Here is a 56,751-nt window from a genome sequence, read left to right on the forward strand (position 1 = left end):
GATGTGTATAAGAGACAGGTGCGGCGGGGCTGGGGCTCGGAGGGGTCAGCCGCGCCCGGTGACCGCGCGGCGGATCCGCTCGATCGGCACCTTCGGCTCGCGTTCCGCGGTGAGCAGCCCGTTCGTCTCCTGCAGCGTGTCCGTCAGCTGCGTGTAGCACGAGCCCGCCAGGAACGTGCTCGCTCGGATCGCGTCGTACAGCGCCGTGATCCGGTCGAGGTAGTCGTCGCCGTCGGTCGCGGCCGTGTAGCCCCAGCCGTCCTCGCGCCGTGCGCCCGGCTGGTACTGAACGCCGCCGAACTCGGTGAGCATGACGGGCTGGCCCTGGTCCTCCACGCCGTCGACGAGGATCCGCCGGGTGGCGGGTCCCATGCCGGACAGCACGGCGGTCCGGGCGGCCGCGTCGGCGTAGGTGCGGGCGAGGACGGCACCGTCACCCTCGTAGTCGTGCACGGTCAGGATGTCCGACGCGGTGTGCTCCCAGCCGTCGTTCGAGATGACCGGCCGTGACGGGTCGAGCGCCCGGGTCACGTCGGCGAGGGCGCGCGAGTACGCCTGCTGGGCGCGGTCCTGCGGCACGTGCTGGATGCCCCAGCTCTCGTTGAGCGGCACCCACGTCACGATGCACGGGTGCGACACATCCCGTTCCACGGCGTCCATCCACTCGCGCATGAGCCGCTGCACCGCCGTCGGGGTGAACGCGTACGCACCCGGCGCCTCGCCCCAGACCAGGAGGCCGAGGCGGTCCGCCCAGAACAGGAACCGGGGGTCCTCGATCTTCTGGTGGATCCGGGTCGCGGTGAACCCGAGCTCCTTGATGAGCTCGACCTCGCGCCGCAACGCCTGGGGCGAGGGCGCGGTGAGGTTCGAGTCCGGCCAGTAGCCCTGGTTGAGGACGCTCCGGACGTCGTACGGGCGGTCGTTGAGCAGGAACGCCCCCCGGTCGACCGCGACGGTCCGGAGCCCGAGGTACGAGGACACCGCGTCGAGCACCGCGCCGGCGGGGTCGAGCAGGGTGACCGTCGCGTCGACGAGCCTGGGGTGTTCCGGGCTCCAGCGGATCTCGTCCTCGGCCTGCCCGTTCACCTGCCGGGCGATCGGCAGGACGAGGTCGACCGTGTCGGTGGCAGTGGGCACCGTGACCTCGGTCGTCCCGAGGTCCTCGCCACGGTCCTCCCAGCGGAGTGCCACGCGCACCCGTGCGCCCGCCCGTGCCGCGCCGCGCAGGCGGACGCCGAGCGCGACGGCGGTCGGACCCGCGGGCACCCACCGCAACGCCTCGACCGACACGGGCGGTACGGCCTCGAGCCACACGGTCTGCCAGATCCCGGTGGTGCGCCGGTACCAGATCGCGTGCGGCTCTTCGTGCCAGTCCTGCTTGCCGCGGGGCTGCGTGACGTCGTGGGGGTCGTCCTCGGCGCGGACGACCAGGGTGTGGGTCCGGCCGTCGTCCACGGACGCGGTGACGTCGATCGTGAACGGCGTGTGCCCGCCCTCGTGCGTCCCGACGAGTGCGCCGTCGATCCAGACGCTCGCGCGGTGGTCCACCGCGCCGAAGTGCAGCAGCACCCGCGACGCATCGGCCGAACGCCCGGCACGCTCGAGATCCTCCGCGGAGATGCTCCGCGCGTACCAGACCACCGGGTGGAACCCCGGCTCGTCCACACCCGACGCGACCGACTCCGGCGGGAACGGCACGGTGATCACACCGGCGTCCGGGAGGCCCGCGGTCCAGCCCGCGATCAGGCCTGCGTCGGCGTCGTCGTGGCGGAACGACCAGATGCCGTCGAGGGAGGCCCATCGCCCGCGGATGAGCTGCGGTCGCGGATGGGTGCCGTCCTGCCGGCTCGCGACCGGGAGGGTCGGCGCGGCGACCGGCGGAGCGGCCGGGGACGAGGAAGCGGGCGTCGTCGGAACAGCGTCATCGATGTGCACGAGTCGAATTTATACCGCTTCAAACGCGCGTGGCGATACCCTTCCCCCATGGATCGCGTCACCCTGCAGGACGTGGCGGACCGGGCCGGCATCTCGATCGGGACGGTCTCGAACGTCGTGCGCGGGTACCAGCACGTCAGTCCGCGGATGCGCGCGCGGGTGCAGGCGGCCATCGACGAACTCGGCTACCGACCGAACGGACTCGCTCGGAGCCTGGCCACGGGACGATCCCGGATGCTCGGTCTCGCGTTCCCCGATCTCCGCCGCCCGTACTTCGCCGAACTGGCCCACGTGTTCGCCCGCGTCGCCGAGTCGCGCGGCTACCGGCTGCTGCTCATCGAGACCGGTGACACCGCGGAGGGCGAACGCGCGGTCCTCGCCGACCGTGAGGCCGGCACGATCGACGCCCTCGTCATGCATCCCCAGATGCTCAGCGCCGGCGAACTCGACGCGATGCGGCGCGGCATGCCGGTCGTGTTCCTCGGCGAGGACCCGCAGCCCGCCACCTCGGACCAGGTCGCCATCGACAACGTCGCCGCCGCCGAGGACGCCGTCGCGCACCTGCTCGGTCTCGGCCGACGGCGCATCGCGTTCCTCGGGCACGAGGTGGGCGAGGCCTCGCGGACCTCGACCCTCCGACTCGAGGGGTACCGGCGCGCACTGGCCGGGGCGGGCCTCCCGGACGACCCGACGCTCCTGGTCCCCCGCGACGTCGGCGACGCGCGGGGCGCCGAGGAGGCCCTCGACGCCGCGCTCGACGCCGGCCTGCGGATGGACGCCCTGCTCTGCCGCGACGACCTCGCCGCGATCGGTGCCCTCCGGTCGCTCCGCCGACACGGGATCACCGTCCCCGACGACGTCGCCGTCATCGGGTGGGACGCCATCGAGCTCGGCGCGAGCACGGACCCGAGCCTGACATCGGTCGCCCCCGACACGAACGGGCTCGCGGAACGGGCGCTCGGCCTCGTGCTCCGGGAACTCGACGGCGAGCACCAGGGCGGGGCACACCACACGGTGGGGCACCGCATCCTCGTGCGCGAGAGCGCGCCGGCGCCGGACGCCTGACGCCGTACGCGGCCATCACGAGGAATGGTGCTGTTCAGAGGGGCGTAACGTCTGCCCGAGCGGCGTCGACGAACGCGGCGATGCGCGCTGAGGCGCGGCTGGCCTCCCAGGCGATGTGCACTGCGGTGGGAGCCAGGCCGGTGACGGCAACGAACCGCACGTCGGGTCGGCGGTAGAACCGGGCCGTGGACAACGGCAGGATCGCTACTCCAGCGCCGCCGGCGACGAGCTCCAGCTTCTCCTCGACCGTCCGCGACCGGCGCTTCGCGGAGCCGTCCCCGGCCCGCCGGGATGGAGCCGACCCGGACCATTCGGGAACAGCCGCCGGGTCCTGCAGCAACTCCTCGGAGCCGAGGTCACCCATCGTCACCTGATCCGTGCCCGCCAGCGGATGGTCGGACGGGAGCATGACGACCCGCGGTTCGTCGTGGAGGAACACGGTGCGGACCTCCGCGCGGTCGAAGGGTTCCCGGAGGTAGCTGACATCGGCACGCCCGTCGTGGAGCACCGCGACCTCGTCCTCCCACCCGGTCCGCATCACACGGACATCCACCTCGGGCGCCCCGCGTCGAAACGTTCGTACCGCGCCGGTGACGGTCAGACCGGGCATGAACCCCACGGTGAAGACGTCCTCGCCGCGTGCCGCGATCGCGACGCGGCGGCGTACCGCGGCAGCGGATGCGAGGAGCGGCTGAACCTCAGCGCGAAGCAGACGTCCGTTGTCGGTGAGTTCGGTTCCGCGGGTGTCCCGGACGAAGAGCTGCGTGCCGAGCTCCTGCTCGAGCGCACGGATCTGCCGCGACAGCACCGGCTGCGCGATGCGGAGTTGCTCCGCGGCGCGGCCGAAGCTCAACGTGTCCGCAACGGCAACGAAGTACCGCAGCTTGCGGAGGTCGAGATCAGCATTCACGCGCTCATCATGGCTGATACCCGTTGGGTCTCAACAGCGGCGGAAGAGGTCTTGGACACCGGGCACCCGGAGCGCACACACTCCATTCGTCCGATCGAAAGGAACACCGTGTCCCTCACCAACCAGCGCGTCGTCATCATCGGGGGTACCTCCGGAATCGGCCTCGCAACGGCGCACGCAGCCATCGACGCCGGCGCAGAGGTCATCGTCGCCTCACGCCGCCAGGCCAGCATCGACGCCGCCCTCGGCGAGCTCACCGCGTCCACCACGGGCAGGGCGCTCGACGTCCTCGACACCGAGCACGTCGCCTCGTTCTTCCAAGAGATCGGCGACTTCGACCACCTCGTTTACACCGCCGGTGAACCCCTGTCGCTGATGCCCGTCGACGGCCTCGACCTCGACCGCGCGCGCGGGTTCTTCCAGGTGCGCTACTTCGGTGCGATCAACACGGTCAGCCAAGCCGCGAGACGCATCCGTCCCGGCGGTTCGATCACCCTCACCTCTGGGTCGGCTCGCACCCGGCCGGGTGCCGGCTGGGCGGTCGCATCGAGCCTGTGCGGAGCGACGACCAGCCTCGCGGGTGCTCTCGCCGTCGAACTGGCACCGACCCGGGTGAACGTCGTCGAACCAGGCATCATCCGCAGCCCCCTGTGGGCGGGGATGACCGCTGAGGACCAGCAAGCCATGTTCGACCAGCAGGCCGAGAGGCTCCCCGTCGGCCGCGTCGGAGAGGTCAGCGATGCCGCCCAGGCATTCCTCTACGCGATGACGCAGCCCTTCATCACGGGGACCTCAATCCCGGTCGACGGAGGCGCGCTCCTCGTCTGAGCGCAGCCCACGCCCGCTCGGCTGCCTCGGGCCGGGTCCTCCGTGGCACGACGCCGTCCACGAGCCGACGTCCCACACAGCGCCGTGACCCCCACTCCGGCACGGCGCGGAATCGTCCGCCGGTGGATCGAGAGGCCTTCTCTCGGTTCCGCACGCTGGCTGATCACGCCGGAAGGAAATGTCATGATCGCACCCACCCCGACCATCACCATCGGCGGAGACCTCACCGTCGGCAGGATCGGCTTCGGCGCGATGCAGCTCACCGGCAGGCAGGTCTGGGGCGAATACCCCGACCGCGACGGAGGCGTCGCTCTCCTCCGCGCGGTGGTCGACGCCGGTGTCACGTTCATCGACACCGCCGACGTGTACGGCCCGCACTCGAACGAGATCCTCATCAGAGAGGCCCTGCACCCCTACCCCGAGAACCTCGTCATCGCGACCAAGGGCGGGATCGTGCGGGGTGGCTTCGACTACTCAACCCTCGGCGCGGTCGGGAACCCGAACTACCTCCGCCAGTCAGCGCACATGAGCGCACGGCGGCTGGGACTCGACACGATGGACCTGTACTACCTGCACAGCGGCCAGGCGACGGACGTGCCGTTCGAGGAGCAGGTTGCGACGCTCGCGGCGATGAAGGACGAGGGTCTGATCCGCCACATCGGGCTGTCGAACGTCACCCTCGAACAGCTCCAGGCCGCGCAACAGATCACCTCGATCGCCGCCGCGACGGCCCTGTACAACACCTCCAACCGCACCGGCGTCAGCCTCCTCCACGCCACTCGGGAAGACGGTGCGGTGTTCTCACCCTGGCACCCGATGGGGTTCGTCGAGGGGGGCGACCCCGAGCGGATCATGGCTGCGATCGAGCCGATCGCTCAGCACCACGGCGCAAGCCGACAGCAGATCGCCCTCGCCTGGCACCTGCATCGTGCACCGAACACGCTGCCCATCCCTGGAACCACCAGCCTCGAGCACCTCCGCGCGAATCTCGCCGCGGCAGCGATCTCGCTCACTCCCGACGAGGTGGCCACGATCACCGACCTCGTGCCCGAGAGCTGAGGGCCGAACGCTGGCCTGCGCAGCGGTCGACGAACCACGAGGAACAGCCGACTTCACACAGCCACCCGAGCGCTCTGCGACAGCGCCCCGGGCATCTCGACAGCCGATCGGCTACTGGGACGGCTTCCAGACGAGCCACTTCCGGGCGACCTCGTCGGACAAGTCGACGTCGAAGCGGCGCGCGATCAGGAGCACCTGCGCGAACACGTCCGCCAGCTCTGATCGAAAGTCGCCTTCGAGCTCGACAGCGGAGCGTCCCTTGTCGCGTGCCTGCCCAGCACGGGCGAGGTACGCCTGCGTGAGCTCCCCGACTTCTTCGTTGAGCTTCAACACGAACCAGTCATCGGATCGATCGATGCCGTGTCGCTCCGCGTAGAAGGCGGAGACCTGCTCGACCTCGTCGCTCAACTCGTCGATCTGCACGACAGCAGTGTCCCATCGATGACGAGGAGCCGCAGTGGATGGTTGGGACTGCTGCAGGTTCAGTTGAGTCAACCGAACCTGCAGCAGTCCCCGTCCGGTAGCCGATCCGCTCCCGGGCGGACTTCAGTCCTCATGCGGGGAATATTGAGCGACCTTTACGGGCGGTCGTGAGTAGCGATGACTGCGCCTGAGCAGGTTCGGTCGAACTCGTCTCGGGCAGGTTCAGTGAGCTCGTCGTGCCAGTAGGGCGCCGAGACGCCGGCGTAGAAGAGGACCTGCGCGAGTGAACCGGTGTCTGCCTGAACGCGGCCGGCCGTGCGGAGTCCGAGGGCGCGCGCCGCCGCGTTCCCGAACGGTGTGTCGACGCGTCCTGTGAGGGCCCGCCAACGGATGAGTGCCTTCGCGGTTCCCTCGCGCGCGCCAGCGGCGCGCGCTGTCCTGGCATCCCGTCGTCCCTCATGCCAGAACTCGACGTCCGAAATAGCGCGTCCAGCGGTCAGAACGACTTCCGTCCCCTCTTCAGTGACCATGTCGACGCCTGCGCCGGCCCCACACCAGACGTGTGCGTCGTTGCCGAGTTCGAGTTGCACCCGGCTCGCCAACACGAACGCATCGACGCGGTGGGCGTCGCGAACCGCCGGTGACGGCCAATCGACGTACGCGTTGGCCAGGGAGTCGACGACGTCGTTCCACGCTCTGAGGTCGTTGCGCAGAGGTGCACTCAGCCCGAGCTCCCCGGCGTCAGCTAGCCCGATCAGCTCACGCGACCCTCGATACCAGAGCGGAGAGTCCTCGACCGTGTACTCGGCCAATCCCGAGAACGATCACTCCCACCACTCCGCCAGGGCATGACGAGGCCAACCCGGCAGACGATCGATTGCCGGGCTCGCGGCACGCGGCCTCGGCAGGCGCATCACCCCGCGATCTGGTCCAGTTCTCGCACGTCGTCCACCGACAGCGCAACCGCTGCACCGGCGATGTTCTCGCGCAGATGCGCGACGGAGGACGTGCCGGGGATGAGGAGCACGTTCGGGGAGCGCTGCAGCAGCCAGGCGAGTGCGACGGACATCGGCGTCGCTCCGAGCCTCGCGGCGACCCGCGCGAGTGCCTCCGACTGCAGCGGCGCGAAGCCCCCGAGCGGGAAGAACGGGATGTACGCGATGCCCTCCCCCGCCAGCCGGTCGATGAGGGCGTCGTCCTGCCGGTTCGCCAGGTTGTAGCCGTTCTGCACGGACACGATCGGCGCGATTGCCTGCGCCTCGGCAACCTGGTCGGCGGTCGCGTTGCTCATCCCGAGGTGCCGGATCACCCCCTGCTGCTGCAGGTCGACGAGGGTCTCGAAGGCCTCGGTGATCCGCTCAGGCACAGGCCCCTGCGCGTCGCCCGCGCGAAGGTGCACGAGGTCAAGCACATCCACCCCGAGGGTCTCGAGGTTGTCGTCGATCTGCGCCCGGATCTCGTCCGGTTTCCGTGCCGCGGGCCAGCCGCCCTGCGCGTCCCGTCGTCCGCCGGCCTTCGTCGCGATGAACACGTCCGACGGGTAGGGGTGCAAAGCCTCACGGATCAGGTCGTTCACAACGCGCGGGCCGTACGTCTCCGAGGTGTCGATGTGTGTGATGCCACTGGCGACTGCCTCGCGGAGGACCGCGATCGCGCCGTCGTGGTCCTTCGGCGGGCCGACGACCCAAGGACCGGCGAGTTGCATCGCGCCGTAGCCGAAGCGGCTGACGACGTGGCCGCCGAGCGTCCAGGTGCCGCCGGGGAGTCCTGTGGTGGTGCTGTTCGTCATGAGGTGCCTTTCACGGTCTTGTGGATCTGTGGTGCGTGATCCACTCTGGGCAAGGCGCTTCCCGTGGGGAAGTAGTAACCGAGAAGTGCGTAGGTACCCGGAGGGCAGCATGGCGACGATGACCGCAGCGGAGAAGAAGGCGACGGCGAAGGCGGAGTACAACGCGTTCCTCGCGGCCTGCCCCAGCCAACAGCTCCTCGGCAGAGTTTCCGGCAAGTGGGTGACCCTGGTGCTGTCCGCCCTCGGGAGCGGACCCGACTGCGACGGTGACCCCCGCCCGATGCGCTACTCCGAGCTCGGACGGGTGCTCGCCGGGGTGAGCCCGAAGATGCTGTCGCAGACGCTCCGCGCCCTCGAACGGGACGGCCTCGTCACCCGCACCGCTATCGCGACCGTCCCCGTGTCGGTGACCTACGAGCTCACCGCACTCGGGCTATCGCTGCACGAGACCGTCCGCCAACTCAAGCGCTGGTCAGAGTCACACCGCGACGACGTCGCGGCACACCAGGCACGCTTCGACGCGATCGGGTAAGGAGCGGGCCACGCACCGCGGAGTCGGAGTCGTTCGAGTGGCCCGACAGACGGTCGTCCAGCGAACTTTCCGCTTCGCCGCCCGTCGGCCCGGACTCCCCGCGCCGACCGGGGCGCAGGCGGTCTCACGTAGGGACTCCGCGACCTCTCGCAGTGATGTCAGCGGTACCCGCGAGCCAGCCGGCCTCCGGAGCGACGCAGCTCGCTCAGGACACATCGCCCGGAGGCACCTCCCCGACCACCGCCCCGAGCAACTCGGTGAGCGCCGCCCGGACCGCCTGCGGCAGCGCCACGGCGTCGAGCTCCGCGAGCCGGTCCACGACGGGTCCGTCAGCGGCGACGATCTCCCACGCCTCGAGCTTCTCGGGGTTGCCCATCTGCGCGTCGGCGAGCACGGTGCGGGCCGCGTCGCGTCGGTCGGGGCCGACCCGGACCTCCCCCGCGATGCGGACGACGGCGCCGACGTCGGACTGGACGGTCGCGGTCACGCTCCAGCGCCCGTCCACCCCGTCGACGGCGACCTCGGCGCCGTCGACGGTCACCGGTCCGTCCGGCAGGGCGGCGAGGACGGTGAGCGTCCACGTCCGGACGGGCGGGACCAGGTCGCCCCGGCCCTCCGCGGGCCCGATGCGGAACGTGCGGGTCGGGAGGTCCCAGGTGAGCTCGGTCCGGACGGCCGGACCGGCGGCGGCAGCGCCCGCGTCGTCCTCCTCGGCGTCCTCCGCCAGCACGAACGTCCCGGAGGCCGCCGGCGCGACGAGCACCTCGAGCTCGCTCGGGTTCCGGGTCGCGTCGAGGTCGGGACCCGCGTCGAGCGGCAGGATCCCGCCGGCCCGCAGGAGCACGGGGATCGACGCGGTCGGCCGGTGGAACGCGAGGCTCCGGTCGCCGCGGTAGACCGTCCCGGTGAACACGTCGGTCCACGTCCCGGCGGGCAGCCAGGCTCGGACGCTCCCGAGCAGGGAGGCGGGATCGCGCGGCTCGGTGATCGGCGCGACGAGCAGCTCGGACCCGAACGCGTACTCGTTCGGGACGCGGTAGGCCTCGCTCCGGCGCGGCTCGAGGTGGTACATCGGCCGGACGAGCGGGGTGCCGGCCGCGGCCGCGTGGTTCATGGTGTGCAGGTAGGGCACCATCCGGTGGCGGAACCGGAGGGCGTCGTCCATGGCGGCGCGATGCTCCGGCGGGAACCACCACGGCTCCTTGCGGATGAACGGGTTGTTCGCGGAGTGCAGCCGCATGATCGGCGAGAACACCCCGAACTGCACCCAGCGCGTCGCCAGCTCGTCGTCGCGCACGCCCCGGGTGTGCCCGCCGATGTCGTGGCTCCACCACGCGTAGCCGATGTTGGCGGCGGTCGCCGTGAACTCGGGCTGGAACGCCAGCGACGCCCACGACACGACCGCGTCGCCCGAGAACCCGACGGCGTACCGGTGGCTGCCGGGCCCCGCGTACCGCGAGAACGTCATCCCGGGGCCGCCGTTCCGGGCGGCGTCGAGGTGGTGGAAGTGGTTGAGCACCCAGAGCGGGTCGACCCCCGGCAGGTCGGAGGTGCGCCCCTGCTGCCAGTCGATCCACCAGAAGTCGACGCCCTGGTCCTCGAGCGGGTCGTGGAGGTCGCGGAAGTACGACTCGAGGAACGCGCGGTCCGTCGGCGCGAAGGGCAGCGGGCGCTCCGTCTCCGGGTCGACACCGAGCGCCCGCGCCATCGTCGGGTAGGCGTCCTCGAACGCCCGCACGCCGTCGGCGGGGTGCAGGTTGAGGGTCGTCCGCATGCCGCGCTCGTGCAGGGCGGTGAGGAACGCCTCGGGGTCGGGGAACAGCGAGCGCTCCCACGAGTAGCCGGTCCACCCGTTCCCGAACCGCGACGGCACGGAGTCGACGCGGTGCCAGTCCATGTCGATCACGGCGACGGAGAACGGGACGCCCTCGTCGTCGAACCGGTCCATGAGCGCCAGGTAGCTGTCGGCCGTGTACGGGTGGTACCGGCTCCACCAGTTGCCGAGTGCCCATCTCGGGAGGCGCGTGGGCGGTCCCGAGACCGCGTACAGCGCCGAGACGGCGGCCGGGTAGTCGCGGCCGTACGCGAACACGTAGAGGTCCTCGCGGTCCGCGCCACGCACGCCGACCCAGCCGTCGTCCTCGAACAGGAACGAGGCGGCGTCGTCGACCACAGCGATGCCGTCGGGCGCGACGACACCGCTCTCGAGGTCCGTCCGTCCGTCGACGTCGTCGAGCGTCCGCGCCGTCCCGCCGAGGTCCCGCGTCGGCTCGCCGTACCGCCACCGGCCGGTGTCCGCGCCGATCATCTCGACGAGCAGCCCGCTCGCCGAGAACGGGCCGCCGTCGTACCGCAGCCGCGCCCGAGCCGTCGTCACGACGACGCCCCGGCCGGACCGCTCGACGTCGAACGGCACGGCCGGCAGGTCGCGGCGGATCGCGAACGTGGAGGCCCGGTCCTCGAACCCGCCGTCGGCCGACCGTTCGACGCGGAACAGCCCCTCGGTGAGCACCGTGATGCGCCAGCCGTCGCCGTGGACCTGCTGGTCGTCGCGCGCCCGCGGCGCGGCGCCGGGCAGCGGCCGGATGACGGGCAGCGCGGTCGGAATGGCGTCGGGCGCGGGCTGCGTGACGGAGTCGGACATGGTCCTCCAGGTCGGTGGGGTGGTCGGGCGTGACGGTACCCGTGTGCGGTGGGGTGGGCCTCCCGGGCGGAACCCGCCGGTCGGTGCTCGACGGCGCGCGTCGGTCAGTGCTTGACGGCGCCCTGCGTCACGCCGCTGATCACCCAGCGCTGGGCGAACAGGTACACGACGATCGTCGGCGCCATGGCCATGAGGTACGACGCGAACGCGACGTTGTAGTTCGTGCCGAACTGGCTCTGGAAGATGTTCTGCACGACCGGAAGGGTCTGCAGGCTCGGGTCCGCGGTGATGAGCGACGGCATCATGAAGTCGTTCCACGACGCCAGGAACGCGAAGATGCCGACCGTGGCGTTCATCGGACCGAGCAGCGGCAGCACGATGCGCCAGAAGATCTGCCACGTCGTCGCGCCGTCGATGCGGGCGCTCTCCTCGAGCTCGATCGGCAGCGAGCGGAGGTACGCCGAGTAGAGCAGCACGCTGAACGACAGTTGGAACATCGCGTGCAGGATGCCGACGCCGACGGGGTTGTCGAGACCGGTCAGTGCCGTGAGCTGGATCTGCGGCAGGGCGACCACTGGGAACGGCAGGAACAGCGCGGCGAGCAGGTAGTACAGCGACCAGCGGTAGATCCGCTTGTCCCAGTTGCGGGCGATCGCGAACGCGGCGAGCGAGCTGAGGAACAGCGTCAGCACGACCGTGATCGCGGCGACCCCGAGCGACAGGCCGAACGACACCGGGAAGTGCGTCAGCTGCCACGCCTGCACGAAGCTCGCGGGGTTGAACGGTGCCGGGAACGAGAACGCGTTCCCGTCGACCGACTGCGCACTCGTCTTGAACGCCATCGACAGCGTGACCCACAGCGGGGCGAGCACCGTCAGCGACGCCAGGATGAGCAGGACGGTCAGCGGCCAGTTCGTGCGGCCGAGCCGACGACGCCGACGCGTGGTGGTGGGGCGGCCGGCGCTGGAGCCGGCCATCTGGTCGTGGTGGAGGTCGACAGAGGTCACAGTCGGATGGTCCTTCCGCGGGTGACGAGGAGCTGGGCGACGGAGATCACGACGGTGACGATGAAGAACACCGTGGCGTTGGCCATCTGGTACGCGTAGTCGCCGCCCGTGAACCCGCCGAAGATCGTCATGGCGACGCTGCTGGTCGCGGTGCCGGGGCCACCGTTCGTCAGACCGACGATGACGTCGTAGGCGCCGAGGTAGCCCTTCACGCCGAGCACCGTGTTGATGACGATGAACCCGGCGATGAGCGGCAGCGTGATGGAGCGGAACTGCTTCCAGGAGCTGGCGCCGTCGAGCGCGCTCGCCTCGTACAGGTCGTCCGAGATCGCCGTGAGGCCGGCGGTGTACACGAGCAGGGCTCCGGGGATCGTCTGCCAGGCGGACACGATCACGATGGCGAGCCACGCGAGGTCCGGGTTGCCGAGGATGCTCTGCTCGAGCGGGTGGAACCCGACCGCGGTGGCGAGGGCCGGCAGCGAGTTCGAGAACAGGTAGTTGAACACGTACGCGACGACGATCCCGGAGATCACCATCGGGATGACGAACACGCTCCGCAGCGGCGCCGCGAACCGGATCCGCCGCGACAGCGCCACGGCGAGCGCCAGGGCGATCACCTGCGCGACGACGACCGTGACCGCCGCGAACCCGAGCGTGAAGCCGTACGAGGCGATGATGTTCGGATCCGTGAACAGCGTCGTGTAGTTCCGCAGCCCCAGGAAGGACCACCGGCCGTACCCGACGTAGTTCGTGAAGCTGTAGAAGATGCCGATCACGGCGGGCACCACGACGAACGCGGTGAACAGCGCGAGCGCCGGGAACAGGAACAGGGCGTAGATCGGGTCGACGCGCCGCCGCCGAGCGGGCCGGGTCGACGGTCTCGGCGGCAGTTCATCGGCGGTTCGTTCCGACAGGGGTGCTTGCAGGGTCACGATCGCTCCTCGTCGAGGTCGGACATCGTCATGGGGGTCATACGAGTGCGTCCCGTCCGGCGAGGCGCCGCCAGTCCGCGTCGAGCTGGCGGAGCATGCCGTCGAAGTTCCCGCTCCGCGTGGCGGACTGCAGGTAGTTGCCGAGCGGGATCGAGTTCGGCATGAACGTCCCCGCGCCCTGGTAGAACGCGGCCCGGTCGACGAACGGCTGGAGGCCCGCCACCCGCTCGTCCTGCTGCGCGGGCGCGCCCTTCCGCGTCGAGTACGCCAGGTTGTCCTGGTTGTAGGCGTCGATGACCGACGGACGCATGAGGAACTCGACGAGTTCGCGAGCTTCCTCGCGGTGTGCCGTCGCGGTCGGGATGTAGAGGCCGAGGTCGATGTTCACCCGGGCCTTGCGGTCCGCCGGGTCCTCCGAGACGGGCAGCGGGAACGTCCCGACCGACAGGTGCTTGTCGACGAGCGCGATCTGCCCGAGGGCCCACGGCCCCTGCAGGTACATCCCCACCTGGCCCTTGCCGAACGCCAGGTTGCCGTCGGCGTACGAGCGGACGGCGTGGTCGGGGTTGAAGTACGTCGAGATCGTCTTGGCGCGTTCCATCGGGACCGCCAGGGTCTTCTCGAACGAGACCTCGGAGTCGGGTCCGACGTCCGTGCCGAGTTCCTTCATCCGCCGGAAGAACCGTCCCGTGTCGACGAGGCTGCCGACCGCGTAGTCGAACAGGCCCTGCCACAGGGTCCACGTGTCCTTGTCCGTCGCGTAGATCGGGGTGATCCCGGCTTTCTTGAGCTCCTTGCAGACGTCGACGAACTGTGACCACGTCTCGGGCACCGGCAGGTGGTGGTCGGCGAAGATCTTCTTGTTGTAGATGACGCCGGCCGCGGCGAGGGAGTACGGGAGCACGCTGGTCCGCCCCGGGTACGTCGCGTACTGGTCCGTCAGGGAGCGGATGTCCGTGCGGACGGTCCGGGCCGAGGGCAGGTCGGACATGTCGCTGAGCACGCCGCGCTTGATGTACCGGGCGAGCTCGAGGTTGTCGTTGAAACAGCCGACGTCCGCCGGGGCACCGCGCACGAACTGCGGGGCGATCACGTTGGTGGAGTCGTGCACCACCGAGATGCCCGGCCGCTCCCGCTCGAACTGGCGGAGCAGCGTGTCGAAGTAGGCGATGACCTCTTGCTTCTGCTCGTAGAACCGGAGGTGCGTGGTGCCGCCGCCGGCACCGGGCGCGGCACAGCCGGCGAGACCGAGCGCAGCGAGTGCGGTGGAGCCGACGAGGAAGGACCGGCGGCTCACTGAGACAGGACGGGACACGCGACATCTCCCTTGATTGCGGCGTGCGCGCCAATTTATAGCGCTCAAAATCCGGTGTCAAGCGGGCCGCTCAGCGGTGGCCGCCGGGGTCCGTCCCGTCCGACCAGGGAGGCCGCCTACCCTCCGGAGCATGACCGACGATCGACGCCGCGAACTCGGCTCCACCGACGCGCCCGTCGAGGACGAACTCCTCGAGTCCTTCGAGGCGACGATCGAGGAGGGCGCGGAACGGCTGCAGCGGACCGTGCGGGCGGTGCTCATCACCGGGTTCTTCGGTGGTCTCGAGGTCGGCCTCGGCGTGATGGCCTACCTCGCGGTCCTCACCGAGACCGGGAGCCACCTGCTCGCGGGACTCGCGTTCGGCATCGGGTTCATCGCCCTGCACCTCGCGCACAGCGAGCTGTTCACCGAGAACTTCCTCATGCCCGTCGCGGCCGTCGTCGCGCGCGAGGGGAGCCTGCTGCAACTCCTCAAGCTGTGGGGCGGCACCCTCGTCGCGAACCTCGTCGGCGGGTGGGTGTTCATGTGGCTCGTCGTCCAGGCGTTCCCCCAGTGGCACCCCACGCTCAGCGAGGCCGCGCACCACTACATCGACGCCCCGTTCGACCTGCAGAGCGTCGTGCTGGCCGTGCTCGGCGGCAGCACCATCACCCTGATGACCCGGATGCAGCAGGGCACGGACTCCGATCCGGCCAAGCTCGTCGCCGCCGTGGCCGGCGGGTTCCTGCTCGCGGGCCTCCAGCTGTTCCACTCGATCCTCGACTCGCTGCTGGTGTTCGGCGCGATCCAGAGCGGTGTCGACATCACCTACGGACAGTGGCTGGGGTGGTTCGGGTACACGCTGCTGTTCAACCTGCTCGGCGGCCTGGTGTTGGTCACGGCACTCCGGCTGCTCCGGACGAAGGAGCTGATGCAGGGTCGGCGACAGACCTCGCACGACCACCCGGATCGCGCTTCCCACCAGCAGGCGGACTGACGCACCCGGTGGTCGGGTGGGGGGGGTCAGACCCCGAAGCCCTCGCCGCCGGTCACGGGCACGACCGCTCCGTTGAGGAACGTGCTCTGCGCCACCCACCGGATGACGTCCGCGATCTCGTCGGGACGCCCCACCCGCCCGAGCGGGATCCGCTCGAGGAGGGCTCGACGGTGCTCGTCCGTCATCGGGGCGAGCATGTCGGTCTCGGTCGGGCCCGGTGCGACGGCGTTGATCCGGATGCCGCGCGGGCCGTACTCCCACATGACCGACCGCATGAAACCCTCGAGCGCGGCCTTCGACGCCGTGTAGTGGCTGCTGCCCGGGATGCCGACGCGCGCGCTCTCGGACGACACGAGCACGATCGAGCCCGACCGCTGCCGGTTCATCGCCTTCGCCACGTGTTTCGTCGCGAGCATCGCCCCGACCAGGTTCACCTCGAGCACCTCGCGGATCGACGCCGCGGTCATCCGCACCAGGAGCTCCTGCGGTGCGACGGCGGCGTTGACCACCGCGACGTCGAGCCGTCCGTGCTCCACCGCCGTGCGCACCGCGTCCGCCACGGATCCCTCGTCGCGCATGTCGGCCTCGACCCCGACGACACCGGACGGGACGCCCGAACCACGGTGCGTGCCGACGACGCGATGGCCGGCCTCGAGGAACGCCGTGGCCGTCGCGGCGCCGATGCCCCGCGATGCCCCGAACACGATCACGGACAGCGGTTCGACGTCGGTCTGCACGGGTCGATTATCTGCTACCGTCCTGTTCGTGCGGGGCGGATGCCTCGTGAGCATGGCCGCTGGACAGCGGCTCAGGCTGGACGTTCTGGGGCGCGGACGCGCTCGGTCCGGCCCTGCCGTGCCCGCCCCGGGATCCCGAGCGCGGAGGCACAGGATGGCGAACACCGAGGTCGATCCCGTCGGCCGGTGGGTCGTCGTCGATCACTTCGGTGCCGTCACGACCCTGCTCGCGGTCGGTGACCAGGAGCACGCCGGGGTCAGCCCTCGGCGGAACCTGGACCGCCGCGCGCGCGAGGTGCTGCTCCCCGCACTGTCCGAGGTGATCGGGTCGGGCGCGGCCCTGCGACGCATCGTGCACCTGGGGGGCGATGCGTACCAGGTCGACGCCCGGCCCGTGATCACGCCGGACCGGTCGCACGTGACGGGTGCGTACGGCGTGTTCGTCCCGGCCGCCGACCCCGTGCCGGAGCCGCCGCTCATCGGTGCCTGGCAGTGGACGGTGGACACGTCCGGCAACAACGTCGGGTCGACCTCGTCGCAGTGGGACGCCGACCTCTACCGGTTGCACGAGTTCACCCCGGACGAGGTCCAGTCGAGCCGAGGGCCGGTCGGCGACTGGTTGACGCGACTCCTGCCGTACGAGGAGCGTGCTCGCGTGAAGACGACGGTGGACGCCGGGCTCGCGGCCGCGAACGGGGTGCACCAGCTCCTCACCTTCGGTGCCGTCACCCGCCCGGACACGCCGAACCCCGGCCGCAAGCAGTTGGCTCTCGTCGGCACGTCGACCGTCCTGCCCGACCGGCCGGGCGTGTTCTATGCCTACGGGTTCACGCGGGAGGTCCCGAAGCCGAGCACGTACCGCACGACCGGTCTCGACATCGTCGACGCGGCGGAGTTCGCCCGCGCCTACTTCGCGCTCGCGGGTGACGTCGCGTACGCCGCCGTCGACTGCCTCCAGTCGTCGACGTTCATGACGTCGCCGAGCTGGGGGCGGCTCGGGCTCCACGAGCCGTTCGAGGGCGACATCGCCTCGCTCGCGCTCGCGGAGGACCGTCCCGCCTTCGAGGAGTTCGTCGCCGCCGCGCGTCGGAGCGTCGACCACGACGCGGCCACGCACGACGTGCGACTCGTCCGCGACGACGGCTCCCCCGCCCGGTTCCGCGTCCGCGTGGCGCGGGTGGACCGCACCGCGGCGGCGAGCCGGTACCTGCTGCTGTCGTTCGAGGCACGCTCGTGAGCCTCCTCGCCGGCAAGACCGTGCTCGTCTCGGGCGTGTTCACCGAGTCCTCGATCGCGTTCCGCAGCGCCGCGATCGCGCAGGAGCAGGGCGCCACCGTGATCCTGAGCGGGTTCGGGCGGCGCCGTCGCATCACCGAGGCCGTCGCACGACGGCTGCCGACGACCGCGCCCGTCGTGGAGTTCGACGCCGAGGAACCGGCCGACGTGGGCCTCCTGGCCGGCCGGCTCCGCGAGCACACCGACCGACTCGACGGCGTCGTGCACTGCATCTCGGCGAGCCTGCCGTCCGTGGTCGGCGACGGGTTCAGCGATGCCGAGTGGGACGACGTCGCCCACTCGTTCCGGGTCTCCGCGTACTCGCTGCAATCGCTCGTCCGCGGCGCGGACCCGCTGCTCGGCGCGGGCGCGAGCGTCGTCGGGTGCACGCTCGACGCCTCCCGTGCCTGGCCCGTCTACGGCTGGGCCGGCGTCGCCAAGGCGGCGTACGAGTCCGTGAACCGGTACCTCGCGCTGCACCTCGGTCCGCGCGGCATCCGCACCAACCTCGTCGCCGCCGGCCCCGTCGACTCGTTCACCATGCGGGCGATCGAGGGCATCGACCAGGTGAACGGGCTCTGGGAGGACCGTGCGCCGCTCGCCTGGGACCGCACCGACGCGACCTCCGTGGCCAGGACGGTCGTCGCGCTGCTCTCCGACTGGCTGCCGGCCACGACCGGGTCGATCGTCCACGCCGACGGCGGGTTCCACGCGGTCGAGTACTGACCGGCGCCGGAGGTCGACCCGGCCGGGACGTGGAAATGCCCCGGCGGACTCGGGGGAAGCCCGCCGGGGCGGATCCGCGGAGTTGGGGGGAACGCCGCGGACAGGTCGATGCTACCCCTCGCACGCCGCATCGCGTGGTCTGGAGCGTCGTCTCACCATCCCGTGTCGAGCGTGTGCTGCACGAGGAGGGCGGTCAGGACCTGGACGACCAGGCCAGCCCATCGCCAGCGGGGTGAGAGCATCGCCGTCCCGACGAGCACCCACGGCGCGAAGGGCAGCCAGATGCGCTCCACCTCGGCCTTGCTCATCCCCGACACGTCGGCGAGGAACACCATGGCGGCGCCGGCGAGCGCCAGGACCACCGGGACGACGGCCGCCCGAGGGAGCCGCCGGTACACACCGATCCAGCCGTGACCGCGCAGCACCGCGCGCGCGCGCACGAGCGTCTGTGCGACGGCAGGCCCGATCACCGGTCCGGCGCTGAAGGCGAACGCGGCGAGGTCACCCCAGACCCAGTACCCGAACGGACGCTTGTGTGCCACGCCGTTGTAGTACCGCTCGCGGAGGACCGGGTACGCCTCCCACCAGGCGAACCCCCACAGCGCGAACGCCCCGACGACCGCGACGGCACCGAGCAGCCCCCACACGAGTGGTCGCCACGAACGTGCCGCGACGAGCACCCCCACCGCCAGGACGCCGAGCAAGGGCAGCCCGTAGGAGAGCATGACGCTGTACCCGAACAGCAGTCCCGCTGCGACACCCCACGCGGCGGCGGCTCCGCCGCGTCGGCTCGTCGCCGACCGCGCCAGCAGACACGCCGCCCAGGCGCCGCACGCAGCGAACACCGCGTCGGCGGAGACGGCCGACCAGACCGCTGCGGGACCGAGGACGAGGAACGGGGCGGCACGGCGGGCGGCGGAATCGGCACCGAGGGTACGCAGGGTGAGCAGCACCGCGACCGGCGTCGTCGCCGCGACGAGCAAGGTCATCCAGCCCGCCGCCAGGCCGGTCGTGAACCCGAGCCGGACGAGGACCACGTAGAAGAGCAACGCCCCGGGCGGGTGCCCGGCGATGTGGACCGGCCACTTGCCCGGGCCGCCCACGATGCGTGGGATGAACCCGTGGAGGGTCTGGGCGAACGGATGCCCAGCCACGGCCCGCGCCGTGTCCATGTACTCGTACGGGGTGTCGAGGACGTGACCGATGCCGTGGGAGCCGTCGACCAGTGCGAGCGCCGCGAACCACGCCACCGTGACCGCGTACGCGCCGGGCACGAGCACCGCCCAGCGCGCCCGAGCGGCCACCCGGTGTGCGAACACCACCCCGAGCACCGCCAGCGCCACCGCCGGCAGTGTCCCCGGCCCGACCCGCGGGTCCCAGTGCGCGTGCAGGGGAGGGAACGCGATGACGTGCACGCGCCAGCCGGTCAGTCTCGGGATCAACACTGCCGCGGCCATGAGGAGGACGGCGACGGCCAGGCCGACCACCGCCGGGGTCCACGGTCGTCGGACGTGGTGTTCAGGGAGGGACATGGGTCTCCGGTTCCGGCCGTCGAGGAAGCGTCTCATGCAACCAGATCGCAGGCCCGACTGGCCCGCCGACCGCACGATCACGCGCCGCGAGCGCACGCGACGTCAGCCGAGCGACTGCTGCTTGGCCTGGATGACGCGCCGGGCGGCCGCGTCGACCTGCTGCCGGAAGGACGCGTCGGTCCGGGCCTTCGCGACGACCGCGTCGACCATCGGGTCGACCACGCTCGGGTCGGCGGAGGCGAGCACGATGTCCGATCCCGCCTGGATCGCCAGGACCGCGCGTTGCGCCGGGGTCCACTGCTGCACCTGCGCGGCGGTCGAGAGGTCATCGGTGACCACGACGCCGTCGAACCCGAGCTGGCCGCGCAGCAGGCCCTGGACCACCGTCGGCGAGAACGCGGCCGGCATCGAGGGATCAATGCGTGAGTAGTACGCGGTCGAGGTCATGACGAACCGGGCACCGTCGTGCACCTCGTCGCGGAACACCTGCACGGATGGGCTGTCGGCGGTCGTCACGCTGTCGGTGACACCACTCGTGTAGTCCGTGTTGCCCGTCACGTTCCCGAGGCCCGGGAAGTGCTTGACGACGCTCTGCACCCCTGCGGCTTGGAGACCCCCGCGGAACGCGTCGGCCGCGCCCGTGATCGTGCCCGGGTCGAAGCCGAGTTCGCGGCGGTACCGCCCGATCGGCGGGTTCGCCGCCGCGGTCGCCGCCGAGGGCAGGAGGTCCACCACCGGCCCGAGGTCGAGGTCCACCCCCGCAGCCGCGAGCTGCCGCCCCCACGTCACCGCGTCGTCGTGCAGCGCGGCCGGCGGCATCGTGCCCTGGGCGAGACCGTCCGGGATGTCCGAGAACCCCGGCCCACGGAGCACCTGTACCTGCCCGCCCTCCTGGTCCGTGGCGACCAACATCGGCAGTCCCGCGGTGGTGTCGTCAGACACCAGACCGGTGACCTGCCGGACGACCGCGGCGGTCGCGGCCGTGCCGGACGTCGAGCGGCCGGAGAGGAACACGTTGCCGACGTGGTGCGTCCGCACCGCCTCGAGCGCCTGGGCACCCGCCGCGGTCGCCGGGGTGCCCACCATGAACAGCTGCCCGACGCGTTGCTCGAGCGTCAGGCCGGCGAGCGGGTCGGGGGTCGGCGTCGGAGTCGGGGTCGGGGTCGGGGTCCCTGTGGGGCGCGACGGGGAGGCGGAGGCGGGCGGGGAGGATCGCGGCGACGGGCCTCCCGGCGTGGACGGACCGACGCACGCGCTGAGGACCGCCGCGACCACGAGCGTGGTCGCGGCGGCGAGGAACGGGCGTGCCCGGCGGCGGACGACGGGACGGGCGGGTGCGGGCATGACCCCGACGATCGTAAGCGGCACGGGGCGGGAGCGGCTGAGCGGGGCGTGCCGCTCAGCCGCTCCCGCGTCGCCCCGGCGGTGCACGGAGGACCGCGCCGGGGCGACGGCGCTCAGCTGCCGTGCGCCTCCTCGGCGACCGGCTGCCATGCGCGCCACGTCTCAAGTCGGCTCGCGTAGTCCTTCTCGGCGATCCCGAGCGGCGCCGACCCGAAGAAGACGCGCAGCGGCGGCTCCTCGGCGTCGACGATGCGGAGGATCGGCCCACGGGTGGCCGCCGGATCACCAGCGCTCGCCGCGGCACGGCTCCTGTTGCGGGCCTCCCGGACGTCGGCGTAGGCGTCGATCTCGGCGCTCGTCGAGGACGACGGGCCGGACCAGTCCGTGGAGAACCCGCCCGGCTCGATCAGGGTGACCGTGATGCCGAAGCCGGCGACCTCCTGGGACAGCGACTGGCTGAACCCCTCGAGCGCCCACTTCGACGCGTGATAGATGCCGGTGATCGGGAACGCGCTGATCCCGCCGATGCTCGACACCTGGATGATGCGGCCCGACCGCTGCTCGCGCATGATCGGGAGCGCCGCCTGGGTGACCCAGAGGGCCCCGAACAGGTTCGTCTCGAGCTGGGCGCGCGCCTCCTGCTCGCTGATCTCCTCGATCATCCCGAACTGTCCGTAGCCGGCGTTGTTGACGACCACGTCGAGGCGCCCGAAGCGCTCGGCCGCCTGCTGCACCGCCGCGAAGTCGGCGTCACGGTCGGTGACGTCGAGACGGATCGGGAGGAACGTGTCCGGGTACTGCTCGGCGAGTGCGACGATGTCGTCCGGGTTGCGGGCGGTCCCGGCGACGCTGTCGCCGCGTTCCAGGGCGGCCTCCGCCCACTCGCGTCCGAAGCCCCGGGACGCGCCGGTGATGAACCAGACCTTGCTCATACGTGTTCTCCTTCGTGGTCAGGGCCTCCATCGTTCTCCGGCTCCGGGGACGGCACTCAGGCGGGCTGCTGCGTCTGCCGCTGCCCACTCCGGCGCTGGTCCTCGGAGCCGACCGGTGTCCATACCGACCAGGGCGTTGATACAGTGCTCACACTCTTCACCCAGGCGGCCGATGGCGCCCGCCCCGAGGACACTGCTGTCCGCGGGCGGACGGCGATGCCGCCGCTGCAACGGAAGCTGGTCAACGATGCCCTCCTCACCGACACACACGCTCCGGACGAGGCGGTCACGCCGTCGCCTGTTCGGTGCCGCCATCGCCGTCGGCGCCGCCACACTCGGCGTCCTCGCGACCACCCAGACCGCGGTCGCTGCACCGAACCCGCCCTCCTCCGCGTTCGGGTCCAACGTCGTCGTGTTCTCCCCCGACATGCCGCAGGCCGACATCCAGGCGAAGGTCGACGCGATCTCCGCGCAACAGTCCGCCAACGAGATGGGCACGCAGCGGTACGCGCTGCTGTTCGAGCCCGGAACGTACGGATCGAGCACGAACCCGCTCGACATCCCGGTGGGCTACTACACCGAGGTCGACGGTCTCGGGCAGGACCCGTCCGGGGTCACCATCAACGGGGGCGTGACCGCGACCGGTACCGACGGCAGCGGCGCGCTCGACACGTTCTGGCGATCGGTCTCCAACCTGACGATCCACGTCGTCCCGACCGCGGACGCGTGCCACACGGGCAGCGAGATGTGGGCGGTGTCCCAGGCGGCGCCGATGCGCCGTGTCCACGTCGAGGACTACACGACGTTCATGCCGTACTGCGAGAACCCGAACTACGCGAGCGGTGGATTCGTCGCCGACTCCGAACTGCAGGGCGGGGCGCTCAACGGATCGCAGCAGCAGTTCTACGTCCGCAACTCGGACCTCGGCGCCGGCTGGTCGAACGGCGTGTGGAACCAGGTGTTCTCCGGCGACGTCAACGCGCCGGCGCAGTCGTTCCCCCAGCAGCCCTACACGACGCTGGCGACGACACCGGCATCGCGTGAGAAGCCGTACCTCTACGTCGACGCGAACGGCGCCTACCGGGTGTTCGTGCCCAGCGCGCGAACGAACTCGGCGGGGACGACGTGGGCCAACGGGCACACGCCCGGGCAGTCGCTGCCGCTGAGCAGCTTCTTCGTCGCCCACCCGTCGGACTCCATCGCGAAGATCAACTCCGCACTCGCCCAGGGCAAGGACCTGCTCGTCACCCCCGGCGTCTACGACGTCGCACAGAGCATCGCCGTCAAGCGAGCGGACACGGTCGTCCTCGGGCTCGGCATGGCCACGCTGACCGCCCAGAACGGCGCCGTCCCGATGACCGTCGCCGACGTGCAGGGCGTCGACATCGCCGGCCTGACGTTCGATGCCGGTGCCGTGAACTCCCCGACGCTGCTCCGCGTCGGCACGGGCCACGACAAGGGCGGCAAGCACGTGGCGAGCGCCACGGACCCCACTGCCCTGCAGGACGTGTTCTTCCGCGTCGGCGGCCCCCACGTCGGCAAGGCCACGACGAGCCTCGAGGTGAACAGCGACGACACGATCCTCGACGACATCTGGGCCTGGCGCGCCGACCACGGCGTGGCGGGCTCCGTCGGCTGGACCGTGAACACGGCCGACACCGGCGTCGTCGTGAACGGGGATGACGTCACCGCGACCGGCCTGTTCGTCGAGCACTACCAGAAGGACAACGTCATCTGGAACGGTGAGCGCGGTCGGACGGTGTTCTTCCAGAACGAGCTCCCGTACGACGCCCCGAACCAGGCCGCGTGGCAGCACGACGGGGTGAACGGGTACGCCGCCTACAAGGTCGCGGACGACGTCCGGACGCACGAAGCGTGGGGCCTCGGCAGCTACATCTACACCAACGTCGACCCGACCCTCCACGCGACGCAGTCGTTCGAGGTGCCGAACACGCCCGGGGTCGTCATGCACGACCTCACGACCGTCGCGCTCAACAGCAACGCCGGGACGATCGACCACGTGATCGACGGCCAGGGGCCCGCCGCCACGAGCGCGAACACGGGGCAGCCGCAGACCGTCACCACCTACACCAACGGGACCGCTCAGTAAGGTCCAGGGCACCATCGAACGCCGATGGCCGGGAGCACACGCTCCCGGCCATCGGTGGCTCGGCGGTCGTGGTGGCGGATTCGACGAGCGCGCGACCGGCTCGAGGGCGCTCTCCGCGCCTCCCCCGAGGGACCGTCAGGACGACGTCACGCTGGTTGCGCCGGATGGGCTGCCAGCACATCGCCGAGGAGGCGGACGAGAGCGTCGCGATCGGCGGGGGACAGTGCTGCGAGGAGCTCGTCCTGCACGGCGTCGGCCTGCGTTCGGAGATCGGCGAGTCGTTCCCCGCCGTTCGCCGTGATCGTGACGATGTTCCGCCGTCGATCCGCCGGGTCAGGGGTCCGGAGCACGGACTCGTCGGCGTCGAGCCGGACGACGATGCCGTTGACGTTGTTGCGGTCCAGACCCAGCACCCTGCCGATGTCCGCCTGGCTCAGCGGGCCGTACTCCTGCAGCGCGGACAGCACCGCGAAGTCCGAACGCGCCTCGAGCGGCATGCGCGCAGCGGTCAGGCGGGTACCGATCGTCGCCACCCGTGCGGCTTGCCAGCTGACGAGGGTGCGGAGCGCGTGAGGAGGTCGAGGATCAACCGACATGCACCGAGACTATCAGTTGGTGCAGCCAACGAATTGGTGCTAGCGTTGGTGCCACCAACATTGGTCGGACCAAGGAGTTCTCATGCCATTCATCCCATCCCCCGCTGCACTCGCCGGTCGGCGCGTCCTGGTCCCCGGCGGAACCGGCGGCGTCGGCGAAGGTGTCGTCCGCGCGTTCCTCGCTGCCGGCGCCGATGTCGTCGTTCCCACTCGCTCGGACGAGCGGGGCACGGAGCTGCGCGCTGCACTCGGCGATCTCGGGGTCTCGCCGTTGCTGCACCTGCCGACGCACGACTACACCTCCTTCATCGGAGCGGACGAGCTCGGCCGTCAGATGACCGAGCGGCTCGGCGGGATCGACGACGTCGTCGTGCCGGTCGGCGGATGGTGGCAGGGCGGCCCCCTGACCGGCATCCGCGAGGACGACTGGGGGGCCGCGTTCACCGGCCTCGCCACCGCGCACATGGCGCTGGCACGGGCGATCGTGCCCCGGCTGAGCGGACTCGGCGCGTACACCGTGGTCGTCGGCCAGTCCGCCACGTCCCCCGTTCCGGGCAGCGGGCTGGTGAGCATGGAGCAGGCCGCGCTGCTGATGATGCAACGCGTCCTGGCCGCCGAGACGCCGGACCGCAGGATCCACGCCCTGGTCCTCGGCCCCGTCCGCACCCGATTCGTCGATGGCGAGCCGGAGCAGGTGTCCGCCGGCGAGGTCGGCGACGTGTCCATCGCGCTCTCCCGGGCCGCCGATGTCCCCAGCCGTGCCGTGCCCCTGGGATCCAGCGGCGAGGCCCGCGCGCTCGTGACCGAACTGACGCAGACAGCCTGAGCGCGTTGCTCCGCGTCCCTCTCCGGGCCACGAGCCGGGAGAGGGACGTGCTCGTCGAACGGGCTCGAGCGAAGCACCTGCCGCTCCCCGCTCCTGCCGATCCCTCCTGGCGATGTCGCCGCACAGGAGGGGCTTCAGCGGCTGCCAGGACGGGAACGAGGTCCGGACCTGGCCACGGCCACCGCGTCAGAGGCGACGATGAGCACGATCCCGCCCCACTGCCACGGAGCGAGTTGCTGCCCCAACACGATCAGCCCCACGGCAGCAGCGGCGACCGGGTTGAGGCTCATGACGATCCCGAACAACGACTGAGGGATCCGCCGGAGCACCACCACGTCGGTGGCGTAGGGGACCACAGACGAGAGGACGCCGACTGCCGTGCAGAGCACGCTGGTGGACACGTCGAACCGCCCGGTCAGGAGCAGCGACAGCAGGATCGGCAGGGAGGCCAGCGCAGACGCGCAACTCGCCACGGCAGGTCCCTGGAGGCCCGGAAGCCGGCTCCCCACGACCCGGTTCAGCACGATGTACGCGGCCCAGCACAAGGCCGCGGTGCAGGCGAGCGCGACGCCGATCCAGTCGGTCGACGGACCGGGAGACACCAACAGGACCACACCCGCGCCCGCACCCACCGCGCAACCGGCCACCCGCCACGACCGTGCACCGACCAGGGCCACGCTGACCGGTCCGAGGAACTCGAGCGTGATGGCGAGGCCGAGTCCGATCCGCCCGATGGCGGTGTACAGGCTGAGGTTCATCACGGCGAACACCCCACCGAGCGACAGCGCAGGCCACCACTGCCCCCACGACATCCGGGCGAGGTTCGCTCGCGAGAGGGCGGTGAGGGAGATCGCGGCGATGAGCTGCCGCACGGCCATGACGCCCGGCGGGCCGACACGAGCGAAGGCGAGATTCCCCAGTGCCGCTCCGACCTGGTTGCTCACGGCACTGCCGAGCAGGGCGAGGACCGCCCCTCCGGGCACCTTGACCGAACCGCCCGATGTCACCACTTCTCCCGTCATGGTGACCACAGTGCTTCGCGGCTGCGCGATCGGGAAATGCAGACCACGACGATCTATACGCTGGACGCATGGACGTGACTCTGGTTCAGCTGCGCGCACTCGTGGCGCTGGTGTCGACCGGGACCTTCACCGACGCGGCCATCGATCTCCACGTCTCGCAGGCCTCTGTCTCACGAGCGGTGCAAGCCCTCGAAACGGCGCTCGGCTTCTCGCTCGTGCGCCGGACGACGCGCTCGCTCGAGCTGACGCCGCAGGGACGGCGAGTGGTCGATCACGCCCGCCGCATCCTCGACGAGGTCGAATCGCTGCGCGACCTCACTCCGCGCGCGAGCACCGAGGTCCGCATCGGCTATGCATGGTCGGCCCTCGGCCGACACACGACGAGGTTCCAGCGCGAATGGGCGGCAGAGCACCTCGAGCCGGCACTCTCGTTCGTGCAGAGCAACACCCCGACCGCGGGGCTTGCCGAGGGCGGCGTCGACGTCGCGATCCTGCGTCGTCCTCTCGATGATCCTCGCTTCGACTCGGCTCCCATCGGCGCAGAGCGACGCTTTGCGGCCCTCGCCTCCGACGATCCCCTGTCGCGACGCCGGAGCGTCACCCTGGCCGACTTCGCTGGCCGCACCGTCGGCATCGATCTGCGCACCGGGACCACAACAGCCGACCTCTGGGCAGGCATCTCGGCCCCGGCGGCGTTCCGTGACACCCGGCACGTGGACGACTGGCTGACGCTGGTGGCCGCCGGTCAGGTGACCGGGATGACCTCGGAGGCCACTGCCGCACTGCACGCTCGAACCGGGGTCACGTTCCGGCTCGTTCGCGACGCTCCCCCGATCGAAGTGCTGATGGCGTGGCGAAGAGCGTCGGCACCTCCCGCCCTCGCTGCGCTGATCGAGAAGGCTCGGGGGCTCCTCGCCGATCCGATCTCCGGTACGAACGACCGTCGAGTGGGTGGTCCGTTCCCGTTGTCAGCCGCTGGATCTCGACCGTCAGTTGGTCCCTGAGTCGAGGTCTCCGGAGCGGGGCCGGGCCGCAGCATTGATGGCCACGGCGACGCCGCAGAGCGCGGAGGCGCGCCTCGCGTTGTTCGTCACAGGCCCGAGCTCCCGGTGAGTACTCGATGGGCGTGGTCGAGCCGGGCACGCGATCGCACCGCTGGGAGGCGCCCGCCGATCTCGAGCGTCGCCAGCCCGTGGACCGTGGCCCACGCGACCTCGGCCGCCGTGTCGTCCGGAGCGGGGAACGCCGCCTTGATCGCGGCGAACCCACGTCGGAGCGCATCGGGAACGGACCCCGAGCCGAACTCGAGCCCGGACGGCATCGAGAACATCGCCTCGTAGAGACGGGGTCGGCCGACGGCGAAGTCGAGGTACGCCTGCATCCGCGGCAACGGCTCGGCAGGAGCGGCTTCGAGTGCTGCCGCGAGTTCGCCGAAGCCGTCGAGGGCCACGGCGTCGATGAGCGCCTGCCGGCCTCCGGCGAACGCGGAGTAGATGACGGGCTGCGTGACACCGAGTTCGGCAGCGAGACGGCGCATCGTCACCGCCTCCCACCCTTCGGCTTCCGCGACGCGGCGGGCGGCGCTGACGATCTCGTCGCGCCGGTGGTCGAGGTCCGGTGCTGGTCGTGGGGACATGCTCCGAGAGTAGCAGAGCGAAGTTAGATAACACCGGTAGACATCGTCGGCGAGAAGCGCTACGGTCAATGCAGATCAGCGTTATCTAACACCGAAAGGAATCACTCGTGTTCATCGCAGCCTTCTCCGTCGCCATCGCCGGATGCCTCTTCATCCTCTTCATCGGCGGCCGGTTCCTCATCGCGCCGGCGATCGCCACAGCGGGGTTCGGCGTCGCCGAGGACCGTCGGCGCGCGTTCACGAGCATCAAGGGGGTCCGCGACATCACCTCGGGCATCGTGCCCCTGGTCGTCCTCGCCGTCGCCGGACCGCACGTCTTCGGTTGGGCGCTCCTCGCTGCGGCGATCACCCCGATCGGTGACGCGATCATCGTCGTCACCAACGGCGGCACCCTCCGCCAGGCCCTCAGCGTCCACGGCACCACGGCGCTGCTGCTCGTCATCGCCGGCCTCGTCCTGGCACTCGCGTGACCTCGGCGCCGCATCGTCCGAGGCGGCCCGGCGGCCGGTCGACCCACCCCGCCGCCTGATCTCTCCCACCACCAACACGCACACCACCGCCACGAAAGGTCCGAACCCCATGAGCACCACGAACGAGCACGACACCACCACCGAGATCGTCCTGGCTTTCTACGAGCCCTTCCGCACGGGTGACACCTCCGTGTACGACGAGGTCCTGGCGGAGGACTGGATCGGCCTCCCCCTCGCCCCGGGGCAGGAGCAGGGCCCGGCCGGCATGGCCGCACAGATCGCGCTGTTCCGTCACGCGATGCCGGACTACAGCGTCGAGCACCAGGACGTCATCGTCCAGGGCGACAGGGTCGCTGTCCGCAACACCGTCTCGGGGACGCATCAGGGCGCGTTCATGGGTCACGGGCCCACCGGCAAGCGCATCGAGATGCGCACCATGGACATGCACCAGGTCCGCGACGGGAGGATCGTCGCCACCTGGCACCTCGAGGACTTCGCCGGTCTCGTGGCCCAGCTGAACGCCCCTGTCGACGCGCCCACGCCCGCTGCTTGGGGCTGAGCCGCGCCGGGAACAGGACGGCACGAACGCACCGGGTGCGTTCGTGCCCTCCTGTTCGTGTCACTCGACCGACGCTCCGGCCGGCTGCGGGGCCAGCGTGCCGGGCGCCGGCGGCACGGGTCGGCGTCCCGGCAGGAGCGCCGCCATCACCGTGGCGAACGCGGTGACCCCGATCGCCCACCAGAACGCCTCCTGGAATGCCGCAGCCGCGTCGTTCCCGGCTGCGGCACCGGCGAGCACGACCGCGAGGACCGCCGTACCGAATGCGCCACCGAGCTGCTGTGACAGGCGGGTGATCGTGCTGGCGTGCGGCATCTCCGGGCGGGCCAGTCCGACGAAGCCGACGGCCATGATCGGGATCATCACCGCGCCGAGCCCCAGGCCGCGGACCACGAGGACGAGTCCGATCCACCATGAGCTGGTCGATCCGTCGGCGAAGGCGAACGGGATCGTCGCCAGGAGCACGATCGCGAAGCCCACGATCGCGACGGTGCGAGCACCGATCCGGTCGGTGAGCCGCCCGGCGAGGGAACGGCTGAGCAGCGACCCGACGCCCTGCGGGATGAGCAGGAGCCCAGCATCGAGCGCGTCCGCGCCGCGCAGCTCCTGGAACGACAGCGGGAGCAGCAGCATGCCGCCGTAGAGCGCAGCGCCCATCAGGAACATCAGGGTCGCGGCGGCGGCGAGGGGTCGGTGTCGGAGCAAGGCGAGGTCGACGAGGGCGGCGTCGCGGCGGCGCGTTGCCCAGAGACAGAACGCGACCAGGAGCAGGAGGCCGGCACCGAGTGGCGCCCAGACGTCGAAGCGGGCGAACCCGTCGGTCCGGCTCGCGTTGCTCAGCCCGAACAGGATGCCGACGACGGCGGGCGAGAGGAGCACCAGCCCCACGACGTCGAGCCTGGCCTTGCCGGTGGGGCCGTCCGCGGGGATGAACCGCCAGGCGAGGACCAGACCGACGACGGCGAACGGCACGTTGACCCAGAACAGCCACGGCCAGCTGCCGGCACCGAGGATGAGTCCGCCGATGACCGGACCGAGGATCGGGCCGAGGGCGGTGGGGAGCGACACGATCGACATGAGCTTCCCGACGCTCCGGCCGCCCGCCGCCTGCATCAGCAGGGTCGTCAGCAGGGGCATCATGGCACCGGCGCCGACGCCCTGGATGATCCGGAACCCGATGAGGCTGCTGACGTCCCACGCCAGCGAGCAGAGGACGCTGCCGACGAGGAACACGACGAGCGACGCCATCCAGAGGCGGCGCCCGCCGAAACGGTTCTGCAGCCAACCGACGATCGGGACGGTGACGCCCATCGCGAGGAGGTAGCCCGTGCTCACCCACTGGATCGTGTCGACGCTGACGCGCAGGTCATGACTCAGGGTGTGCAGGGCGACGCTGACGATCGTCGAGTCGAACAGCGGTGCCATCGCCCCGACGACGAGTGCGATGGCGAGTCTGGAGAGGTTCCGGTCCACGATGCTCCTTGGATACGCGAGCGTTTCTTAACGAGCACGACCGTATCCGTCCGCGATAAGATACGCAAGTGGATCTTGTGAAGACGCGTCGCCGCGGACCCGAGCTCGAGGAGGCCCTGCTCGACGCCGCGTGGGAGGAGCTGCAGGCGGTCGGGTACCCCGCGCTCACCTTCGAGGGCGTCGCAGCACGCGCAGGCACGTCGAAACCGGTGCTCTACCGGCGCTGGCCCGCGAAGGTGGACCTCGTGCTCGCGGCACTGCAGCACGGCGGTCTGTTCTCGCGGCGTGAGCTCGTGGACACGGGTTCGCTCCGGGGCGACGTCCTGCACGCACTCCGCGACTTCAACGCATACCGCTCGGGGTTCATGGCCGCGATCAGCGTCTACATGGCGAGCATCAACGCCGAGACCGGACTGTCGCCGGCGGACCTCCGCGAACGACTGCTGGGCGGGCGCTCGAGCATCGGTCGGGTGATGCTCGAGCGGGCCGCCGCCCGCGGGGAGATCCCGGCGCGGGACTGGCCGGACGGGGTCGCCTCGCTGCCGTCCGACCTGGTCCGACACGACCTCGTGATGTCGCTCAAGCCACTGCCGGACCGCCGGATCGTGGAGATCGTCGACGACATCTGGCTCCCGCTCGTGCGGGAGTGACAGCATGCGCCCGACGCGGATGCTGATGCTGATGCTGATGCTGATGCTGATGCTTGCTGATGCTGATGCGGGAATCGTGGCGAGGAGTTGGAGGACGGATGACGTACGTGGTGGTCGGCGCACGGGGCGGCACCGGCGCGGGGAGCTCGCGGGCTCGGACCGATGTCGTTACGCGGACCGTCACGTCGGCCGACGGCACGGCGATCGGGTTCCTCTCGCAGGGCAGTGGCCCCGGAGTCATCCTCGTGCAGGGGGCCATGGCCGACGTGCAGGCCTACCGACGCTTCGCGGCAGCGCTGTCGACGGCGTACACGGTCCACTCGGTCGACCGGCGCGGGCGCGGCCTGAGCCCTCGCCCCTACAGCGTCGACCACGACATCGCCCGCGACGTCGAGGACGTCGACGCGGTCCTCGCCGCGACCGGCGCGACAGCCGTCTTCGGTTTGAGTTCCGGAGCCGTGATCACCCTCGAAGCGGCCCGCACCCTGCCCAGGGTCCGTGCGGCGGCGGTCTACGAGCCGCCCTTCTACCAGGACGGGATCGACCGCGCCGGGGTCCGCCGGCTCGCCGGGGAGATCGAGCGCGGCGACCTGGCCAGCGCACTCATCGACTCCCTCCTCGTCGCCGAGACCGCGCCGGCCGTCATCCGCCGGATGCCCCGCGTCATCGCCCGCGTCGCGTCGCGGCTCGTCATCGCGATCGACGCCGTCGTCCGGCGAGGCGGTCCGACGTTCCGGTCGCTGCTGCCCGGCGTCCGGTACGACTTCCACGACGTCGCGCAGGTGGACGGACGCCTCGACGAGTACGTGACGGTCCGGAAGCCCGTGCTGGTGGTCTCCGGGACCGCCAGCCCCGCGTTCTTGCGCGCGGCGGCCCGCAGAGTCGCCACGGTCCTCCCGGACGCACAGCACGTCGAGCTCGACGGGCTCGGCCACGACGGCCCGTGGAACCACGGCGGACCCGAGCGGGTCGCGGCGGCGGTCGCGGCGTTCCTCGCGTCCGAGTGAGCGGGCGGAGCGCGCGTGGCGACCGGCGCTCCCCGCTCCGAGCGCCCGCAACCCGCGCGAAGGAGGGTGTCGAGCCGGGGATCGGCCGTCAGGAGGACCGGGACACACGGACATCACTCGCCCGACCGACGCTCGGACACGGCGTCGCCCCTGACACTCCGAGCATGGACACGACCACGCCGATCGACACGGCCCCCGGGGATCCGATGCTCGACCTCTTCGGACGAGGGACCCAGGACGTGCACGAGACGAGCACCCCCGCTCGTCTCGCAGCCCTCGCTGGGCTCTCGGCAGTGCTGGTCGGCGGGATCGCGATCGTCGCCGCAGCTGTCGTCACGGTGATCCTCTTCGTGATCGCGGTGGCGCCGATGGTGCCGTTCCTCCTCGGCGGCCCGTTCTGAGTCGCGGCAGGTGTGATGCGCTGGTGACGGGCCTCCTTGACGCGCTCGCGCGTGGACGGTTAGCGTCTGGAACGATCTCCGCGTCGACGATGACCGGAGCGAGGGAGCCACCGTGAAGCGAAGCGCACGCAACCGAGCAGGGGCGATCGTGGCGGGTACCGCCACCGCCGCCGTCCTCGCCGTTCTGGGAGGAGCTCCGGCGGCATTCGCCGCTCCGGCCCCGGACCACTTCCCGCCGGGGGTCGCCAGCAAGCAGAACCCCGTGGACACGCAGCGCGCCGTCGAGACCTACCAGGCGTTGCAAGCGAACCTCTACGACCCGGCGCACAAGCTGTACGTGAGCAGCGACGCCCGCGAGCCGTACGGCTACCTCTGGGACGACGTCAACGGCTTCGCCGCGACCGATGCGGTGGCATCGCTGCCCGGGGTGGGAGCCCGCTACGCCCGGGACCTGCAGGCCCGAGACCAGGGGATCCAGGCCTACCACGACACGCACGAGACCAGCCCCACCGGTGCCGCCCAGCCGCCGGCCTACGCGTCCGGCGTGCTGCCCCCGCTCGGCCCCGACCAGCCCACCTACTACGACGACAACGCCTGGGTCGGCCTGGACTTCCTGCAGCAGTACGCCATCGACCACCAGAAGCGGGACCTGGCGCAGGCCGAGGGCGTCTTCAAGTTCGCGGTCAGCGGGTGGGACACCGACTCGACCGGCGCGTGCCCGGGTGGGGTCATGTGGGAGGACACCGCGGACTCCCCGCGCAACACGATCTCCAACGCCCCGAACGCCGAGGTGGGCCTCGAGATCTACCAGGTCACCCGTGACCCCTACTACCTGACGTGGGCGACCCGCATGTACAACTGGGCCCGCGGCTGCATGATGAACGCGAACGGGATGTACTACGACCACATCAGCCCGGACGGGAGCATCGACCAGACCCTCTGGAGCTACAACCAAGGGACGATGATCGGAGCGGGCACGCTGCTCTACGAGAGCACCGGGAACCGCACCTACCTGCAGCAGGCCGAACAGACCGCCGCCGCCTCGGTCAGCTACTACGGCACGAACCGGAACCTGTACCACCAGCCCGACGTGTTCAACGCGATCTTCTTCCGGAACCTGTTCGGGCTGGCCGCGATCAACCACGACCCGAGCTACGCGCGGATGGCGGCCGCCTACGCCGACACCGCCTGGGTGGAGGACCGCCAGTCGAACGGACTGTTCAACGACCCCGACGCCTCGGGCGGCGAGTCGCCCGTGAACCAGACGGCGCCGATGGTTGAGATCTACGCCCTGCTCGCGAAGAGCGCACCCGTCTACGCCGCGACCGGTTCGACCAACCCGTCCTCCGTGGCCGTGCAACCCGGCACGTCGGGCACGACCACGCTCAGCATCCAGTCGGTGGAGGGCCGCCCCCAGATCGTGCACTGGACAGCGAAGGCCCCGGCCGGACTGACCGTCCGCCCGGCATCCGGCACCCTCGTCGTCCGCGCGGGCGGCACCGCGAGCACGCCCGTCTCGATCACCGGAGGCACCACCGACGGCAACCAGCAGGTCACGTTCGCCTTCTCCAGCACGGCCGGTGCGGTCCCGTCGGTGACCACCTCCGTGCTCGTGGCCCGACCCGGCGACCTGGCTCCGTACTACGACAACACCGGCATCTCCGACGACAGCGCGCAGTCGACCGCCGACCTCGACGGGTACGGGTTCAGCTACTCGGCGCAGGCACTGGCAGCCAGCGGACTCACGCCTGGTGCGACCGTCACGAGTGACGGCATCCAGTACGACTGGGCGGGCACCCCCGGGCAGCCGGACAACGTCGTCGCCGCCGGCCAGGTCCTCGCGGTCCCGGCCATCGCGGGAGCCACCGAGCTCGGCATCATCGGCTCGGCGACGAACGGTCCCTCGACCGGTCCGTTGACCCTCACCTACACCGACGGCACCACGCAGCAGGCCACAGTCGGGTTCAGCGACTGGACCGCCAGCAGCCCGTCATTCGGCAACGGCACCGCCGCCTCCACGCAGTACCGCAACAGCACCGGCGGTTCGTCGCAGGGGCTCGGGACGCACCTCTCCACGACGAAGATCGCACTGGAGGCCGGCAAGACGCTCGCGTCGGTGACGCTCCCGACTCGCGCCGACCAGGGGCTGCTGCACGTGTTCGCGCTCGGGACGGACAAGGGGGCGCTGACGACGGCGGGCTGACGGGCCGCGACTGCGTCAGCGCGTGCGCGTTGGCAGGGTGAGCACTTCGGCGCCGTCCGCGGTGATGGCGATCGTGTGCTCACTGTGCGCCGTCCGGCAGCCGGTCGCGCTCCGCAGGGTCCACCCGTCAGGATCGGTGACGAGCCGGAACTGATGGCCGAGTAGGCGGCGTACCCGTCGGGGATCACGGCGAGGTCGAGGGTGAGCAGATCACCGTCCGCGAGCACCCGATCGTGCGGGAGCCCATGGAGGACCGCGTCGACCGCGGCGGTCACCGCGCCGGGGCGGTGCTGCCCTCCTCGTCCAGCAGGCGCCAGACGGGGTCTCCCGACACCGTCGCGGACGCGGCCAGGACGAGCACGAGCGCGAACGGACCCGGGACGAGCACGACGACCGAGGCGCTCCAGGTGACGGCCGCCCACAGGCCGAGGACGCCCACCGCGAGGACGCCGACGACCGGGATCGGCCGTCTCGCCACGGCCCGGAGGCAGAACAGGGCGAGCGACGGACCACGCAGCGATGGCACGCGGACCGCGACCGGGAGCGCGAGCAGGCCCGCGAGCGATCCGAGGACCGTGACCGCCCCGCTCACCGCCAGCGGCACGAGCGTGATCGTCGCGTGGGTCTGGTGCAGGACCTCCAGTGACACGAGCGAACACACCGCCGCGACGGCCGGCACGGCAGCGGACGCGAGCGCGAGCCGGACGGTGTGGCGCACGTAGCGGTGGAAGCCGAACACCCGGACCTCCGCGCCGTTCAGGACGTCGGTCGTCACGCCGACCAGGCCCGCGAACACCGGTGCGACGAGGAGCGCCCAGAGCACCACCGCCGTCGGCGTCACCCCCGGAGCGACGAGGACCGCGACGACGATCGCGGCGCACACGACGCTGCTGGCCACGACCAGCGCCGGGAGCTGGTCCCACACACGTCGGGCGACGGTACGGGCCTGTGTCGTGGCGGCGGGCTCCGCGGCGCTCATCCGCGGATCCCGCTCTGCGCGATGCTCGAGACGAAGCTGCGCTGGAAGACGAGGAACAGCACGAGCACCGGGAGGACGACGAGCGTGATCGCGGCGAACACGACCACCGCCGGTCCTCCGCCCTGGCCGGCCTGCAGCGTGACGAGCCCGATCGGCAGCGTCATGTGCTGCGGACTGTTCAGGAAGATGAGCGGCCCGAAGTAGTCGTTCCACGCGGCCTGGAAGTTCAGGATCACCAGCGCCGCGATCGCCGGCCCGGACAGCGGCACGAGCATCCGGAACAGGATCCACAGGTGCCCCGCCCCGTCGATGCGCGCGGCTTCGTCGAGCTCCAGCGGGATCGAGTTGAAGTACTGCCGCAGGAAGAAGATGTCGAAGACGTTCACCAGCAGCGGCAGGACGAGCGCCGCCAGGGTGTCGATGAGGTGCAGGGTGCGCATCATGATGAACACCGGGATCACCGTCAGCTGGACCGGCACCATCAGCGCGCTGAGGATCCCGACGAACAGCACGCCGCTGCCGCGGAACCGCAGGCGCGAGAACGCGTACGCCGCCAGGGTGCTCGTCGTCAGCGCACCGAGGGTGCTGAGCGACGCGACGACGAGGCTGTTCAGGAACATCTCGCCGAAGGGGATGAGCTGGGACACCCCCGCGAAGTTCTGCACGGTGAACGGCGTCGGGATCCACGTCGGCGGTAGCGCGAACGCGGACCCCGCCGCCGTGAGGCTCGTCGAGATGAGCCACACGAGCGGCGACACCATGAGGAGGCCCAGGAGCAGGAGGACGAGGTCGAGCACGCGGGACCCGGTCCGGAACCGGCGGTGCCGCCGCCGCACGGGAGGCTCGGTGACGGTCCGCGGCGATGTTGCGGTCTCGAGGATCGAGGCGGTCACTGCTCGTACACCCACTTCCGCGAGGCCCAGAACTGCAGGGCGGTGACCGCCATGATCACGACGAACACGACGAGCGCGATCACCGACGCGTAACCGATCTGGAAGGCCTGGAACCCGGTCCGGTACAGGTACATCACGACCGAGATCGTGGCGTTGTCCGGTCCGCCGCTCGTGATGATCTGCATGGGGTCGAAGATCTGGAATGCCCCGATGAACGTGATGATCGTCGCGAAGAAGATCGTCGGCGACATCAGCGGCAGCGTGATGTGCAGGAACACCTGTCGTTCGCTCGCGCCGTCGGTGCGCGCGGCCTCCTGGAGCTCGGACGGGACGGTCTGCAGACCCGCGAGCATGATCACGAAGGTGTACCCGATGGTGTGCCAGAAGTCGACGCCGATCAACGACGCCAGCGCCCAGTGCGGGTCCGTGAACCACTGCGGCGCCGCGACCCCGACCAGGTGCAGGTAGTACTGCACGTACCCGAACGACGGGTCGAGCACGTACTTCCAGAGCAGCGCGACCGCGGCCCACGAGATCAGGAACGGGAAGAACACGGCCGCCCGCACGAAGTACGACAGCACCCGGTTCATCGCCCGGTTCACCGCGACCGCGAGGAGCATCGCGCCCAGGACGTGCGTCACCACCGACGCGAACGCGAACACGAACGTGTTGAGCAGTGCGTGCCCGAGGGTGCCGTCGGTGAACAGCCGCCCGAAGTTCGCCAGACCCACGGGGCGCGCCGGCGTCAGGAGGTCCCACGAGAAGAACGCGAGGACGATGGTCGCGACGAACGGCACCGCGATGAACACGATGAACAGGAGCAGCGCGGGGCTGAGGAAGGCGTACCCGAGCCAGTTCGGCTGCCGGTAGCCGGCCGGAGCGGAACGCCTGGCACCCGCCCGCGCGACGGTGCTGGTCAGCGCGGCGGTCACAGCAGCGCCTCCAACTGTTCGTTCACCTGCTTCAGTGTGGCGGCCGGGTCGCCGTTCCCGAGCAGGATCTTGAGCCACGCCGCCTCGATCGCCTGCTCGCTCTCGGCGCCCCGGTTGATCGAAGGCACGGGTGTCGCGTCCTGGGCGATCTGGTAGAGCAGTTCGGTGCCCTTCGGTGCGCCGTCGAGGAACGCCGAGCTGAGCGCGACCGACTTGCGGGCCGGGACGTTCGAGCCACCGGCCTTGGCGGCCGTGATCGCCGACTCCTTGGTCGTGAGGTACTCGATGAAGGTCCAGGCGTCGTCCTTGTCCTGCGATGCCTTGAGGATCGGGAACGCGTCCCAGCCGATCGGGCTGGCCGAGACCGTCTTCATGGGCGACTTGACGATGCGCACCTTGTCGACGAGGTGCAGACGCTGCATGTCGATGTTCGGCCAACGACCACCGGCGAGCGACGCGAGCTTGCCCTGGGACAGCGCAGTGGGCGCGTCGAACGTGCCGCCGGGCTTCGGCGCGTACCCCTTGGCGACCATCATGCGGCAGTACTCGGCTGCCTCGATCGCGGCGTCCGAGTCGATGGTGGGCTTGGTCCAGTCGGCGTTGAACGTGCTGGCGCCGTTGGTGAGCAGCCACGGCATGATGTAGGCGAACTGGTCGCTCGTGAAGTTCAGGATGTACGCGCCGGTCTTCTGCTTGATCTTGGCCGCGGCGCGTTCGAAGTCGTCCCAGGTCCAGTCCTCGTCACCGGGCAGGTCGACACCGGCCTTGGCGAAGACCTCCTCGTTGCAGTAGAGGGCGACGGTGTTGAACCCGCCGGGCATGTAGTAGGTGGTCTTGCCGGGGTTGCCGAACTGGTCGTTCACCGCTTTGTACCGAGGCGGCAGGTCGGCGTAGTAGTCGTCGATCGCCGCCCGGTGCTTCGCGATGTAGGGGTCGAGGGGCGCGACGAGCTGCTTGGACCGGAAGATCCCGAGGCCCTCCGTCGCGATGTCGATGACGTCCGGCGTCTGTCCGCCCGCGATCCGGGTCGACAGCGTGTTGGCGAACGACGCCCAGTTGTTGCTCGCGATCCCCTGGGGTTCGAAGTCGATCCGGGGGTGGCTCTTGATGAACGCTTGGTACGCCTGCTTCGTCGCCTTCTGCTGCGTCGCGTTCCCCATGTACACGAAGGTGAGCTTGCCGCCGCCGCCGGAACCACCGCCCGTCGAGCAGGCGGAGAGGACGGCCGACAGGGCCGGGACGGCCGCTGCGACACCGAGACCCTGGAGCAGGGTCCGGCGGCTGAGGAGGTGACCGGCGCCGGCGGGTGTCCCGCCGGTCTGCCGTGGTCCGGGTGCGTACACGGTGGATCCCTTCAATGCGTCGTTGCATCTGGCATCTCGACCGAAATCGATTACACGCAGTGAACCGCCGCTGCGCCCGGATGTCAACAGCGAGTCCCACGCGATGCTCGCAAATCCCCGCCAGGAGCGGGATGACGGATGCCGGATCAGCCTCTTGTGCGTGAAATCGGTTTCTGCGATGCTCGGCCCATTCGAGCAAAGGAGCACGATGACCACGACGTCTGCACACCCGGGACCGGCGCTCGCCGCGGCCCCGACGGCCGAGACACCGGGAGCGGCGGAAACGGTCGCCCCGGACGAGCAGGGGGTCCGGGCCCGACCCTGGTCGGGCCTCCGGGTCCATCCCGCCAACGACACGGTCGCGGCCTTCCCGCTCGGTGGCATCGGGACGGGCAACGTGTCCGTCGGCGCGCGCGGCGAGTTCCGGGACTGGGAGATCGCGAACCACCCGGACAAGGGGACCTGGCTCCCGTTCACGTTCTTCGCCCTGCGCGCGGCGGTACCCGGCCGTGCCGCCGTGACCCGGGTGCTGGAGTCGCGCCTGCCGGGGCCCCATGAGGGCGACTCGGGCTACCACATCGGCAAGGTCGCCGGACTGCCGCGGTTCGCCGGCAGCGCGATGCGGGGCGAGTACCCGCTGCTCCGGATCGACCTCACCGACGACGCGGTCCCCGTCGACGTCGAGATGACCGCGTTCACGCCCCTCGTGCCCCTCGACGTGGACGCCTCCGGGCTGCCGGGCGCCGTGATCCGCTACCAGGTGCACAACCCCCTGGACACGCCGGTCGAGGTGAGCGTGGCCGGGTCCATGTCGAACCCGATCGGGCATCGCGGGCACGACATGTTCCAGGCGCCGGTGGTCGAGGGGATCCCGACCGTGACGGGCCGTCGCGAGCCCGGACTCACCGGACTGGTCTTCGGCACCGACCTGCCACCCGAGCACCCGCTCCACGGCAGCGCCGTGCTGGCGACGACCGACGCCGACGCGACCATGACGGAGCAGTGGCCCGTCGACCGCTGGCAGGACGGCGTCCAGCTGTTCTGGGACGACTTCACCGAGGACGGTCGCCTGGAACCGCCGATCGCCTTCACCCTCGAGGACGAGACGGACGTCACACGGCTCCCGCGCCAGCGGGTCGGCAGCCTCGCCGTCGCACACGTCCTGGCACCGGGCGAGACCCACGCGTTCGAGTTCCTGCTCACCTGGCACGTCCCGAACCGGCCCCGCGCGTGGCAGGGCAACTGCGGCCTGCCGAACACCCACGAGGACCAGGTCGTCCGCAACCACTACGCGACCCGACACACCGACGCCTGGGCGGTCGCCGAGCACCTCACCGGGTCCCTCGAGGCACTCGAGCGCGACACCGTCGCGTTCCACGACGCCCTGTTCGACTCGACGCTGCCGCCGGAGGTCGTCGACGCGGTGTCGTCGACGCTCGTCGCGCTGCGGAGCACCACGTGCCTCCTGCTCGACGACGGTTCGGGGGAGGGCCGGTTCGCCGCGTGGGAGGGCAGCTTCGACCACGTCGGCAGTTGCGAAGGCACCTGCACGCACGTCTGGAACTACGCGCAGACCGTGGCGAACCTGTTCCCGTCACTCGAGCGGAGCGCACGGCGGACCGAGTTCCTCGACGAGACGCTGCCTGACGGCCGCATGCGGTTCCGCACCAACGCGGTCTTCGGCAACGACCCGCACGAGTTCCACCCTGCGGTCGACGGCCAGATGGGGACGATCGTGCGGTTGTACCGCGAGTGGCGGTTCAGCGGCGACGACGGGTTCCTCACGGAACTCTGGCCCGCGGCGCAGCTGGCGCTCGAGTTCGCGTTCCGGACGTGGGACGCGAACGGCGACGGCGTGCTCGACAGCGAGCAGCACAACACGTACGACATCGAGTTCCACGGCGAGAACTCCCTGGCGAACTCGATGTTCTTCGCGGCCCTCCGGGCAGCGGCGGCGATGGCGGAGCACCTCGGCGACCAGGCCGCGGTCGACCGGTACCGGGAGGCGGCCGAGCGGGGCGCGGAGCGGATGGACGCACTGCTGTTCAACGGCGAGTACTACGAGCAACGGACCGACGACGTCGACGCCCACCGCTACCAGTACGGGACGGGGTGCCTGTCGGACCAGCTGTTCGGCCAGACCCTCGCGCACCTCGCGGGGTTGGGACACGTCCTGCCGGAGGACCACGTCCGGAGCGCGGTGCGTGCCGTGTACGAGCACAACTTCCGGAGGGGGTTCGCCGACTTCCACAGCGTGCAGCGCACGTACGCGCTCGACGACGACCGCGGCCTGCTGCTCTGTTCGTGGCCGCGTGGGGATCGGCCGCGGATCCCGTTCGTGTACAGCGACGAGGTCTGGAGCGGCATCGAGTACCAGGTCGCGACCACCCTCGTGTACGAGGGACTCGTCGACGAGGCGCTCGAGCTGGTGCGCGCGGTCCGCGACCGGTACGACGGCCGGAAGCGGAACCCGTGGAACGAGGTGGAGTGCGGGAACCACTACGCCCGGTCGATGGCGAGCTGGGGCGTCCTGCTCGCCTTGACGGGGACTGCCTGGGACGCCACGACGGGCACGCTGCACCTCGCGCCACGTGCCGCCGCGGTGCGCGACGGCGTCTTCCGCTGCCTCGTCACCACGGCCCGCGGGTGGGGCGAGGTGGTCGTCGACGACGGGCAGGCGCGCCTGCTGCTCCGTGGGGGCGTGCTGGACGCGCGCTCGGTCACGGTCGACCTGGAGGCGGCGGGTCGCTTCGGCAGCGGACCGGTCGCGCTGGCGGCGGGCGACGTCGTCGAACTCGAGCTCCGCGACTGACGGACGCGGGTGCCGGCCTGCCCGCCGGCCGGCACCCGCCGGCCGGCACCCGCCGGCGGGCAGCGCCGCGGGTCCGCGGGCCGGCACCCCTGCCCGCCCGTCGGTCGGCGCCCGCGCCGGGTCGTCGGCCGGTACCGGGCTGCTCAGCTCGCGCGCGGAGCCGCACCGGAGCCGAGGTGGACCTCCATGGCGTCGTGCGTGGGTGCCGGAGGACGGGCGGCGGTCGGTCGGTCCAGGTAGAAGAACGCGGTCGAGGCGATGTCGTCGTGGAGGGGCAGGTACCGGCCACCACTCCGCCAGCCCAGGGCCTGGATGTCGACCCGTGGCAGTCCCGTCCGGAAGGTGATCGGGTCGGCCAGGTGCCACCGGTACATCCCGAACCGCTGTTGGCTGTCGTAGAGCCCGTCGGGACGGATGACCTGCGGCATCCCGAGGTACGGCGTCGAGAAGGCGGTGTACCCCTGCCCGGGCACGTCGAAGTTCCACGCGCCGCCGAAGTAGTCCTCGGTGCCCGTGCCGCAGATCGTGGGGTGGTCGGTGTCGTCGTCGATCCAGAACTTGATCTCGCCCTCACCCCACCAGCCCGGCGCGTTCGCCCCCCACGCCAGGTAGGTCCCCGCGTAGTGGCCGCGTCCTTCGACGCCCTCGAGCAGCACGTGCGTCTGGCCGTCCGGCAACGGGTTGCTCCGGCGCCACTGCGCGTGCAGGTAGGCGGCGTCGTCTCCGACGTCCCCGAGCTCGTAGGTGACCTGGAAGTACACCCGTGCGGGCACCGTCGACGTGTTCTCGAGGGTCAGGTGCGCGTTCCGCCGGAACGGCATGGGCCAGTAGCTGTTGAACCCGCCGTTCGGGTTCGCCGCGACGACCTGCGACGACACCTGGGCGAAGCGCCCCCAGCCGGAGCAGAAGAAGTCGCCGTAGGGGACCTCGATGGCCGGCTCGTCGGCGTCGTCCCACGTCGCGCGGAGGACGAGGGTGCGCCAGTGGTCGGTGTGCGTCGTGATCCAGAGGTGGGTGATCCGTCCGGGGCCGGTGATCCGCGCCAGGTCGTACGTGGCGCCCGGGGCGACGTCGACGCTCGGCGACACCTTCCAGCCCGGCCCGAGGTCCCGGGCACTCCCGGCACCGGTCCCGTCCGTCGCACGGCCGCCACCCCCTCGTGCGCCGTCGGGGTTCTCCGGACTGATCGACCGGGTCTCGGTCCGTCGGATCGTGGCGATGTCGTGCAGCATCAGGGGTCCTTCCACGTCGGGGTCGGCAGCCCGCACGGCCCCGCCGCACACTGCCGTGGGTGCAACCGATTTCAGAGACCGTGCGCCGCACTGTATGGTTCGCGGGACGGGGTGTCAACGACGGGAGGGCCGAGGTGGCGACGACGATCTACGATGTGGCGTCGCGCGCCGGGGTGTCGCCGGCGACGGTCTCCCGCGTGTTCAACGGCTCGAACGTCTCCCCCGACAAGGTGCGCCGAGTGCGCCGCGCGGCGGAGGACCTGCAGTTCACGCCGAACCGGACCGCGAGGACGCTGCGGCGACGGAACTCCGAGGTCATCGCACTCGTGATCCCGGACATCGAGAACCCGTACTTCACCGAGATGGCGCGTGGGGTCGCCGACGTCGTCAACGACGCCGGCTACTCGGTCGTGCTCTGCAACACCGACGAGTCGGTCGAACGCGAGGCCGAGTTCCTCCGCATCGCCGAGTCCGAGAACATGGCCGGCATCATCGTCGCCCCCGCGTCGGCGATGTCGGACCTCGGCGGTGTCGTCGCGCGGGGACGGCCGGTCGTCGCGGTCGACCGGCCGAGCCGCGACGACGTCGACGTGGTCACCATGTTCAACCGCGAGGCCGGGCGCGAGGCCACCGAGCACCTCATCGGTGAGGGGTACCGGCGCATCGCCTGCATCACCGGCCCGGCGGACGTCTCGACCGCCGTCGAGCGCGCCGGTGGGTGGTCCGACGCCGTCGCGCGAGCGACCGGCCACGCGCCGGAGGACGGGCTGCTGTGGCACTCGGACTTCCGGGTGGACGGCGGTGTGTCGGCCATGGAGGCCCTGCTCGCGTTGCCGGAACCGCCGGACGCGGTGGTGGCGGCGAACAACCTCATGGGGGTCGGGGTGCTCCAGGTGCTCGACGAGCACGGGCTCTCGCCGCTCCGCTTCGGCGTCGCCGTCGTCGGCGCGCTGCCGTTCACGACGATCTCCCCCCGGGCCGTCACGATCGTGCGTCTGCCGGCCGGCCACATGGGGGCGACCGCCGCGCGGCTCGTCCTCGAACGGATCGCCGGAGACACCCAGCCGTCCCGCACGATCGTCCTCCGGCACGCGGTGGAACCGGCCGGACCGCGCCTCCAGGGCCCCTGATCCGGCCGGCCGGACCGCGCCTCCAGGCCCCCTGATCCGGCCGGCCGGATCGGCGCCGGAGACACCTTGACGGTGAAATCGATTTCGTGCACAATGGCGGAGCGCCCCGGTCAACGTCGACCGGACGCAGGAGCGGGAGCCCTCATGCGCAACAGCCTCGAACACCCCCTCAGCACCGTCCGGCGCGTCGACGTCCTCGACCGTTCGGTCGGCGACCGTGCCGCTGGGGCACGACGATGACCACCGTCCTGCCGACCGCGGTCCCACGGCCCGTCGCGGAACCGGACACGGTCTACCTGGTCGCGAGCGGCGACCTCCGCGAGAGCGCGAACACGGCCACCTGGCCCACGCAGGCCCGGATGGAGGCCGCGATCACCGACGCCGTCGCGGCCATGGGCCGCCGCGTGGTGCGGGCGCTCCCGGTCGACCCGGTGACGGGGCACGGCCTCATCTCGAGCCAGCGGATGGGCATGGAGGTGTTCCGCGGCATCCCGACCGACGCTCCGCTCGTCGTCGCGATCGCGGGGTGGCAGTACTCCCACCACGTGCTCGCCGGTCTGCGCGACCACGCCGGCCCGGTGCTGACCGTCGCGAACTTCGTCGGTGACTGGCCCGGACTCGTCGGACTGCTCGGCCTGAACGGCGGCCTGACCAAGGCACGGATCCCCTACTCCACGCTCTGGAGCGTCGACTTCACCGACCGCTGGTTCCTCGACGGCCTGCACACGTGGCTCGAGACCGGCTCGGTCACCCATGACACGTCGCACGTCCATGAGCTCCCGGACATCCCCGCGGGCGCCGCGCGCGACCTCGGTGTCGCCGTGGCCGACGTCCTCCGCACCGACAAGGCGATCATCGGTGTGTTCGACGAGGGCTGCATGGGGATGTACAACGCGATCATCGACGACGAGGTGCTCAACCGCCTCGGGGTCTACAAGGAGCGGCTGTCGCAGTCCGCCCTGTGGGCCGAGATGCAACGCGTCCCCGACAGCGAGGCGGACGCGGTCCGACGCTTCGTCGAGGAGCGGGGGTTCACCTTCCGCTTCGGTGCGGACGAGGCGACGGAACTCACCGAGCGGCAGGTCCGCTGGCAGTGCGCGATGTACGTGGCAGCGCTCCGGATCGCGGACGACTTCGGCCTCGACGCCGTCGGCATCCAGTACCAGCAGGGGTTGAAGGACACGTGCCCGGCGTCGGACTTCGCGGAGGGCCTCCTCAACGACCCGGACCGGCCGCCGGTCACGAGTCGTGACGGCAGCCGCGTGCTCTACGACGGACTCGCCCTGCCGCACTTCAACGAGGCCGACGAGGGTGTCGCCGTCGACGCGCTCGTCACGAACCGCGTCTGGACGGCCATGGGCCTCGACCCGTCGACCACGCTCCACGACATCCGCTGGGGTGAGGAGTTCGAGGGGGACTTCACCTGGGTGTTCGAGATCTCCGGCTCGATCCCGCCGTCGCACGTCGACGGTGGGTACGCCGGCGCGGAGGGATGGCGGCAGGACCGCGTCTTCTTCCCGCTCGGGGGATCGACGATCCGCGCGGTGTCGAAGCCGGGCGAGATCGTGTGGTCCCGCGTGTGGCTCGACGGGCAGGACCTCCAGATCGACATCGGCCGCGGCACCGCGGTGCGCCTCCCGCCCGAGGAGTCCGAACGCCGGTGGGCGGCGACGAACCCGGAGTGGCCGATGATGCACGCCGTGCTGCACGGCGTCAGCCGCGACCAGCTCATGGCGCGGCACCGGGCGAACCACCTCTCGGTGGTCTACGCCCCCGACGCGGCCACCGCCGACCGGGCGCTCGTCGCGAAGGCGACCGCGTTCGACCGACTCGGCGTCCGGGTCCACCTGTGCGGCGACGTCGCGGTCTGAGTCCCGCGTCCCTCCCCCACCCATCGGTCGAACCCGAGGAGCACCATGACGAGCACCTCCAGCACCGGTCTCAGCCGACGCGGCTTCCTCACCGGAGCCGCCGGCGTGGCCGCCGCCGCCGCCACCACGATCTCCCTCGCCGGGTGTTCGACCCGCGCGTCGAGCGCGGACGAGCCACTGCAGTTCTGGCAGTTCTACGCGCCACTGTCCGGGACCGGCCAGGTGAAGACGCAGAGCGACTGGTTCGAGAAGGCCGTGCGCGACTGGAACACCCGGCACCGCCAACAGGTCCGGAACGTGTACATCCCGAACTTCACCGACCCGTCGAACACACGGCTGGCCACGGCCTTCGCGTCCGGCGACGGCCCCGACGTGTTCCTGATCAGTCCGGGCGACTTCCTCCGCTACTCGAACGGCGGAGCGCTGCTCGACCTCGCGCCGTACATGACGCAGGAGGCCATCGACGACTTCGACCCCGACATCCTCGCGACGCGCCGGATCGGCAAGGGCGTCTACGGGCTGCCGATGGAGGTCGAGCCGCTCGCGATGTACTACAGCGTGCCGGCCTGGGAGAAGGCGCACCTGAGCGAGGGCGACATCCCCAGGACCTGGGACCAGATGCTGGACGTCGCGCACCGGCTCACGACCGACAAGCAGTCCGGGCTCGTGTTCGAGACGGTGCCCGGCTACTTCCAGAACTTCACCTGGTACCCGTGGATGTGGCAGGGCGGCGGTGACGTCGTCGACGAGCACCAGAAGCCGTCGTTCGACAGCGCGCCGGTCACCGCGGCGCTCGAGCTCTTCGGCCGGTCGGTGTCGACCGGGGTGGCGCCGCGGACCGATCCGGCCGCAGGGGACCTCCCTGGCGCCTTCGCCGCGGGCTACGCCGCCATGTGGCAGTCGGGCATCTGGCAGGTCGCGGGGTTCCGCGGCGAGCAACCGAAGTTCGACTACGGGATCTTCCCGCTCCCCACGCCACCCGGCGGGACCCCACGGACCGTGCTGGGAGGGTGGGCCTGGTGTGTGAACGCGCGCGGACGGAACCCCGAGGCCGCCGCGAAGTTCGTCGTCGAGACCGTCGGGAGCATGGCGGACGACAGCGTCCAACGGTTGGTCGACTGGTGCACGGTCGCCAAGTCCGACATGCCGCCACGGCGGTCCGTGGACCGGGTGATGCAGGCGAAGGGCGCGTACGACGACGCGAAGCTCAAGTTCTTCCACGATGTCGTCCTGCCGACCGGTCGCGGTGAGCCGCGGTACCCACCGGTCGTGTACAAGGCGATCTCCGACGCGATCCAGCAGGTGCAGGCAGCCGGCGGCGACGCGGCAGGACAAGCGGCGCGGGCCGAGTCCGCCATCGAGGCATTCATGCAGACCTACCAGGGAGCGACGCTGCTGTGACCACCACCATCCGCGCGGACCGGACGACGACGTCCGGGACCGGCTCCGCCGCGGCACCGCCGCGTCGGCGCACGGCAGGACGCGCACGCGCCCGCCGAGAGGGCTTCGCAGCACTGCTGTTCCTGCTGCCCGACTCCCTCGGCCTGCTGCTGTTCGTCTTCATCCCGATGGTCATCGCGATCGTGCTCGGGTTCTTCCGGCTCGACGGCTTCGGCAACCTGACGTACATCGGCGTCCAGAACTACGTCCGGATGGTGCACGACCCGGCGTTCCTCCAGAGCGCGGGCGTCACCGTGACGTACCTCGTCGTGCTCGTGCCGTCGGTGTTCGTCGTGTCGCTGCTCCTCGCCCTGCTCGTCCAGCAGCGGATCCCGTTCATCGGCGCCATCCGCAGCGCCCTGTTCGCGCCCTACGTGATCAGCCTCGTCGTCGTCGGGCTCATGTGGCAGTTCCTGCTCTCGGACAAGGTCGGCTACGTCAACCAGCTGCTCGCGACCGTCGGGGTGCACGGGATCTCATGGCTCGGCGACCCGCGGTACACGCTCGGCACCGTCGTCGTGATCAGCATCTGGTTCCAGATGGGCTACTACATGGTGATCTTCCTGTCGGGGCTGCAGGACATCCCCGCGGAGCTGTACGAGGCGGCCCGCATCGACGGCGCGACCGCGTGGCAGCGGTTCTGGTCGATCACCTGGCCGATGCTCCGGCCGACGGCGCTCTTCGTGCTCATCACGGTCACGATCGCCGTCATCACGGGCGGCTTCGACCTCATCTACATCCTGACCGGCGGTGGGCCGGCCGACTCGACCTCGCTGCTCATCTTCTACATCTACCAACAGGCGTTCCTCTACGGCGAGTACGGGTACGCGGCGGCCATCGGGTCCGTCCTCGTCCTCGTGCTCCTCGCCTGGAGCGCGTTCATGTTCCGCATCACGAATGGAGGGCGGATCGATGACGAGTAGCGATCTCCGCATCGACGACCCAGCGGTGTCCGTGCCGGGACAGACGGGCGACGGACGCGCGCCCCGGCTGCGGCGGACGCGCGAACGGCGGTGGACGCGGAAGAACACGATCCTGTTCGTGGTCGGCGTCGTCGTCGGTGTCCTCGCGATCTTCCCGCTCGTGTACATGGTGCTCAGCTCGTTCAAGGGCGAGTCCGAGATCTTCAGCGGCTCGTTGCTCCCGGCGCACTGGACCCTGTCGAACTTCGTCTACGTCTTCACGCAGGTCCCGTTCGCGCGGTACATGCTCAACAGCGCGTTCGTCTCGGCGGTCGTGACGGTCGCGGCACTCTGGTTCCACTCGATGGCCGCGTACGCACTCGCCCGCCTGCGGTTCCGCGGTCGCGAGACGGTGTTCCTCATCATCTTCTCGACGCTGCTCGTCAGCTTGCCGGTCGTCCTGATCCCGGAGTTCGAGATCGTCCGGCTTCTCGGCATGCTCGACAGCTACTGGGGCCTGATCGTGCCGTCGATCTTCAACGCCTTCGGGATCTTCCTGCTCCGGCAGTTCTACATGGGGCTCCCCGACGAGCTGGAGGAGGCCGCACTCGTCGACGGCGCGGGGTACTGGCGGATCTACTGGAGCGTCGTGCTCCCCCTGTCCCGGCCGATCCTGTCCGCGCTGGCGGTGTTCTTCTTCCTGGCGAACTGGAACTCGTTCGTGTGGCCCCTGACCATCACGTCGAACCCGAACCTGCGCGTGGTGCAGGTCGGGATCGCGACGTTCCACCAGCAGTACGCCTCGTCCGAGAGCTACATCGTCGCGGCGTCGACCGTGGCGGCGATCCCGACACTGCTCCTGTTCTTCTTCTTCCAGAAGCAGATCACCGAGTCGATCAAGACGGCCGGGTTCAAGTGATCGCCGGGCGGCGGCCCGCCGGACCCGCGGACAGGAGCGGGCGGACGACGGCCGGGCCGAGGGGCTGCTGAACGCCCCCCCCGCGAGGTGTTCGGTCTATTCGCGCAGGCCAGTGCTGGCACAGATCGCGGATCCCAGGACTGACGGGCGTTCCACGGGTTTCTAGGATTCGTTCCACGCCACCGAAGGGGGACGAACCTGATTCCGCACCGTCGCGGAAACTGATCGGCGTTGACCGGGTAGACCTACGACTCCCTACATGGTGGAGCGGTAGAGGGCATGCTGCCGCCGCTCTCCGCGATTCTCTTCAGAATTGGACAGCCCAGCTCCAAGACGGACGGGAGGCGCGGTGCCGAGCTGCAAGCTGGCACCGCGCCTCCCGTCCGTCTCGGAGCTGCTGTGTAGGTGTACTCAGGGGACGAGGACGGCTCGTCCGGGGATCTTGCCGGTGGCGAGCCGCTGGAAGACCTCGTTGATCTCGGACAGCGGGTACTGCTCGATGTTCGAGACGAGCCGTCCGGAGCGGGCGAGTGCGAGGACTTCCTCGAGCTCGTTGCGGGTACCCCAGTTGCTCGTCATCATCGCGGCGTTGCTCGGGAGCGAGAAGAACGAGAACGGGAAGCTGCCACCGGCGAGACCGACGAGCACGAACAGCCCGTCACGTCCGACGGCACCAGCGCCGAGCGCCATCGTCGCGTCGATGCCGACGAAGTCGACGACGGCGGCGGCACCGTCCTCGCCGGTGATCGCCTTGATCTGCTCCGCCGCGTCGGCGTCCCGCGGGTCGATGACGTGGTCCGCGCCGAGGCTGCGCGCGGTCTCCCGCTTCTGCTCGTCGGTGTCGACCACGATGAGCGTCGCCGGCGACAGGAGCTTGAAGAACTGGACGCCGTACTGACCGAGCCCGCCGGCCCCGATGAGAACCGCGGAGGTGCCGGGGACGAGGTAGGGCAGCGTCTTCTTCACGGCCGAGTACGGTGTGAGGGCTGCGTCGGTGAGCGGTGCTGCAGTGACGGGGTCGAGGCCGTCGGCGTGCAGGAGCTCACGGACCGACGGGACGACGAGGTACTCGGCGTACCCGCCCTCGGGCCCCATGCCGCCCCAGAGGAACAGGTTGCAGAGCTGCTCCTGACCGCCGAGGCAGAAGCGGCAGTGCCCGCAACCCCAGCCGCCGAAGACGACGACCGCGTCGCCGACCTCGAAGCCCTGGCCTTCCGCGCCGGGTCCGAAGGACTCGATCCAACCGGCGTTCTCGTGCCCGAGGGTGAGCGGGAGCTTGATCGCCTGCTGCTCGCCCGTCTTGGTGTGCAGGTCCGAGTGGCAGGCTCCAGCGCCTGCGATCCGGATCAGCACCTGGCCCGGACCCGGCGTTGGGACGGGGACGTCCTCGATGACGAAGTCCGTTCCGGGTGCGTTCAGTCGTGCTGCCTTCATGGTGTGCTGTCCTTATTTCTCATTCCGGCCAGCGGTCTGCCAGCCGTGGTCCACTTCGGTGCCGGTGGGCACACGCGTCTTGGATGCCGCGCCGGTCAAGGCTTCGGCACGGTCGTCTCGCGGACGGAGCGGCCCTGCGGCGAACGCATCGAGCGCTTCGGCGTAGACGGCGGCTGGGTCACCTCCGGAGGTGACCATGACCTCGAGCGCGATCCGGAGGGCACTGGCCACTGCCGCGGCAGCGGTTCGAGCCTGCAGCGAGTCGACTGGCACCCCGAGTCGGGGTGCCAGGATCGGGGCTACGGAGCGTTCACCGTCGTGCAGCTTCCGGATGAAGACGGACCACATCTCCGGGTCCTCGAAGACCAGCGGCAGGATCGCTCGAGTACGGACACGCGCGTCTTCGAACAGAGTCGTGTGGAACGCCTGAACGAGCACCTCGAGCAGCGGCGCATCAGGACCGGCCCCGGTGATCATCGCGTTCGACGCGCGGATGGTGGCGTCGAACATCGGCCCGACGGACTCCGCCTTGATCGGGAAGTACCGGTAGAAGGAACGCTGGGAGATACCCACAGCGTCCGCGATCTCCGCGATGGAGATGTCCGTTGTGCCACGAGCGATGAACAGTTCGCAGCACCGCTCTGATGCGCGCAGGCGCGACCCTTCCAGTGCAGTCAGACCGTCCTCGCTCACATGACGTCACGATACGCCTGACGGGCAGAAACTGCCAGTTCAGTGGGAGCTCTGGGACGGGGCGGAACGAGACGGAAACGAAAGAGCACCTGGGGGCACGGCCACCAGGTGCTCTTCGGTTCACCGTCAGCGCCAGGTTGAGAGGGTCTGCACCAGCGGGGGGCTGCTGCAGGTTCGGTTGACTCCTTGACGTGTGAGCATCTGGTCCCCGCTGGAAGGATGTCGATCATGCCCAAGCCGTGTCCGGAGGAGTTCCGACGCGACGTGATCGCGGTCGCTCGTCGGGGCGAGATCCCGTTGACGCAGGTCGCGAAGGACTTCGGGATATCCGAGGGGACCGTGACGAACTGGTTGCGTCGTGCGGACGTCGATGACGGCTTCAAGCCCGGTGTCACGAGCGTGGAGAACGCCGAGTTGCGGGAGTTGCGGAAACGGAACCGGCTGCTGGAGCAGGAGAACGAGATCCTCCGTCGAGCGGCCGTGTTTCTGCCCCAGGCGCACCTCACGAAATGATGTCCCCGCTGGGCCGCGAACTCGCCGCCGTCCGGATCCCGGTCGCGGTGACCTGTCGGCTCCGCCTCCAGGATTCGAACCCGGACTCCACAGCTCCAAAGGCTGATGTGCTGCCGTTACACCAAGGCGGACCACGCCCGAAGGCGCCCCGACATCATCCCATGCAGCATCCGCCGCCCCGTGCGCCCGCCGACCAGCGCCCCGATCCGCCGGCCGGGAGGCCCGCCACCAGCCCGCACCGCCCCTCCCGTCCAGCGACTGACCGGACCACCCGCCGGCCGGGAGGCCCACCACCAGCCCGCGCCGTCCCTCCCGTCCGCCGCCACCGCTGCCATGATGGACGGATGCCGCAGGAGGACGAGGTCGACCGCATCGTCGCGGCGTGGGACCGCGAGCGACCGGACCTCGACTTCGCGCCGCTGCACGTGCTGTCGCGGGTGGGGCGGCTCGCCCGGCACCTCGACCGCGCGCGGCGGACGGCGTTCGCGGCCGGAGACATGGAGTCGTGGGAGTTCGACGTCCTGTCGGCACTGCGCCGCGCGGGTGAGCCGTACGAGCTGAGCCCGAAGGCGCTGCTGCAGCAGACGCTGGTGTCGAGCGGCACGATGACGAACCGCGTGGACCGCCTGGCGGACCGGGGGCTCGTCGAGCGGCGAACGGACCCGAGCGACGGCCGAGGGGTGCTCGTCACGCTGACGCCCGAGGGTCGGACGGCGGTCGACGCCGCGATCGCGGGATTGGTCGAGGCCGAGGCGGCGATCCTCGCGGACCTCTCCCCCACCGACCGGACGCAGCTGGCGGGCCTCCTCCGCTCGCTGAGCATCAGCCTGGGCGACTGAACCATGCGCACGGTCCAGTCGTTCCTGACCGAGACGGTTCCGCGGGTCGTCGAGCCGGTGCTCGACGCGATGCTCACGCCCGAGGAGCGGGAGTCGGTCCAGGTCAGGATCGTCACCACACTGCCGCTCAGGAGCCCGTTCCGCCAGCGCTCCGACGGCACCTGGATCCGCATCGGCGCGGAGTTCGTCCCCGACGCGCTGGCCGAGCCCGAGGAGCGCGTTCCGCTCCGGCTCGACGCACCGCTCGGCGAGAACGAGCACCAGGTCGAAGTCAGGATGGCCGACGAGACCGTCGGGATCTTCCTACAGGAGGACGAGCCCGACGACCGCTTCGCCTGGCGCTTCGCCAACGACGTGCAGGACTTCGTCGCCGAGAGCCGGTTCGCGTGGGGACAGCTCCGCCCGCTGCCGGACTGGGTGCACGACCCCTGGGCCTGACCCCGGCTGCGCGCCCCGACGACAACTGCGCGGTCGTCAGCGCGGCGCACTTGTCGTCGGCACGCGCAGTCATGCCGCGCCGCGCCGCGCCCCGCCCGCCCGTCGCGCCCGCCCCGCCCGCGTCTACGCCCCGAGCAGCTCCGCGACCTCGAGCCACCGCGTCTCGAGCTCCTCGAGCTCCGCGTCGACCGCCGCGAGCTTCGCCTGCAGGTCCCCGAGCCCGGCGTAGTCCGCCTGGTCGTGGGCCGCGAACGCGTCGAGCACCTGCTGCCGGTCCTGCCCTGCGCGGGCGATGCGCCGGTCGAGCGAGGACATCTCCTTCTCGGCGGCCCGCCGGTCCGCACCGCTGACGGCCGGGAGGCCCGCCGCCGGACCCGCCCCGTCCCTCCCGGCCGACGCCGAACCGGCACCCGCCGAACCGGCACCCGCCGCACCGGCACCCGCCGAACCGGCAACAGCGCCACCGGCACCGGCGGAACCGGCGCCCCCGCGCGCGCCCACACCGGCCGCCGCAGCCACCCGCGCCGTCGCGGCGGACGCGTCCCGCGGCGCAGCCGACCCGGCCGCACGGAGCCGCATGTACTCCTCGACCCCACCGGGCAGGTGCCGGAACCGGTGCCCGAGCACGGCGTACTGCTGGTCGGTGACCCGTTCGAGCAGGTACCGGTCGTGCGAGACGACGAGCAGGGTGCCGGGCCACGAGTCGAGCAGGTCCTCCATGGCGGCCAGCATGTCCGTGTCGAGGTCGTTCGTCGGCTCGTCGAGGATGAGCACGTTCGGCTCGTCGAGCAGGATGAGCATGAGCTGGAGGCGCCGCTTCTGCCCGCCGGACAGGTCCTTGACCGGCGTGGACAGCTGGGCCGACGAGAACCCGAGGCGCTCGAGCAGCTGCGACGGCGTCATCTCCTTGCCGTCGGCGACGTACGTGGTCTTCTTGCGGCCGACGACCTCGCGCACGCGGTCCTCGGCGTACTGCTGCAGGTCGGCGAGCTGCTGGTCGAGCATCGCGATCTGCACGGTCTTGCCGGTCTTGACCTTGCCGCTCGTGGGCTGGATCTTCTGGGACACCAGCCCGAGCAGCGTCGACTTGCCCGCACCGTTCGGGCCGAGGATCCCGGTCCGCTCCCCCGGTGCGATGCGCCACTCGACGTGCTCGAGCACCGGTTCGTCGCTGTCGGGCCACTGCACGCCGGCGTCGAGCACGTCGACGACGTCCTTGCCGAGCCGCGCGGTCGCCATCTGCGACAGGGCGACCGTGTCGCGCACGGGCGGGACATCGGCGATGAGCTCGTTCGCTGCGTCGATGCGGAACTTCGGCTTGCTCGTGCGGGCCGGCGCGCCGCGGCGCAGCCACGCGAGCTCCTTCCGCATGAGGTTCTGTCGGCGGGACTCGGTCGCGGCGGCCATCCGGTCCCGCTCCACCCGCTGCAGCACGTACGCGGCGTACCCGCCCTCGAACGGCTCGACGATGCCGTCGTGGACCTCCCACGTGGTCGTCGAGACCTCGTCGAGGAACCACCGGTCGTGCGTGACGACCACGAGCCCGCCCTGGTTCGCCGCCCACCGCTTGCGGCAGTGCTCGGCCAGCCATGCGATGCCCTCGACGTCGAGGTGGTTCGTCGGCTCGTCGAGGAACAGCACGTCCCAGTCCCCGACCAGGAGGCGCGCCAACGCCACCCGACGCCGCTGGCCGCCCGACAGGTCGTCGACCAGGCCGTCCCAGTCGACGTCCGCCACGAGTCCGCTGATCACGTCGCGGATGCGCGCGTCCCCGGCCCACTCGTGCTCGGCGAGGTCACCGACCACGACGTGGCCGACGGTCTCGCCCGCGGGCAGGTCGTCGCGCTGGTCGAGGAACCCGACGGTCACGCCGCGACGCTGGGTCACCCGGCCGCCGTCGGGCTCGATCCGCTGTGCGAGCAGGCTCATGAGCGTCGACTTGCCGTCGCCGTTGCGTCCGACGACGCCGATCCGGTCGCCCTCGTCGATGCCGAGCGAGACGCTGTCGAAGACGACGCGCGTCGGGTACTCGAGGTGCAGGTTCTCAGCGCCAAGCAGATGTGCCACCCCTTGAGGGTAGGCGGACGGGGCCGTGCGCGCGGTCGCGGCCCCGCTCCTCCCGTTCGTGCGCGTCCCCGAGTGGGCGGCCCGAGCGCGCGTCCCCAAGTGCGCGTCCCGACGACAAGTGCGCATGCGGGCGCGTGCGCACTTGTCGTCGGCATGCGCGGTTCCCGTGCGTCAGGCCGCGTAGCCGCCCGACGCGATGTCCTCGACGAGCGTCGGACCCGTCGGTGTCCAGCCGAGGACCTCCTGCGTACGGGTGCTGCTCGCCGACAGGTCCATGCCGAAGAACATCCCCATGAAGCCGAAGTGCTCCTGCGCCGCCGCGGGGTCGATCGACTCGACGGGGAGGCCGTCCGCACCGCCGATGGCCTCCGCGATCGCCTTTGTGGGGACGCCCTCTTCCGCCACGATGTGCAGAACGAGGCCCGGCGTCGCCTGCTCGAGGCCGAGACGCACGGCCCGCGCGGCATCCCGCACGTGAACGGCTGCCCAGCGGTGCTCGCCGTCGCCGATGTACGCGGCCGATCCAGCACGACGGTCGGCGTCGGCGATGATCTTCACGAAGCCGTGGTCCCCGGCCCCGTGCACCGACGGCGCGAAGCGCAGGCTCACGGGGACGACGCCGTGCTCTGCGAACTCGAGCGCGAGGTTCTCCGTCCCGCCGCGCGGTGCGTCCGGCCCGTGGCTCGGGTTCGGGTCCGCCTCGGTCGCAGCACGCCCGGGGGTCAGCCCGGCGACGCCCGCCGCGACGAGGAACGGCTTGCCCGTGCCGACGAGCGTGTCACCGATCGTCTGCACGGCCGCACGCTCGGTCCGGTTCGTCCCGGCCTGGTCCGACCAGTCGTGCTTGTTCGCCAGGTGGATGACGGCGTCGGCGCGCTGGCTACCGGTGCGGAGGGCGTCGAGGTCGTCGAGGTCGCCGCGGAGGACCTCCGCTCCCTTGCCCTCGAGGTTCGCGGCTGAGGCGTCCGATCGTGCCAGGCCGATGACCTGGTGTCCGTTCGCGATCAGCTCGTCCGTGACTGCGGTCCCGATCCAGCCCGATGCTCCTGTGATGAAGGCGCGCATGGCGTGGCCTCCTCCCGGTCGCGGACGCGCCGCGACCCTCGATGTCAGTGTCTGACATGGACAGTAGCACCGAAGTCAGTCGCTGTCATCAGTATGATCGTCGGATGGTTCGATGGACACCCGGGACGCGGGATCGGCTCCGCGACGCTGCCCTCGAGCTCTTCGCCCAGCAGGGCATCGAGGAGACGACCGTCGCCGAGATCGCCGCTGCCGTCGGGGTGACCGAGCGCACGTTCTTCCGCCACTTCGCGGACAAGCGCGAGGTCCTGTTCGCCGGGCAGGAGCACTTCCAAGCGGCGTTCGTCGACGCGGCCGCCGGAGCGCCTCGGGACACC

General features: G+C 70.7%; 52 protein-coding genes, 1 tRNA gene and 1 pseudogene (1 of these 54 only partly in view). 26 read left to right on the forward strand and 28 right to left on the reverse strand.

Features of this window, described 5'->3' with window-relative positions:
- Positions 1–45: 45 nt before the first annotated feature.
- Positions 46–1,935, reverse strand: coding sequence for a glycoside hydrolase family 2 protein (locus DEI92_RS14715; RefSeq protein WP_258370224.1), 1,890 nt, complete (start codon positions 1,933–1,935; stop codon positions 46–48).
- Between the two features lie 48 nt (positions 1,936–1,983).
- Here DEI92_RS14715 and DEI92_RS14720 point away from each other — a divergent pair, with 48 nt between their 5' ends.
- Positions 1,984–3,000: a LacI family DNA-binding transcriptional regulator gene (locus tag DEI92_RS14720; RefSeq protein WP_111014030.1), complete on the forward strand. Its 1,017-nt coding sequence runs from the start codon at positions 1,984–1,986 to the stop codon at positions 2,998–3,000.
- A gap of 34 nt (positions 3,001–3,034) precedes the next feature.
- Here DEI92_RS14720 and DEI92_RS14725 read toward each other — a convergent pair whose 3' ends face one another.
- The gene (locus DEI92_RS14725; RefSeq protein ID WP_111014031.1) at positions 3,035–3,910 is read right to left on the reverse strand and encodes a LysR family transcriptional regulator; all 876 of its coding nucleotides are present in this window, start codon (positions 3,908–3,910) and stop codon (positions 3,035–3,037) included.
- A 9-nt stretch (positions 3,911–3,919) separates the two neighbouring features.
- On the opposite strand from DEI92_RS14725, the gene DEI92_RS14730 reads away from it, so the two are divergent.
- Both DEI92_RS14730 and DEI92_RS14735 read left to right on the forward strand, forming a co-directional pair.
- Positions 3,920–4,738 carry an SDR family oxidoreductase gene (locus DEI92_RS14730; RefSeq protein WP_258370227.1) on the forward strand — a complete coding sequence of 273 codons (819 nt, stop codon included), beginning with the start codon at positions 3,920–3,922 and terminating at the stop codon, positions 4,736–4,738.
- Positions 4,739–4,921: 183 nt separating this feature from the next.
- On the forward strand, positions 4,922–5,797 hold the full coding sequence (locus DEI92_RS14735) for an aldo/keto reductase (RefSeq protein WP_111014033.1): 876 nt from the start codon (positions 4,922–4,924) through the stop codon (positions 5,795–5,797).
- 111 nt (positions 5,798–5,908) lie between these two features.
- On the opposite strand, the gene DEI92_RS14740 is transcribed toward DEI92_RS14735, so the two are convergent.
- The 3 genes from DEI92_RS14740 to DEI92_RS14750 all read right to left on the reverse strand — a co-directional run bounded on the left by DEI92_RS14740 (position 5,909) and on the right by DEI92_RS14750 (position 8,009).
- Entirely contained in the window at positions 5,909–6,220 is a 312-nt protein-coding gene (locus tag DEI92_RS14740; protein ID WP_111014034.1) for a pyrophosphatase, read from the reverse strand.
- Between the two features lie 155 nt (positions 6,221–6,375).
- Complete coding sequence (locus DEI92_RS14745) at positions 6,376–7,032, reverse strand: hypothetical protein (RefSeq protein WP_111014035.1); 657 nt, start codon at positions 7,030–7,032, stop codon at positions 6,376–6,378.
- A gap of 101 nt (positions 7,033–7,133) precedes the next feature.
- Positions 7,134–8,009 (reverse strand): oxidoreductase, encoded by an 876-nt coding sequence (locus DEI92_RS14750; protein ID WP_111014036.1) that lies wholly within the window; start codon positions 8,007–8,009, stop codon positions 7,134–7,136.
- 118 nt (positions 8,010–8,127) lie between these two features.
- Between DEI92_RS14750 and DEI92_RS14755 the strand changes: the two genes are divergently transcribed.
- Positions 8,128–8,541: a helix-turn-helix domain-containing protein gene (locus DEI92_RS14755; RefSeq protein WP_309147138.1), complete on the forward strand. Its 414-nt coding sequence runs from the start codon at positions 8,128–8,130 to the stop codon at positions 8,539–8,541.
- A 205-nt stretch (positions 8,542–8,746) separates the two neighbouring features.
- Here the strand turns inward: DEI92_RS14755 and DEI92_RS14760 are convergent, their stop codons facing one another.
- The 4 genes from DEI92_RS14760 to DEI92_RS14775 all read right to left on the reverse strand — a co-directional run bounded on the left by DEI92_RS14760 (position 8,747) and on the right by DEI92_RS14775 (position 14,421).
- Positions 8,747–11,185 (reverse strand): glycoside hydrolase family 31 protein, encoded by a 2,439-nt coding sequence (locus DEI92_RS14760; protein ID WP_111014038.1) that lies wholly within the window; start codon positions 11,183–11,185, stop codon positions 8,747–8,749.
- Between the two features lie 104 nt (positions 11,186–11,289).
- The gene (locus DEI92_RS14765; RefSeq protein WP_111014070.1) at positions 11,290–12,162 is read right to left on the reverse strand and encodes a carbohydrate ABC transporter permease; all 873 of its coding nucleotides are present in this window, start codon (positions 12,160–12,162) and stop codon (positions 11,290–11,292) included.
- A gap of 26 nt (positions 12,163–12,188) precedes the next feature.
- The gene (locus DEI92_RS14770; protein WP_375342548.1) at positions 12,189–13,124 is read right to left on the reverse strand and encodes a carbohydrate ABC transporter permease; all 936 of its coding nucleotides are present in this window, start codon (positions 13,122–13,124) and stop codon (positions 12,189–12,191) included.
- A 37-nt stretch (positions 13,125–13,161) separates the two neighbouring features.
- Positions 13,162–14,421 carry an ABC transporter substrate-binding protein gene (locus DEI92_RS14775; RefSeq protein ID WP_111010956.1) on the reverse strand — a complete coding sequence of 420 codons (1,260 nt, stop codon included), beginning with the start codon at positions 14,419–14,421 and terminating at the stop codon, positions 13,162–13,164.
- Between the two features lie 148 nt (positions 14,422–14,569).
- On the opposite strand from DEI92_RS14775, the gene DEI92_RS14780 reads away from it, so the two are divergent.
- Complete coding sequence (locus DEI92_RS14780) at positions 14,570–15,415, forward strand: formate/nitrite transporter family protein (protein ID WP_111010955.1); 846 nt, start codon at positions 14,570–14,572, stop codon at positions 15,413–15,415.
- 26 nt (positions 15,416–15,441) lie between these two features.
- On the opposite strand, the gene DEI92_RS14785 is transcribed toward DEI92_RS14780, so the two are convergent.
- The gene (locus DEI92_RS14785) at positions 15,442–16,152 is read right to left on the reverse strand and encodes an SDR family NAD(P)-dependent oxidoreductase (RefSeq protein ID WP_181434960.1); all 711 of its coding nucleotides are present in this window, start codon (positions 16,150–16,152) and stop codon (positions 15,442–15,444) included.
- A 154-nt stretch (positions 16,153–16,306) separates the two neighbouring features.
- On the opposite strand from DEI92_RS14785, the gene DEI92_RS14790 reads away from it, so the two are divergent.
- Entirely contained in the window at positions 16,307–17,389 is a 1,083-nt protein-coding gene (locus tag DEI92_RS14790) for a hypothetical protein (protein WP_111014039.1), read from the forward strand.
- A complete protein-coding gene (gene fabI / locus DEI92_RS14795) occupies positions 17,386–18,153 on the forward strand; it encodes an enoyl-ACP reductase FabI (RefSeq protein ID WP_111014040.1) in 768 nt (255 codons plus the stop codon). The genes DEI92_RS14790 and fabI overlap by 4 nt, the downstream gene beginning before the upstream one ends.
- Before the next feature lie 152 nt (positions 18,154–18,305).
- On the opposite strand, the gene DEI92_RS14800 is transcribed toward fabI, so the two are convergent.
- The 3 genes from DEI92_RS14800 to DEI92_RS14810 form a co-directional block, all read right to left on the reverse strand.
- Positions 18,306–19,685, reverse strand: a complete 1,380-nt coding sequence (locus DEI92_RS14800; protein ID WP_111014041.1) for a hypothetical protein — start codon at positions 19,683–19,685, stop codon at positions 18,306–18,308.
- A 102-nt stretch (positions 19,686–19,787) separates the two neighbouring features.
- Positions 19,788–21,029, reverse strand: a complete 1,242-nt coding sequence (locus DEI92_RS14805) for a glycoside hydrolase family 3 N-terminal domain-containing protein (RefSeq protein WP_111014072.1) — start codon at positions 21,027–21,029, stop codon at positions 19,788–19,790.
- Between the two features lie 113 nt (positions 21,030–21,142).
- On the reverse strand, positions 21,143–21,961 hold the full coding sequence (locus DEI92_RS14810) for an SDR family oxidoreductase (protein ID WP_111014042.1): 819 nt from the start codon (positions 21,959–21,961) through the stop codon (positions 21,143–21,145).
- Positions 21,962–22,208: 247 nt separating this feature from the next.
- On the opposite strand from DEI92_RS14810, the gene DEI92_RS14815 reads away from it, so the two are divergent.
- Complete coding sequence (locus DEI92_RS14815; protein ID WP_111014043.1) at positions 22,209–24,071, forward strand: adenylyl cyclase; 1,863 nt, start codon at positions 22,209–22,211, stop codon at positions 24,069–24,071.
- 146 nt (positions 24,072–24,217) lie between these two features.
- On the opposite strand, the gene DEI92_RS14820 is transcribed toward DEI92_RS14815, so the two are convergent.
- Positions 24,218–24,604, reverse strand: a complete 387-nt coding sequence (locus tag DEI92_RS14820; RefSeq protein ID WP_181434962.1) for a MarR family winged helix-turn-helix transcriptional regulator — start codon at positions 24,602–24,604, stop codon at positions 24,218–24,220.
- A 145-nt stretch (positions 24,605–24,749) separates the two neighbouring features.
- On the opposite strand from DEI92_RS14820, the gene DEI92_RS14825 reads away from it, so the two are divergent.
- Positions 24,750–25,493: an SDR family oxidoreductase gene (locus DEI92_RS14825; RefSeq protein ID WP_111014045.1), complete on the forward strand. Its 744-nt coding sequence runs from the start codon at positions 24,750–24,752 to the stop codon at positions 25,491–25,493.
- A 134-nt stretch (positions 25,494–25,627) separates the two neighbouring features.
- Here the strand turns inward: DEI92_RS14825 and DEI92_RS14830 are convergent, their stop codons facing one another.
- Positions 25,628–26,515 (reverse strand): DMT family transporter, encoded by an 888-nt coding sequence (locus DEI92_RS14830; RefSeq protein WP_111014073.1) that lies wholly within the window; start codon positions 26,513–26,515, stop codon positions 25,628–25,630.
- Positions 26,516–26,583: 68 nt separating this feature from the next.
- Between DEI92_RS14830 and DEI92_RS14835 the strand changes: the two genes are divergently transcribed.
- Positions 26,584–27,519, forward strand: a complete 936-nt coding sequence (locus DEI92_RS14835) for a LysR family transcriptional regulator (protein ID WP_111014046.1) — start codon at positions 26,584–26,586, stop codon at positions 27,517–27,519.
- A gap of 86 nt (positions 27,520–27,605) precedes the next feature.
- On the opposite strand, the gene DEI92_RS14840 is transcribed toward DEI92_RS14835, so the two are convergent.
- Complete coding sequence (locus DEI92_RS14840; protein ID WP_111010938.1) at positions 27,606–28,151, reverse strand: TetR/AcrR family transcriptional regulator; 546 nt, start codon at positions 28,149–28,151, stop codon at positions 27,606–27,608.
- 107 nt (positions 28,152–28,258) lie between these two features.
- Here DEI92_RS14840 and DEI92_RS14845 point away from each other — a divergent pair, with 107 nt between their 5' ends.
- Both DEI92_RS14845 and DEI92_RS14850 read left to right on the forward strand, forming a co-directional pair.
- Positions 28,259–28,621: a DUF4267 domain-containing protein gene (locus tag DEI92_RS14845; protein WP_111010937.1), complete on the forward strand. Its 363-nt coding sequence runs from the start codon at positions 28,259–28,261 to the stop codon at positions 28,619–28,621.
- Positions 28,622–28,730: 109 nt separating this feature from the next.
- Positions 28,731–29,180, forward strand: coding sequence for an ester cyclase (locus DEI92_RS14850; RefSeq protein WP_111014047.1), 450 nt, complete (start codon positions 28,731–28,733; stop codon positions 29,178–29,180).
- 60 nt (positions 29,181–29,240) lie between these two features.
- Here DEI92_RS14850 and DEI92_RS14855 read toward each other — a convergent pair whose 3' ends face one another.
- Positions 29,241–30,653, reverse strand: a complete 1,413-nt coding sequence (locus DEI92_RS14855; RefSeq protein WP_258370225.1) for an MDR family MFS transporter — start codon at positions 30,651–30,653, stop codon at positions 29,241–29,243.
- A 68-nt stretch (positions 30,654–30,721) separates the two neighbouring features.
- Here DEI92_RS14855 and DEI92_RS14860 point away from each other — a divergent pair, with 68 nt between their 5' ends.
- The 4 genes from DEI92_RS14860 to DEI92_RS14875 all read left to right on the forward strand — a co-directional run bounded on the left by DEI92_RS14860 (position 30,722) and on the right by DEI92_RS14875 (position 34,914).
- Positions 30,722–31,303 (forward strand): TetR/AcrR family transcriptional regulator, encoded by a 582-nt coding sequence (locus DEI92_RS14860; protein WP_220037507.1) that lies wholly within the window; start codon positions 30,722–30,724, stop codon positions 31,301–31,303.
- A gap of 98 nt (positions 31,304–31,401) precedes the next feature.
- Positions 31,402–32,310, forward strand: a complete 909-nt coding sequence (locus DEI92_RS14865; RefSeq protein ID WP_181434964.1) for an alpha/beta fold hydrolase — start codon at positions 31,402–31,404, stop codon at positions 32,308–32,310.
- 164 nt (positions 32,311–32,474) lie between these two features.
- Positions 32,475–32,711: a hypothetical protein gene (locus DEI92_RS14870; protein ID WP_111014050.1), complete on the forward strand. Its 237-nt coding sequence runs from the start codon at positions 32,475–32,477 to the stop codon at positions 32,709–32,711.
- A gap of 112 nt (positions 32,712–32,823) precedes the next feature.
- On the forward strand, positions 32,824–34,914 hold the full coding sequence (locus DEI92_RS14875) for a glycoside hydrolase family 76 protein (protein ID WP_111014051.1): 2,091 nt from the start codon (positions 32,824–32,826) through the stop codon (positions 34,912–34,914).
- Between the two features lie 15 nt (positions 34,915–34,929).
- Here DEI92_RS14875 and DEI92_RS16910 read toward each other — a convergent pair.
- From DEI92_RS16910 to DEI92_RS14900, 5 genes and pseudogenes are all read right to left on the reverse strand, one after another.
- Positions 34,930–35,186, reverse strand: a pseudogene (locus DEI92_RS16910) (hypothetical protein); the annotation flags it as partial.
- On the reverse strand, positions 35,186–35,893 hold the full coding sequence (locus DEI92_RS14885) for a hypothetical protein (RefSeq protein WP_111014052.1): 708 nt from the start codon (positions 35,891–35,893) through the stop codon (positions 35,186–35,188). The gene DEI92_RS14885 and the pseudogene DEI92_RS16910, both read right to left, overlap by 1 nt.
- Positions 35,890–36,786: a carbohydrate ABC transporter permease gene (locus tag DEI92_RS14890; RefSeq protein WP_220037277.1), complete on the reverse strand. Its 897-nt coding sequence runs from the start codon at positions 36,784–36,786 to the stop codon at positions 35,890–35,892. Before DEI92_RS14890 ends, DEI92_RS14885 begins: the two co-directional genes overlap by 4 nt.
- A complete protein-coding gene (locus DEI92_RS14895) occupies positions 36,783–37,718 on the reverse strand; it encodes a carbohydrate ABC transporter permease (protein WP_111014053.1) in 936 nt (311 codons plus the stop codon). Before DEI92_RS14895 ends, DEI92_RS14890 begins: the two co-directional genes overlap by 4 nt.
- On the reverse strand, positions 37,715–39,061 hold the full coding sequence (locus tag DEI92_RS14900) for a sugar ABC transporter substrate-binding protein (protein WP_220037508.1): 1,347 nt from the start codon (positions 39,059–39,061) through the stop codon (positions 37,715–37,717). Before DEI92_RS14900 ends, DEI92_RS14895 begins: the two co-directional genes overlap by 4 nt.
- 208 nt (positions 39,062–39,269) lie before the next feature.
- Between DEI92_RS14900 and DEI92_RS14905 the strand changes: the two genes are divergently transcribed.
- Positions 39,270–41,873 (forward strand): GH116 family glycosyl-hydrolase, encoded by a 2,604-nt coding sequence (locus DEI92_RS14905; RefSeq protein ID WP_181434966.1) that lies wholly within the window; start codon positions 39,270–39,272, stop codon positions 41,871–41,873.
- A 143-nt stretch (positions 41,874–42,016) separates the two neighbouring features.
- On the opposite strand, the gene DEI92_RS14910 is transcribed toward DEI92_RS14905, so the two are convergent.
- On the reverse strand, positions 42,017–43,105 hold the full coding sequence (locus DEI92_RS14910) for a glycoside hydrolase family 172 protein (RefSeq protein WP_111014055.1): 1,089 nt from the start codon (positions 43,103–43,105) through the stop codon (positions 42,017–42,019).
- A gap of 134 nt (positions 43,106–43,239) precedes the next feature.
- On the opposite strand from DEI92_RS14910, the gene DEI92_RS14915 reads away from it, so the two are divergent.
- The 5 genes from DEI92_RS14915 (at position 43,240) to DEI92_RS14935 (ending at position 49,367) form a co-directional block, all read left to right on the forward strand.
- Positions 43,240–44,235, forward strand: coding sequence for a LacI family DNA-binding transcriptional regulator (locus DEI92_RS14915; RefSeq protein WP_111014056.1), 996 nt, complete (start codon positions 43,240–43,242; stop codon positions 44,233–44,235).
- A 236-nt stretch (positions 44,236–44,471) separates the two neighbouring features.
- On the forward strand, positions 44,472–46,106 hold the full coding sequence (locus DEI92_RS14920; RefSeq protein ID WP_111014057.1) for a fucose isomerase: 1,635 nt from the start codon (positions 44,472–44,474) through the stop codon (positions 46,104–46,106).
- A 45-nt stretch (positions 46,107–46,151) separates the two neighbouring features.
- Positions 46,152–47,507 carry an ABC transporter substrate-binding protein gene (locus tag DEI92_RS14925; RefSeq protein ID WP_111014058.1) on the forward strand — a complete coding sequence of 452 codons (1,356 nt, stop codon included), beginning with the start codon at positions 46,152–46,154 and terminating at the stop codon, positions 47,505–47,507.
- Positions 47,504–48,469: a carbohydrate ABC transporter permease gene (locus DEI92_RS14930; RefSeq protein ID WP_258370226.1), complete on the forward strand. Its 966-nt coding sequence runs from the start codon at positions 47,504–47,506 to the stop codon at positions 48,467–48,469. The genes DEI92_RS14925 and DEI92_RS14930 overlap by 4 nt, the downstream gene beginning before the upstream one ends.
- A complete protein-coding gene (locus tag DEI92_RS14935) occupies positions 48,459–49,367 on the forward strand; it encodes a carbohydrate ABC transporter permease (RefSeq protein WP_111014059.1) in 909 nt (302 codons plus the stop codon). The genes DEI92_RS14930 and DEI92_RS14935 overlap by 11 nt, the downstream gene beginning before the upstream one ends.
- 411 nt (positions 49,368–49,778) lie before the next feature.
- On the opposite strand, the gene DEI92_RS14940 is transcribed toward DEI92_RS14935, so the two are convergent.
- Both DEI92_RS14940 and DEI92_RS14945 read right to left on the reverse strand, forming a co-directional pair.
- Complete coding sequence (locus DEI92_RS14940) at positions 49,779–50,801, reverse strand: NAD(P)-dependent alcohol dehydrogenase (protein ID WP_111014060.1); 1,023 nt, start codon at positions 50,799–50,801, stop codon at positions 49,779–49,781.
- Between the two features lie 12 nt (positions 50,802–50,813).
- Positions 50,814–51,494 (reverse strand): TetR/AcrR family transcriptional regulator, encoded by a 681-nt coding sequence (locus DEI92_RS14945; protein ID WP_111014061.1) that lies wholly within the window; start codon positions 51,492–51,494, stop codon positions 50,814–50,816.
- A gap of 228 nt (positions 51,495–51,722) precedes the next feature.
- Between DEI92_RS14945 and DEI92_RS16725 the strand changes: the two genes are divergently transcribed.
- Positions 51,723–52,007 carry a hypothetical protein gene (locus tag DEI92_RS16725; RefSeq protein ID WP_220037509.1) on the forward strand — a complete coding sequence of 95 codons (285 nt, stop codon included), beginning with the start codon at positions 51,723–51,725 and terminating at the stop codon, positions 52,005–52,007.
- A 59-nt stretch (positions 52,008–52,066) separates the two neighbouring features.
- On the opposite strand, the gene DEI92_RS14955 is transcribed toward DEI92_RS16725, so the two are convergent.
- Positions 52,067–52,138: transfer RNA gene (locus DEI92_RS14955), tRNA-Gln, on the reverse strand.
- A 213-nt stretch (positions 52,139–52,351) separates the two neighbouring features.
- Here DEI92_RS14955 and DEI92_RS14960 point away from each other — a divergent pair.
- Both DEI92_RS14960 and DEI92_RS14965 read left to right on the forward strand, forming a co-directional pair.
- A complete protein-coding gene (locus DEI92_RS14960; RefSeq protein ID WP_111014062.1) occupies positions 52,352–52,846 on the forward strand; it encodes a MarR family winged helix-turn-helix transcriptional regulator in 495 nt (164 codons plus the stop codon).
- A 3-nt stretch (positions 52,847–52,849) separates the two neighbouring features.
- Complete coding sequence (locus DEI92_RS14965) at positions 52,850–53,284, forward strand: hypothetical protein (protein WP_111014063.1); 435 nt, start codon at positions 52,850–52,852, stop codon at positions 53,282–53,284.
- Between the two features lie 123 nt (positions 53,285–53,407).
- On the opposite strand, the gene DEI92_RS14970 is transcribed toward DEI92_RS14965, so the two are convergent.
- Together DEI92_RS14970 and DEI92_RS14975 are read right to left on the reverse strand one after the other, a co-directional pair.
- On the reverse strand, positions 53,408–55,351 hold the full coding sequence (locus tag DEI92_RS14970; protein ID WP_111014064.1) for an ABC-F family ATP-binding cassette domain-containing protein: 1,944 nt from the start codon (positions 55,349–55,351) through the stop codon (positions 53,408–53,410).
- A 171-nt stretch (positions 55,352–55,522) separates the two neighbouring features.
- Positions 55,523–56,416: an SDR family oxidoreductase gene (locus tag DEI92_RS14975; protein WP_111014065.1), complete on the reverse strand. Its 894-nt coding sequence runs from the start codon at positions 56,414–56,416 to the stop codon at positions 55,523–55,525.
- A gap of 104 nt (positions 56,417–56,520) precedes the next feature.
- On the opposite strand from DEI92_RS14975, the gene DEI92_RS14980 reads away from it, so the two are divergent.
- Positions 56,521–56,751: the beginning of a TetR/AcrR family transcriptional regulator gene (locus DEI92_RS14980; RefSeq protein WP_111014066.1), read on the forward strand. 339 nt of this gene lie beyond the right edge of the window; the window shows 231 of its 570 coding nt (coding positions 1–231); its start codon is at positions 56,521–56,523; its stop codon lies beyond the right edge, outside the window.

Source organism: Curtobacterium sp. MCBD17_034, from assembly GCF_003234515.1.
Taxonomy (GTDB): Bacteria; Actinomycetota; Actinomycetes; order Actinomycetales; family Microbacteriaceae; genus Curtobacterium.

What these genes read in the sequence shown, in the direction of transcription:
- DEI92_RS14720 (WP_111014030.1), top strand. Translation starts at nt 1,984, where the DNA reads ATGGATCGCGTCACCCTGCAGGACGTGGCGGACCGGGCCGGCATCTCG.
- DEI92_RS14730 (WP_258370227.1), top strand. Translation starts at nt 3,920, where the DNA reads ATGGCTGATACCCGTTGGGTCTCAACAGCGGCGGAAGAGGTCTTGGAC.
- DEI92_RS14735 (WP_111014033.1), top strand. Translation starts at nt 4,922, where the DNA reads ATGATCGCACCCACCCCGACCATCACCATCGGCGGAGACCTCACCGTC.
- DEI92_RS14750 (WP_111014036.1), bottom strand. Translation starts at nt 8,009, where the DNA reads ATGACGAACAGCACCACCACAGGACTCCCCGGCGGCACCTGGACGCTC.
- DEI92_RS14755 (WP_309147138.1), top strand. Translation starts at nt 8,128, where the DNA reads ATGACCGCAGCGGAGAAGAAGGCGACGGCGAAGGCGGAGTACAACGCG.
- DEI92_RS14760 (WP_111014038.1), bottom strand. Translation starts at nt 11,185, where the DNA reads ATGTCCGACTCCGTCACGCAGCCCGCGCCCGACGCCATTCCGACCGCG.
- DEI92_RS14765 (WP_111014070.1), bottom strand. Translation starts at nt 12,162, where the DNA reads ATGGCCGGCTCCAGCGCCGGCCGCCCCACCACCACGCGTCGGCGTCGT.
- DEI92_RS14780 (WP_111010955.1), top strand. Translation starts at nt 14,570, where the DNA reads ATGACCGACGATCGACGCCGCGAACTCGGCTCCACCGACGCGCCCGTC.
- DEI92_RS14790 (WP_111014039.1), top strand. Translation starts at nt 16,307, where the DNA reads ATGGCGAACACCGAGGTCGATCCCGTCGGCCGGTGGGTCGTCGTCGAT.
- DEI92_RS14800 (WP_111014041.1), bottom strand. Translation starts at nt 19,685, where the DNA reads ATGTCCCTCCCTGAACACCACGTCCGACGACCGTGGACCCCGGCGGTG.
- DEI92_RS14805 (WP_111014072.1), bottom strand. Translation starts at nt 21,029, where the DNA reads ATGCCCGCACCCGCCCGTCCCGTCGTCCGCCGCCGGGCACGCCCGTTC.
- DEI92_RS14810 (WP_111014042.1), bottom strand. Translation starts at nt 21,961, where the DNA reads ATGAGCAAGGTCTGGTTCATCACCGGCGCGTCCCGGGGCTTCGGACGC.
- DEI92_RS14815 (WP_111014043.1), top strand. Translation starts at nt 22,209, where the DNA reads ATGCCCTCCTCACCGACACACACGCTCCGGACGAGGCGGTCACGCCGT.
- DEI92_RS14825 (WP_111014045.1), top strand. Translation starts at nt 24,750, where the DNA reads ATGCCATTCATCCCATCCCCCGCTGCACTCGCCGGTCGGCGCGTCCTG.
- DEI92_RS14830 (WP_111014073.1), bottom strand. Translation starts at nt 26,515, where the DNA reads ATGACGGGAGAAGTGGTGACATCGGGCGGTTCGGTCAAGGTGCCCGGA.
- DEI92_RS14835 (WP_111014046.1), top strand. Translation starts at nt 26,584, where the DNA reads ATGGACGTGACTCTGGTTCAGCTGCGCGCACTCGTGGCGCTGGTGTCG.
- DEI92_RS14840 (WP_111010938.1), bottom strand. Translation starts at nt 28,151, where the DNA reads ATGTCCCCACGACCAGCACCGGACCTCGACCACCGGCGCGACGAGATC.
- DEI92_RS14850 (WP_111014047.1), top strand. Translation starts at nt 28,731, where the DNA reads ATGAGCACCACGAACGAGCACGACACCACCACCGAGATCGTCCTGGCT.
- DEI92_RS14865 (WP_181434964.1), top strand. Translation starts at nt 31,402, where the DNA reads ATGACGTACGTGGTGGTCGGCGCACGGGGCGGCACCGGCGCGGGGAGC.
- DEI92_RS14870 (WP_111014050.1), top strand. Translation starts at nt 32,475, where the DNA reads ATGGACACGACCACGCCGATCGACACGGCCCCCGGGGATCCGATGCTC.
- DEI92_RS14885 (WP_111014052.1), bottom strand. Translation starts at nt 35,893, where the DNA reads ATGAGCGCCGCGGAGCCCGCCGCCACGACACAGGCCCGTACCGTCGCC.
- DEI92_RS14905 (WP_181434966.1), top strand. Translation starts at nt 39,270, where the DNA reads ATGACCACGACGTCTGCACACCCGGGACCGGCGCTCGCCGCGGCCCCG.
- DEI92_RS14910 (WP_111014055.1), bottom strand. Translation starts at nt 43,105, where the DNA reads ATGCTGCACGACATCGCCACGATCCGACGGACCGAGACCCGGTCGATC.
- DEI92_RS14920 (WP_111014057.1), top strand. Translation starts at nt 44,472, where the DNA reads ATGACCACCGTCCTGCCGACCGCGGTCCCACGGCCCGTCGCGGAACCG.
- DEI92_RS14925 (WP_111014058.1), top strand. Translation starts at nt 46,152, where the DNA reads ATGACGAGCACCTCCAGCACCGGTCTCAGCCGACGCGGCTTCCTCACC.
- DEI92_RS14935 (WP_111014059.1), top strand. Translation starts at nt 48,459, where the DNA reads ATGACGAGTAGCGATCTCCGCATCGACGACCCAGCGGTGTCCGTGCCG.
- DEI92_RS14940 (WP_111014060.1), bottom strand. Translation starts at nt 50,801, where the DNA reads ATGAAGGCAGCACGACTGAACGCACCCGGAACGGACTTCGTCATCGAG.
- DEI92_RS16725 (WP_220037509.1), top strand. Translation starts at nt 51,723, where the DNA reads ATGCCCAAGCCGTGTCCGGAGGAGTTCCGACGCGACGTGATCGCGGTC.
- DEI92_RS14960 (WP_111014062.1), top strand. Translation starts at nt 52,352, where the DNA reads ATGCCGCAGGAGGACGAGGTCGACCGCATCGTCGCGGCGTGGGACCGC.
- DEI92_RS14965 (WP_111014063.1), top strand. Translation starts at nt 52,850, where the DNA reads ATGCGCACGGTCCAGTCGTTCCTGACCGAGACGGTTCCGCGGGTCGTC.
- DEI92_RS14975 (WP_111014065.1), bottom strand. Translation starts at nt 56,416, where the DNA reads ATGCGCGCCTTCATCACAGGAGCATCGGGCTGGATCGGGACCGCAGTC.